This is a genomic window from Streptomyces sp. NPDC012827 (assembly GCF_042900905.1).
GTDB classification, from domain to species: Bacteria; Actinomycetota; Actinomycetes; order Streptomycetales; family Streptomycetaceae; genus Streptomyces; species Streptomyces gulbargensis.
Window position 1 is genome coordinate 56,160 of the sequence record NZ_JBIBBY010000011.1, and the last position, 55,913, is coordinate 112,072.

Here is a 55,913-nt window from a genome sequence, read left to right on the forward strand (position 1 = left end):
GGCCCCGCGCTTCTGACCTCGGAGGAGTCCGAACGGTGGCAGCCGCCCGCAGTCGCGCCGTACACCCGCGACGGGTCGTAGCCGCTGCCCGTCCAGGCCCGGTCGGTGCCGTTGCGGCTGCCGGTGTTCGTCAGGCTGTTGCCCTGCCAGCGGCCGGCCTCGCCGGAGATGTAGCTGTCGCCCATCGCGACGACGGCGGTCGGGCCGTTGCCGGGGGAGGCGTGGGCGGCGGGCGCCGCGGCGGAGGCGAGCCCCGCGGCGGTGCAGAGGGTGGTGCACAGAGCCAGGAGTCCGCGCAGGGCGCGGCGGGGGGACGAAGGCATGACGGGGCTCCTGCGGTGCGCAGTGACGTGGGGGACGACCGCCGGCCGGTGGCATGGCGGAATCTCGCACGGCGTGGCTTGTTACCGCTAGGTAGCTGCGTATCTCGGTTGCGTCACGGCCCCTGTGACGCGCCAGGGCCCCGCCGTCCGGTGGTGTGCGCCACCGGACGACGAGGCCCTGGTCGGATGCTGTTCGGCCGCTGTGCGGGTCAGCCGACCAGCTGCTCGTAGGCGGGCAGCGTCAGGAAGTCCGCGTAGTCCGCGTCGAGGGAAACGTGCAGGAGCAGGTCGTGCGCCTGCTGCCACTTGCCGGCCGCGAAGGCCTCCTCGCCGATCTCCTCACGGATCGCGGCGAGCTCCTCGGCGGCGACCTTCCGGGCGAGTTCGGGGGTGGCCGTCTCGCCGTTCTCGAAGACCACGCCGGCGTTGATCCACTGCCAGATCTGCGAGCGGGAGATCTCGGCGGTGGCCGCGTCCTCCATCAGGTTGAAGATCGCGACGGCACCGAGGCCGCGCAGCCACGCCTCGATGTAGCGGATGCCGACCTGCACGGCGTTGCGCAGACCCTCGTACGTCGGCTTCGCGTCGAGCGAGTCGATGGCGATGAGGTCCCCGGGCGCCACCGAGACGTCCTCGCGCAGCCGGTCCTTCTGGTTCGGCCGGTCGCCGAGGACCGCGTCGAAGGAGGCCATGGCGATCGGGACCAGGTCCGGGTGGGCGACCCAGGAGCCGTCGAAGCCGTCGCCCGCCTCGCGGTCCTTGTCGGCCTTGACCTTCTCGAAGGCCACCTTGTTCACCTCGGCGTCCTTGCGGGACGGGATGAAGGCGGCCATGCCGCCGATCGCGTGCGCGCCGCGCTTGTGGCAGGTGCGGACGAGCAGTTCGGTGTACGCGCGCATGAACGGGGCCGTCATCGTCACCGCGTTGCGGTCCGGCAGGACGAACTTGGCGCCGCCGTCACGGAAGTTCTTGACGATGGAGAAGAGGTAGTCCCAGCGGCCCGCGTTGAGACCGGCTGCGTGGTCGCGGAGCTCGTAGAGGATCTCCTCCATCTCGTACGCGGCCGTGATGGTCTCGATGAGGACCGTGGCGCGGACGGTGCCCTGCGGGATGCCGACGTAGTCCTGGGCGAAGACGAAGATCTCGTTCCAGAGGCGGGCCTCCAGGTGCGACTCCGTCTTCGGGAGGTAGAAGTACGGGCCCTTGCCGAGGTCGATCAGACGCTGGGCGTTGTGGAAGAAGTAGAGCCCGAAGTCGACGAGCGCGCCGGGCACCGGGCGTCCGTCGAAGACCAGGTGGCGCTCCTCCAGGTGCCAGCCGCGCGGGCGCATGACGACCGTGGCCAGCTCCTCGGCGGGCTTGAGGGCGTACGACTTGCCCGAGCGCGGGTCCGTGAAGTCGATCTTCCGGGTGTACGCGTCGATGAGGTTCAGCTGCCCCAGGACGACGTTCTCCCAGGTGGGGGCCGAGGCGTCCTCGAAGTCGGCCAGCCAGACCTTCGCGCCGGAGTTCAGCGCGTTGATCGTCATCTTGCGGTCGGTGGGGCCGGTGATCTCGACGCGGCGGTCGTTCAGGGCCGCCGGGGCCGGCGCGACCTTCCAGGAGTCGTCGGCGCGGATCGCCGCGGTCTCGGGCAGGAAGTCCAGGGTGGACGTACGGGCGATCTCGGCGCGGCGCTCCGCCCGGCGGGCGAGCAGCTCGTCCCGGCGCGGGGTGAACCGCCGGTGCAGCTCGGCGACGAAGGCCAGCGCCGCCTCGGTGAGCACCTCCTCCTGACGGGGCAGGGGCTCGGCGTTGACGACGGCCAGGGGGGACGGCGCTGGTGCGGACATGAACTGTCACTTCCTTCAGCGGACTTCGCGGGCGGTGCCAGGCGGCCGCCGGGCGTCACGCGAAGGCACGGAGTGCCGCAGGCGCCGAGATACGGCCGCAAGCGCCGTCAGAGGTATCAGGCGCTTCTGAACAGTGGATACTAGTTTCCTCATAGTGGAAGTTCAATGGTTTGTTGATGTCGAGATTCTCCGGATCGACAGAACGTGGCGCTCCGTGCCACACCGTGGTCGCCCCGCGCCGGCGGTCAGCCCTCGAGCCGCGCCAGATCCGCCTCCGTGTCGATGTCGTAGGGCTCCGCCACGTCCCCGCACTCCACCAGTGCGACCGCCGCCCGGTGCGCCGCCAGGTAGTCCCGCGCCCCCCGGTCGCCCACGGCCGTGTCCCCGATCCCGGCCCATCGGTCCGCGCCGAACAGCACCGGATGCCCCCGCCTTCCCTCGTACGAGGCCGCCACCAGCGCGTCCCGCGCGCCGTACGCCGCCCGGACCCGGGCCACCGCGGCCGCCCCGATCCCCGGCTGGTCCACCAGCGAGACGAGCGCCGCGTCCACCCCGCGCGGATCGGCCGCCAGCGAGGCGAGCCCCACCCGCAGCGAGGACCCCATCCCCTCCTCCCAGTCCGGGTTCTCCACCAGCACGCACCCGGGCAGCTCCGCCCGCTCCCGTACGGCCCAGGCCGCCGCGCCCAGGACGACGTGCACCACCTCGCAGCCGCCCGCGCGCAGCACGGCCACCGCGTGCTCGACCAGCGGCCGGCCCCGGTGGGGGAGGAGGGCCTTGGGGCGCCCCCCGAGCCGCCTGCCACCCCCGGCGGCGAGCAGCAAGCCCGCGACGAGCGGGGGGCGTTCGGCGGGCGGGGCGGGCTGTCGGTCATCCGCGGTTGTCATGGGTCCTGCATACCCCATCGGCGGAATGACACGGTCGCCTGAATTCCCGCCTCGAAGGGTGGCGCGCGGGGTGGCGAAGGAGTTTACTGGCCCGACTCCCGGCGTCCGGCCGCCGTTCGGCGGGCCGGCCCGGCGCGTGGGGTACTGCGCACACCGTCGTGCGAGGGGGGAGAACCATGTTGCGAAGTGGCGTGGGGCAGAGGCGAGTGACCGGCGAGGGTGTGGATCCCAGAGTGGCCGAACTTCGGTCCGCCGTCTCCCGGCTCCGGCGCGAACTCGCCGTCCACCGGGCCGACTTCGCCGACCGTGGCATAGCCGAGAACGAGCTCGCCGCCCTGGACGCCATGGCGGTCGGCGGCACGCCCGAGGTACGCCGGCTCCGCCGCTCCCTGCTGATCGTCGCCGGCTCGCTCGGCTCCGTCAGTGCCCTCGCCGGCGGCCTCGCGGCCGTCCGCCACGCCGTCGAACTCTTCGGCCCCCCGCCCCCTGAGGACCGCCCGACGCGCTGAACGCGGCCGCGGGCCGCGCGGACGGGCACGCCGGCTCCCTCAGCTTCGAGCCGCCCCGGCAAGGCCCGGAGCCGGGCCCGGGAGACAGGGGGAGCGGGCCGCGGGGCCGTACCACCGGCCGCGCGGGCGGAGGGGCCGCGTGCGGGACGTACCGCCGCGCAACCGCCGCGACGGCTCCCTGCGGCCGAGACCGGGTCCCGAGCAGCGGCCCCGGCACGTAGCCCCCCAAGGGCGCGCGGCCGCCGGGCCCACTCAGCCGTCCGGGGGCAGGCGTCCCCGCCGGTCCGTCAGCGTCGGATCAGGCGCCGGGCGCGGGCCGCCGCCACCGCCGCCGTGCGGGAGTCGACGCCGAGTTTCGCGAAGACGTGCACCAGGTGGGACTTCACCGTCGCCTGGCTCAGGAACAGGGCCTTGCTGATCTGCTGGTTCGACAGGCCCTCGCCCACCAGCTGGAGCACCTCCAGTTCGCGCTTGGTCAGGGCCTGCGCGGGTGTCCGCATGCGGTCCATGAGCCGGTGCGCCACCGCCGGGGCGAGGGCGGACTGTCCGGCCGCCGCCGTGCGCACGGCCGCCGCCAGCTCCTCGGGCGGCGCGTCCTTCAGGAGGTAGCCCGACGCGCCCGCCTCCACCGCCGCCAGGATGTCCGCGTCCGTGTCGTACGTCGTCAGGACCAGCACCTTCGGACCCCCCGGCAGCGCCGTGACCGCCGCCGTGGCCTCCACGCCGTGCATGCCCGTCCCGAACTGGAGGTCCATCAGGACCACGTCGACGCCGCCCGCCGCCGCCAGCTCCACCGCCCGCTCGGCCGTCGCCGCCTCCGCGACCACGGCGAAGCCGGGTTCCGTGGCGAGGACGGCGCGCAGCCCGGCCCGTACCACCGGATGGTCGTCGGCCAGCAGGAGCCGTACGGTCATGTGCCCACCTCCTCGGGAAGGGGCAGCGAGACGGCCACCGCCGTCCCCTGCCCGGGCGCCGACTCGACCGTGAACGCGCCGCCCAGCGACCGCGCCCGCGACCGCATCGCCGGCAGGCCGAAACCGCCCTCGGAGGAGGGCCGCACCGCGGCGGGGTCGAAGCCGCGCCCGTCGTCCACCACGTCCAGCGTCACCGAGCCGTCCATGAACGACAGGGTGATCTCGGCGCGCGAGGCACCGGCGTGCCGCACCGTGTTCGCCAGCGCCGACTGCGCGATCCGCAGCAGCGCCACCTCGTACGGGGTCGGCAGCGCGACCGGCGTCCCGCTGACCGAGAACCGCACCCGCGGACCCGCCCCCGGCGCGCAGAGCCGCTCCAGCGCCGCCGCCAGGGAACCGTGCTCCAGGTCCGGCGGCGCCAGCGCCCGCACGAACCGCCGTGCCTCGGCCAGATTGTCCTGCGCCGCCCGCCGGGCCCGCTCGATGTGCCCGGCGGCCGGCGCGTCCGGCGGCAGCGCCCGCTCGGCGGCCCGCAGCAGCAGCTGGATCGAGGACAGCCCCTGCGCCAGGGTGTCGTGGATCTCCCGCGCCAGCCGCTCCCGCTCGGCGAGCGTCCCCGCGTGCCGCTCGGCCGCCGCCAGCTCCTCCCGGGTCTCGATCAGCTCCTCGATCAGCCGCCGCCGGCGCTCGCTCTCCCGGTACAGCGCCTGGTACCCGAGCACCGTCGCCACCGCCACCGCCGCCCCCAGCAGCGGTCCGATGAACACCCCCGGGTTGAGCGCGGCGCCGTGCCCCGCGTACGAGACGATGGCCGCGGCAGCCGTCAGCGCGACCGACGGCAGCGACCGGCGGACCGGCAGCAGGTGCAGCTGGAGGAAGTACAGCGGGAACGCCACCCACAGCGCCTCCGGCGTGACCCAGAGCAGCGCCAGCCACGACGCCCCGAGCAACGCCAGCCACACCCCGGCCGCCCGCCGCGACGCACGCACGGACGGCAGGAAGGAACCGGCCGCGTACACCGCCCCGGTGACCACCGCGAGCGCCGTCCCCGCCGTGTCCGACCGCACCCCCGCCAGCACCAGCAGCCCCGCCATCAGCAGATGCAGGCAGAGGCGCAGCACGCGCAGCGCGGGGGTGAGGGCACGGGGATCCATGATCTCCCAGCGTAGGCGGCGCACGGCCGCGCGGGCTCAACCGAAAGTTTGATCGTGGAGCCATCCGGGGCGCGATGCCCGCCGGGCGTCGGCGGACCAGGCTGGACGGCATGTTCGTGGCATGGAGAGACCTGAGATTCGCCCGGGGACGGTTCGCCCTCATGGGGGCCGTGATCGTCCTGATCACCCTGCTCGTGGGCCTGCTGTCCGGGCTGACGGCCGGACTCGCGCGGGAGAACGTCTCCGCGATCACCGGGCTGCCCGCCGACCGGCTCGCCTTCGCGGCACCAACGCCCGGCCAGGAGGTCTCCTTCACCCGTTCGACGGTGACGGAGGAGCAGTGGCGGCGGTGGGCCGAACGGCCCGGCGTCACCCGGGCCGCCCCGCTCGGCATCCGTACCACCGACGCCCGCGCGGGGGACCGCGCCGCCGCCGTCAGCGCCTTCGGTACGGAGCCGGGCGCGGGCCTCGCTCCCGGTCCCGTCGCCGCCGGCCGGGCCGTCCTCTCCACCTCCGCCGCCGCGGAACTGGACGTCACCGCCGGGGACACGGTCCGCCTCGGCCCCTTGGAGCTCACCGTCGCCGCGGTCGCGGGCGACGCCTCGTACAGCCACACGCCCGTCGTGTGGACCTCCCTCGCCGACTGGCAGCGCCTCGGCGCGACCGGCACCGGGCCGGGCGGCGGGGGATCCGGCGGACGGGGGGCCGGGGAGCGGGCCACCGTCGTCGTCCTCGCCGGCACCGGAGCCGACTGGGCGGCCGGCGACACCGCCCTCGGCACCCGGACCGGGACCGTGGACGAGGCGCTCACCGCCATCGGCTCCTACCAGGCCGAGAACGGCTCCCTCCAGATGATGCGCGCCTTCCTCTTCGCCATCTCCGCGCTCGTCATCGGGGCCTTCTTCACCGTCTGGACGATCCAGCGCGCCGGTGACGTGGCCGTCCTCAAGGCCCTCGGCGCCTCCACCCCGTACCTCCTCAGGGACGCCCTCGGCCAGGCCGTCCTCATGCTCACCGCCGGAACCCTCACCGGCACCGCCCTCGCCGCCGGTGCCGGGGCGCTGATCGCGGGCGGGGACGTGCCGTTCGTCCTGGAACCGCTCACCGTGCTCGGCCCGGCCGCCGTGATCACCGTCCTCGGGGTCCTCGGCGCCGCCCTGTCCGTCCGGCGGATCACCGCCGTCGATCCCCTCGCCGCCCTCGGGAGCGCCCGATGACCCTCGTCCTCGACGACATCACCCTCACCTACCCCGACGGTGACGGCCGCCTGACCGCCCTCGACTCCGTGTCCCTGGAGGTCCCGGCCGGCTCCCTCACCGCCGTCGTCGGTCCTTCGGGCTCCGGCAAGTCGAGCCTGCTCGCGGTGGCCGCGACCCTGGTCACCCCCGACCGGGGCGGGGTCCTGGTGGCCGGTGCCGACACCGGCGCGCTCTCCCCGGCCGCGCGGGCGGAACTGCGCCGGGACCACATCGGCATCGTCTTCCAGCAGCCCCATCTGCTGCCCTCCCTCACGGCCCTGGAGCAGCTCCAGCTGATGGCCCATCTGGCGGGGCGCCGGCCGAAGGAGGTACGGGAGCGGGCGCGGGACCTGCTGGACGCGGTCGGTCTCGCGGACCGGGCGGCGGCCCGCCCGCACCAGCTCTCCGGGGGCCAGCGGCAGCGCGTCAACATCGCGCGGGCCCTGATGAACGACCCCTCGGTGCTGCTGGTGGACGAGCCGACCAGCGCGCTCGACCACGAGCGGGGAGCGGCGGTGATGGACCTGATCGCCGGCCTGACGGCCGAGCGGGGAACCGCGACGGTTCTGGTCACGCACGACCGGACCCACCTGGCCCGCGCCACGCGCACGGTCACCGTCCACGACGGCCGCCTCACGGCGCCCGTGGCCGCCTGAGCACACGCGCGGGCCCGCCCTCCCGGAGTGGGACGGCGGGCCCGCGCGCGTGCGCCGGCGCGTTACGAGGCGCCGTTGGCGGCGGTGTTGGCGAGGGCCGTGGACAGCTCGCGCGCCACCTGCTGGAGGATCGGGACGATCTTCTCCGTCGCCGCCTCCGTCACCCGGCCCGCGGGCCCCGAGATCGAGATCGCCGCGGCCGTGGGGGAGTCGGGCACCGGCACCGCGAGGCAGCGGACCCCTATCTCCTGCTCGTTGTCGTCGACGGCGTAGCCGGTCACGCGGACCGTCTCCAGGGCCGCCAGGAAGCCCTCGGGCGTGGTGATCGTCTTCTCCGTGGCGGCCGGCATGCCCGTACGGGCGAGCAGCGCGCGCACCTCCTCGGCCGGCGCGTGGGCGAGCAGGGCCTTGCCGACGCCCGTCGAGTGCGGCAGCACCCGCCGGCCGACCTCGGTGAACATGCGCATCGAGTGCTTGGACGGCACCTGCGCCACGTAGACGATCTCGTCACCGTCGAGCAGCGCCATGTTGGCCGTCTCGCCGGTCTCCTCCACGAGCCGCGCCAGGTACGGGCGGGCCCAGGTGCCGAGCAGGCGGGAGGCGGACTCGCCGAGCCGGATGAGCCGTGGCCCGAGCGCGTACCGGCGGTTGGGCTGCTGGCGGACGTAACCGCACGCCACCAGCGTCCGCATCAGCCGGTGGATGGTGGGCAGGGGGAGCCCGCTGCTCGCGGAGAGCTCGCTGAGCCCGACCTCGCCCCCCGCGTCGGCCATCCGCTCCAGGAGGTCGAAGGCACGCTCAAGGGACTGGACGCCTCCGCTCGCGGCGGCGGGCTTGGCGGCGTCGGTGGTGCTGGCGCTGGACGTCGGCACGTCAACGGTCCTTTCGAGGCAGGCGGGCAAGGCAGCAGCCTACCGGGCCACCGGGCCGGGCACATGGCCTAGGTCCGGGCGTCCGGGCCGGTCAGGGGGGTGTTTGTCCGTTGTCGGCGGCCACGTCGAGGGGTCCTGATCCGCCCCGCATGTACGGAGCTACGTTCTACTGTACGAAATATCGATTCCACTTCATGGAAACATCCAAGCGGGCCGCCCGGACGTCCCCCAGGGCAAGTGTGCCCTTGACGCCATGTCGTCCCGGGTGAAGACTCCTTCAACAGTTCGTTGAATTTCTGCTTCACGGAAGAGGAAAAGGGGTACGGGTGGACGTCAACCTGGTCCTGCGCTCGACGCGTGTCATCACCCCCGAAGGCACCCGCGCGGCGTCGATCGCCGTCTCCGGCGGGACGATCACGGCCGTCCTGCCGTACGACGCCGAGGTACCGGCCGGCGCCCGGCTGGAAGACGTCGGGGACGACGTGATCCTGCCCGGCCTGGTCGACACCCACGTCCACGTGAACGACCCCGGCCGCACCGAGTGGGAAGGCTTCTGGACCGCCACCCGCGCCGCGGCCGCCGGCGGCATCACCACCCTCCTCGACATGCCGCTCAACTCGCTGCCGCCCACCACCACCGTCGACAACCTCCGCGTCAAGCAGGACGTCGCCCGCAGCAAGGCCCACATCGACGTCGGCTTCTGGGGCGGCGCCCTCCCCGACAACGTCAAGGACCTGCGGCCCCTGCACGACGCCGGCGCCTACGGCTTCAAATGCTTCCTCTCACCCTCCGGCGTCGAGGAATTCCCCGAACTCGACCAGGAACAGCTGGCCACCTCCCTCGCCGAGATCGCCGGCTTCGGCGGACTGATGATCGTCCACGCCGAGGACCCGCACCACCTCGCCGCCGCACCCCAGAAGTCCTCCCCGGCCTACGCGGACTTCCTCGCCTCACGCCCCCGCGACGCCGAGAACACCGCCATCGAGAACCTGATCAACCAGGCCCGGCGGCTCGACGCCCGCGTCCACGTCCTCCACCTCTCCTCCTCCGACGCGCTGCCGCTCATCGCCGCCGCCAAGGCCGAGGGGCTCAAGGTCACCGTGGAGTCCTGCCCCCACTTCCTCACCCTCACCGCCGAAGAGATCCCCGACGGCGCCACCGAGTTCAAGTGCTGCCCGCCCATCCGCGAAGCCTCCAACCAGGACGCCCTCTGGCAAGGCCTCGCCGACGGAGTGATCGACTGCATCGTCTCCGACCACTCGCCCTCCACGGCCGACCTCAAGACCCCTGACTTCTCCTCCGCGTGGGGCGGCATCTCCTCCCTCCAGCTCGGACTGCCCGCCATCTGGACCGAGGCCCGCCGCCGCGGCCACACCCTCGAAGACGTCGTGCGCTGGATGTCCGAAGGCCCCGCCCGCCTCGCCGGACTCGACACCAAGGGCGCCATCGAAGCGGGCCGCGACGCCGACTTCGCCGTCCTCGACCCCGAGGCCACCTTCACCGTCGACCCCGCCGAACTCCAGCACCGCAACCGCATCACCGCCTACGCCGGCAAGACCCTCCACGGCGTCGTCACCTCCACCTGGCTCCGCGGCCGGCGCATCAACGACCGCGGCACCCTCGCCGAACCCGCCGGCCGCCTCCTCGAAAGGAACAACTGACGTGCCCGCCATACCCCGCCACACCGGTGACGCCAGCCCCTACGGAGGCGGCGACCCCTACGCCGACTACCGCACCGCCGACTTCCCCTTCACCCGGTACGCCGACCTCGCCGACCGCCGCCTCGGCGCCGGAGTCATCGCCGCCAACGACGAGTTCTTCGCCGAGCGCGAGAACCTGCTGAAGCCCGAGCCCGCCGAGTTCGACCCCGAACACTTCGGCCACAAGGGCAAGATCATGGACGGCTGGGAAACCCGCCGCCGCCGCGGCGTCTCCGCCGACCAGCCCCACCCCACCGACGACGACCACGACTGGGCCCTCGTACGCCTCGGCGCCCCCGGCGTCATCCGCGGCATCGTCGTCGACACCGCCCACTTCCGCGGCAACTACCCCCAGGCCGTCTCCATCGAGGCCACCTCCGTCGCCGGCTCCCCCTCGCCCGAGGACCTCCTCGCCGACGACGTCAAGTGGACCACCCTCGTACCGCGCACCGCCATCGGCGGCCACGCCGCCAACGGCTTCGCCGTCGACGTCGAACAGCGCTTCACCCACCTCCGCGTCAACCAGCACCCCGACGGCGGCATCGCCCGCCTCCGCGTGTACGGCGAAGTCGCCCCCGACCCGCGCTGGCTCGCCGCCCTCGGCACCTTCGACCTCGCCGCCCTCGAGAACGGCGGCCAGGTCGAAGACGCCTCCGACCGCTTCTACTCCCCGGCCACCAACACCATCCAGCCCGGCCGCTCCCGCAAGATGGACGACGGCTGGGAAACCCGCCGCCGCCGCGACAAGGGCAACGACTGGATCCGCTACAGCCTCGCCGCCGAAGCCGAGATCCGCGCCGTCGAGATCGACACCGCCTACCTCAAGGGCAACAGCGCCGGCTGGGCCGCCCTCTCCGTCGCCGCCGAAGACACCGACGACTGGACCGAGATCCTCCCCAGGACCCGCCTCCAGCCCGACACCAACCACCGCTTCGTCCTCGACACCCCCGCCGTAGGCAGCCGCGTCCGCATCGACATCTACCCCGACGGCGGCATCTCCCGCCTCCGCCTGTACGGCTCCCTCACCGAAGCGGGCGCGGCCCGGCTCACCGCCCGCCACCAGGAACTCGGCGGCTGACCCACCCCAGCCACCGACCACCGGGCAGGCACGACACCCCGCCCGGCGGCCAGAGGACGCACCGACCCGACAGCACCGGTGCGTCCTCTGTCTTCTCTCCTGGGCTCGGTTCGCCTCCGGGCGCTCGAGCCGGGCTCACGGCCCCGGCCGTGCTCGACCCGCTCGTCCCTCGCGGGCCTGCGCGCGCCCAGGTCCGTTCCCCCGGCGCGCCCTTCGGCTCACTCGCCCGGGCGACTACGCCGTGTGGCCGCCGTCCACCGTGAACTCCGCGCCCGTCACGTACGACGCCTCAGGGCCCGCGAGGAACGAGACCATCGCGGCGACCTCCTCCGCGGTGCCGAAGCGGCCGAGAGCCGTCATCGAGGCCTGCGGTCCGGCGTACGGGCCGCCCGCCGGGTTCATGTCCGTGTCGGTCGGACCCGGATGGACCAGGTTCGCCGTGATGCCGCGCTCGCCCAGCTCACGGGCGAGCGCCTTCGTCAGGCCGACCAACGCCGCCTTGCTCGTCGCGTACAGCGTGCCACCCGGCCCCGGCACGCGGCCGGCGATGCACGAACCGATCGTCACGATCCGCCCGCCCCGGCCCAAACGGCCGGCCGCCGCCTGCGAGGCCAGGAACACCGCCCGGACGTTCACCGCGAGGACCCGGTCCACCTCCGCCAGGGACAGTGACTCCAACGGCCCCAGCACTCCCACGCCCGCGTTGTTCACCAACACGTCCAGCCGGCCCAGCGCGTCCGCGGCCCACTCCACCGCACCCGCCGCCTCCCCCGCGTCGGCCGCGTCCGCCCGCAGCGGCAGCGCCCTGCGTCCCGTCTCCTCGATCCTGGCCGCCACCTCCTTCGCCCGCCGCTCGTCCCGCACATAGGTGAACGCCACGTCCGCCCCCTCCCGCGCCAGACGCACCGCCGTGGCCGCCCCGATCCCCCGGCTGCCGCCCGTCACCAGAACCGCCGTACCGCTCCTCATGGACATCCCGGAACCCTTTCTCTCCGCACCAAGTGGTTGCGGGTTCAAGGAAACGCGGCGGCGGGTCCGGGCGCTGGCGGGAAACGGACACCACGACCGGCACCGATGAGTTCCGCCGGGCGGCGCGGTCGGAACTTCCGGGACACGATGGTCCGGAAGAGAAAGGCACGCGCCATGGCCACCCTCAGCCTCACCCAGTTCCTCAGCCTCGACGGCGTCCACCAGGCCCCCGGCGGCCCCGACGAGGACCGCACCGGCGGCTTCGAGCACGGCGGCTGGACCGTCCCCTACGCCGACGACGACTTCGGGCAGTTCATCGACGAGGTCTTCGCCCGCCCCACCGCCTTCCTCCTCGGCCGCCGCACCTACCAGATCTTCGCGAGCTACTGGCCCCACCGGAACGACCCGGCCGACCCGGTCGCCACCAAACTCAACGCCCTCCCCAAGTACGTCGCCACCACCACCCTGACCAGTGCCGACTGGGCAGGCACCACGCTCCTGCGCGGCGACATCCCGCAGGAGGTGGCCGCCCTCAAGGCACGCACCGAGGGCGAGATCCAGTCGCACGGCAGCGGCGGCCTCGCCCGCACCCTCCTCGACCACGATCTGATCGACACCCTCCACCTCCTCGTCTTCCCCGTGGTCCTCGGCACCGGCCGGCGCCTCTTCCCCGAAGGCACCCGGCCCACCGCGTTCCGGCACATCGAGGGCCGCACCACGAGCACCGGCGTCACCATCCACACGTACGAGCGGGCAGGCCGCCCCACCTACGGCAGCTACTGACCCCGGGGGAGAGCAGCAGAGAAAGGTGTAGCCGCCACGGGCCGTGCCCGGTACGGTGAGCGCTCCACGTGCGAGCCGCCGAAGTCTCCACCCCGTCACCACCGTTGGAGCTCCGGCCGCCATGACGTCGATCGCCGCCCCCGTCCCCCTCGGCACCACCCGCCGGGCCTGGGTCACCGACCTCCCGCTGCTCCTCGTGGCCGTCGTCTGGGGCGGCAGCTACCTCGCCGCCAAGGGCATCACCACCACCCACACCGTCGTCGCCGTCCTCGTCCTGCGCTTCGCGCTCGTGCTCCCCGTTCTGGTCGTCGCCGGCCGGCGCAGGCTGCGGGCGCTCGGCGCCGCCCAGTGGCGCGGAGCCGCCCTCCTCGGGCTGATCCTCAGCGGGATCTTCCTCCTGGAGACCTACGGCGTCGTCCACACCTCCGCCACCAACGCGGGCCTCATCATCAGCCTCACCATGATCCTCACCCCGCTCGCCGAGGCCGCCGTCACCCGCACCCGCCCGCCGCGGGCCTTCCTGGGCGCCGCCGCCCTCTCCGTCACCGGCGTCGTCCTGCTCACCCAGGGCGGAGGCTTCACCACGCCCTCCCTCGGCGACCTGCTGATGCTGCTCGCCGCCGTCGCCCGTACCGTCCACGTCCTGGCCATGTCCCGTATCAAGGCCGTACGGTCCGCCGACTCGCTCTCGCTCACCACCGTCCAGCTCGGTGCCGCCGTCGCCGTCTTCGCCGTCATCGCCGCCGTCCCCGGCACCGGAGCCTCCCCCTGGACCGTGGCGCTCGGCTTCGGCCCCCGCGAGTGGGCCGGACTCCTCTTCCTCTCCGTCCTCTGCACCCTCTTCGCCTTCGCCGTGCAGATGTGGGCCGTCCGCCGCACCTCCCCTTCCCGGGTCAGTCTCCTCCTCGGAACCGAACCGCTCTGGGCCGCCGCCGCGGGCCTCGCCCTCGCCGGGGACCGGCTCGGCCTCCCCGGTCTCGTGGGCGCCGCCCTCGTCCTCGCCGGGACCGCGTGGGGCCGCCGCACCGCCGACCGGGACGCCCGATAGGTTCAGTGCTCATGACATCCGCTGCCCCCGAATCCCCCCTCGTCACCCGCGCCCGGCGCACCCAGGGCTGGGGTCTCGGCCTGCTGACCGTGGCCGCGCTCCTCTGGGTCTGGTTCGCCGTGCTGCTCCTCACCCCGTACGAGCAGGAAGGTGGCGGCAGCCCCTGCCCGCCCCTCCTCACCAGCGAGTACGTCCACCACGACGACTGCGTCGAGGCCCGGGACTGGCCCGGTCTCCTCGCCCTGCTCGGGGGCTCCGTCCCCTTCGCCGCCGCCGGCGCCGCCCTCTACGCCGCCGGCGCCGTCACCCAGCGGTTCGCCGAACACCTCGGCGCGCGGGACAGCTGACCCCCGCCCGCCCCGGGCCGGGACGCTCAGTCCTTCGCCACCCGGTCCGAAGCGATCATCACGGCCAGCCCCAGGACCGCGATCACCAGGTTCGCGTACAGCTCCCTGCCCTCCAGGACGGCTATGTTCTCCGTCAGGAAACGGGTCAGGCCCATGAAGGTGAACCAGCCGTCCGTCAGCTCGCGGACCACCCCGCAGACTCCGAAGACGGTGAGCAGAAAACCGGTGACCTCAAGAAACCTCTTCATGGAGCGATCATGACCGGGGCGGCCCGCCCGCCGCGTCCGCCGTTCGGCCACGCCGCCCGCGACGAAAGTCTCGATCCCGGCGACTTCGGTACCGGCGCGGGCCCGCACGACCCGGTACGCGGCCCCCGGCTGCGTACATTGCGCCTATGACAGGCACGGACCGGCAGCACTGGCTGTTCCCCTCGCACCTGGTCGCCCCGGACGGGGACGGGACGGCCCGGCCCCGGCGTACCGTCCGCGACTGGGTCGTCGACACCGCCCTCTTCCTGCTCGCCGCCCTCGTCGGGCTCGTCGCCGCCGACAGCAGCGCCGAGTACAGCGGCCCCACGGTCATCCTGCTCGACCAGCTCACCGGCGCCGCCGCCTGCTGCGCGCTCTGGCTCCGCCGCCGGTGGCCCGCCGGGCTCGCGACCGGCCTTTCCCTGGTGAGTGTCGTCGCCCCGGTCGCGGGCGGCGCTCTCCTCGCCGCCCTGTTCAGCGTCGCCGTCCGCCGCCCCTTCCGTCAGGTCGCCGCCATCGGCGCGCTCGCCGTCGCCACCTCCACCGCCCAGGTGTTCGTCCGGCCCGACCCCACGATCAACGCCGGGATCGCGACACTCCTCGGCTTCGTCCTCATCCTCCTCGTCACCGCCTGGGGCATGCTCGTCCGCTCCCGCCGCCAGCTCGTCGAGGCCCTCCGCGAACGGGCCCGGCGCGCCGAGGCCGAGGCCGAACTCCGGGTCGCCCAGGCGCAGCGCCTCGCCCGCGAGGCGATCGCCCGTGAGATGCACGACGTCCTCGCCCACCGCCTGACCCTGCTCAGCGTCCACGTCGGCGCCCTCGAATTCCGCCCCGTCGCCCCGCCCGAGCAGATCGCCCGCGCCGCCGGCGTCATCCGCGACAGCGCCCACGAGGCGCTCCAGGACCTCCGCGAGATCATCGGAGTGCTCAGGGCCCCCGGCGACTCCGCGGACCCCGGCGACCCGGGCGGCGGCAACCGCCCCCAGCCCACCCTCGCCACCCTCGACGCGCTCGTGGCCGAATCCCGGGACGCCGGCATGCGGGTCGTGCTCGACTCCACCGTGGGCGACCCGGCCGCCGTGCCCGCCGCCACCGGCCGCACCGTCTACCGCATCGCCCAGGAGGGCCTCACGAACGCCCGGAAACACGCCCCCGGCACCGAGGTCACCCTCACCGTCCGGGGCCGCCCCGGCGACGGCCTCACCGTCGACGTCCACAACCCCGCCCCCGCCGGGCCCGTCCCGCACGTCCCCGGCTCCGGCCAGGGTCTCATCGGGCTCACCGAACGCGCCGCCCTCGCCGGCGGCCGGCTCACCCACGGTCCCGCCCCCGACGGGGGCTTCGCCCTGCACGCCTGGCTACCGTGGCCCGCATGACCATCCGGCTGATCGTCGTCGACGACGACCCCCTCGTCCGCGCGGGCCTCTCCCTCATGCTCGGCGGCGCCGAGGACCTCGAGATCGTCGGCGAGGCCGCCGACGGAGGCGAGGTCCCCGCCCTCGTCGAGCGAGTCGCCCCCGACGTCGTCCTCATGGACCTCCGCATGCCCGGCGTCGACGGCCTCACCGCCACCGCGCGCCTGCGCGCCCGCCCCGGCGCACCCGAAGTCCTCGTCCTCACCACCTTCCACGCCGACGAGCAGGTGCTCAGCGCCCTGCGCGCCGGCGCCGCCGGGTTCCTCCTCAAGGACACCCCGCCCGCCGAGATCGTCACCGCCGTCCGCCGGGTCGCCGCCGGCGACCCCGTGCTCTCCCCGGCCGTCACCCGTCAACTGATGCGCCACGTCGCCGGCACCCCCCAATCCCGTGGCGATGCCCCGCCCCGGCGCGCCGCCGACCCCGGCCGCCGCGCCGCTCTCGACGCGCTGCCCGAGCGTGAGCGGGAGGTCGCCCTGGCCGTCGGCAGGGGCCTGTCGAACGCGGAGATCGCCGCCGAGCTGTACATGAGCGTGCCCACCGTCAAGACGTACGTCTCCCGCCTCCTGGCCGGCCTCGGGCTCAACAACCGTGTGCAGATCGCCCTGTTCGTCCATGACGCGGGCCTGGCGGACGGGGAGGCCTGAGAAGCCCGGCGGACGCGCCCGACCCCCGGGGCGGCGGCATTCCGGATGGTGGCCGAGCGGCGGATGCAGCGGGCCGGCCGGCCGCCCAGGCGAAAGAAACGCCCTACCCCCCGCCCGCCGCCCCGTCCACGCGGACCGGACGCCGCTCGCGCCGGGAGCGCTCGCACGCCTCCGCGATCCGCAGGGCCGTCAGCGCCTCCCGGCCGTCGCACGGGTTGCCGGTCTCCCCCCGCACCAGCCGTACGAACGCGTCCAGTTCGGCCTCGTACGCCGGGGCGAACCGCTCAAGGAAACCCGGCCACGGACTCGACGGCGCCGGCGGGCCCGGCGGTTCCACCGACCGCAGCGGCGTCCGGTCGCCCAGGCCCACCGCGATCTGGTCCCGGTCGCCCGCCAGTTCCATCCGCACGTCGTACCCGGCCCCGTTGCACCGGGTCGCCGTCGCCGTCACCAGCGTCCCGTCGTCCAGGGTGAGCAGCGCGGCCGCCGTGTCCACGTCGCCCACGGCGCGGAACATCTCGGGGCCCGCGTCCGCGCCCGCCGCGTACACCTCCACCACCTCCCGGCCCGTCACCCACCGCACGATGTCGAAGTCGTGGACCATGCAGTCCCGGAACAGCCCCCCGGACAGCGGCAGGTACGCGGCGGGCGGCGGCTCCGGGTCCGAGGTGGCCGCCCGTACCGTGTGCAGCCGGCCCAGCCGCCCCGAGAGCACCGCCTCCCGCGCCGCCCGGTATCCCGCGTCGAAGCGGCGCATGAAGCCGATCTGCAGCGCGGTGCCCGCCCGCGCCACCGCGCCGAGCGCGGCCGAGGTCCCCGGCACGTCCAGAGCGATCGGCTTCTCGCAGAAGGCGGGCAGACCCGCGCCCGCCGCCCGGGCGATCAGCTCCGCGTGCGAGGCCGTCGCCGAGGCGATCACCACGGCGTCCAGCTCCGCCGCGAGCAGCGCGTCCACGTCCGGCGCGACCCGCGCCCCGAGCGCCCCCGCCACCGCCTCCGCGCGCCCCCGGTCGGCGTCCGCGAGGACGAGCGCCCCGACCCCCGGATGCCGGGCGAGGACGCCCGCGTGGAAGCCGCCGATCCGCCCCGTACCGATCACTCCGATGCGCATGGCCCCCACCGTGGAGGCGCCCGTACCCCCTGTCAAGGTTTGTCAGGACAGCCGGACGTCACGACTTCCCGTCATCCGCGCCCGCCGTTACGCTCCCCTCCGTGCCCCCGCCGACCAGCTCCCCGCTGCCCCCGCTCTCCGTGGACCGCACCAGCCCGGTCCCGCTCTACTTCCAGCTCGCCCGCCAGCTGGAGAGCGCCGTGGAGGACGGGACCCTCGCCCCGGGCACGCTCCTCGGCAACGAGATCGACCTCGCCACCCGCCTCGGCCTCTCCCGGCCCACCGTCCGCCAGGCCATCCAGACCCTCGTCGACAAGGGACTCCTGGTCCGCCGCCGGGGCGTCGGCACCCAGGTCGTGCGGACCGGGGTCCGCCGCCCCCTGGAGCTCAGCAGCCTCTACGACGACCTGGAGAGCACCGGCCACCGGCCCGCCACCCGCGTCCTCGTCAACCGCCTCGAACCCGCCCCCGCGCCGGTCGCCGCCGCCCTCGGCATACCGGAGGGCACCGCCGTCCACTACCTGGAGCGGTTGCGCACCGCCCACGGCGAACCCCTCGCGTACCTGCGCAACCACCTGCCCGCCGGACTCATCGACGCCGGCACCGCGCCCCTGGAGACCACCGGCCTCTACCGGACGCTCCGCGCCGCCGCCCTCACCCTCCACAGCGCCCGCCAGACCGTCGGCGCCCGCGCCGCCACCGCGTCCGAGGCCGCCCTGCTCGACGAACCACCCGGCGCGCCGCTCCTCACGATGGAACGCACGACCTTCGACGACACCGGCCGCGCGATCGAGCACGGTTCCCACCTCTACCGCGCCGGCCGCTACTCCTTCGAGTTCCGGCTGATGGTCCGTCCGTAGCCCCCCGCGGCCGTGAACGGGCCCCACTGACGAGCGCCAGGACCGGCATGACCGATACTGCAATGCACGCAGAAGGACACAAAGGAGGGCACGGCCTCGTGACCAGGCTTCGGACAGGAGGGGTACGCGCCGCCGTCGGCGCCGTGCTCGCGCTCACACTGACGGCAGCGCTGGCGGGGTGCAGCAGCACCGGCGGCAAGCGGGCGGAGGACGCCCGAAGGGCGGCCGAGGCCCAGGGCCGGTCGGCCGTGGACACCCCCCGCTGGACCTTCGCGATGGTGACCCACTCCGGCGACGGCGACACCTTCTGGGACATCGTCCAGAAGGGCGCCAAGCAGGCCGCCGTCAAGGACAACATCACCTTCCTCTACGCCCACAGCGACGAGGGCAAGGAGCAGGCCCAGCTGGTCGACTCCTACATCTCCAAGGGCGTCGACGGGCTGATCGTCACCCTCGCCAAGCCCGACGCGATGAAGGCGGCCGTGGAGAAGGCCGTCAAGGCCGGGATCCCGGTGATCACCGTCAACTCGGGCGCCGAGCAGTCCAAGGCCTTCGGCGCCCTCACCCACATCGGCCAGGACGAGACCGTCGCCGGCGAGGCCGTCGGCGAGGAGCTCGACAGGCGGGGCCGGAAGAAGGCCCTCTGCGTCCTGCACGAGCAGGGCAACGTCGGCCACGAGCAGCGCTGCGCCGGCGCGCGGAAGACCTTCGGCGGTGAGCTCGTCAACCTCTACGTCGACGGCACCAACATGCCGGACGTCAAGGCGTCCATCGAGGCCAAGCTCCAGTCCGACAAGGACCTCGACGCCGTCGTCACCCTCGGTGCCCCCTTCGCCGACACCGCCGCACAGGCGGCCCGCAGCGCCGGCAGCAAGGCCGAGGTCGACACCTTCGACCTCAACGCCAAGGTGGCGGCCGCCCTCCAGGCCGGCACCCTCGGCTTCGCCGTCGACCAGCAGCCCTACCTCCAGGGCTACGAGGCCGTCGACCTGCTGTGGCTGTACCGCTACAACGCCGACGTCCTCGGCGGCGGCCGCCCCGTCCTCACGGGCCCCCAGATCATCACCAAGGACCAGGCCGGCGCACTCGCCCGGTACACGGAGCGGGGTACCCGATGAGCACCACCGCCCCGGCCCCGGACGGCATCGACCACGTCGACGAGCGCCTGCTGCGCACCACCCCGCTGAAGAAGCTGCTGGCCCGGCCCGAGCTGGGCTCGGTCGTCGGCGCGCTCGCCGTCTTCGTCTTCTTCGCGGTGGTCGCCGACAGCTTCCTGCGCCTGTCCAGCCTCGGCACGGTCCTCTACGCCGCCTCCACCCTCGGCATCATGGCCGTCCCCGTCGCCCTGCTGATGACCGGCGGCGAGTTCGACCTCTCCGCCGGTGTGCTGGTGACCAGCTCCGCGCTCGTCTCCTCGATGTTCAGCTACCAGCTGACCGCCAACGTCTGGGTCGGCGTCGGCGTCTCGCTGCTCGTCACCCTGGCCGTCGGCGTCTTCAACGGCTTCATGCTGACCCGTACCAAGCTGCCCAGCTTCATCATCACGCTGGGCACCTTCCTCATGCTGACGGGCCTCAACCTGGGCCTCACCAAACTCATCGCCGGCACCGTCTCCACCAAGACCATCGCCGACATGGAGGGCTTCCGCTCCGCCCGCGCCCTCTTCGCCTCCCAGCTGACCGTCGGCGGCGTCGAACTCAAGGTGACGATCCTGTGGTGGCTCGGCCTCGTCGCCGTCGCCACCTGGATCCTGCTCCGCACCCGCTTCGGCAACTGGATCTTCGCCGTCGGAGGCGGCGCCGACGCCGCCCGCGCCGTCGGCGTCCCCGTCCACCGCACGAAGATCGGCCTCTACGCGGCGGTCGCCTTCTGTGCCTGGGTCTCCGGCCAGCACCTGCTGTTCTCCTTCGACGTCGTCCAGTCCGGCGAAGGCGTCGGCAACGAGCTGATCTACATCATCGCGGCCGTCATCGGCGGCTGTCTGATCACCGGCGGGTACGGTTCGGCCGTCGGCTCCGCCGTCGGCGCCCTCATCTTCGGCATGACCAGCAAGGGCATCGTCTACGCCGAGTGGAACCCCGACTGGTTCAAGTTCTTCCTGGGCGCGATGCTGCTCCTCGCGACCCTCCTGAACGCCTGGATCCGCAAGCGCGTGGAGGCCACCAAGTGACGACCGCTCCTCTTGTCGAGCTGGCCGGCGTCAGCAAGTACTACGGCAACATCCGCGCCCTCGAAGGCGTCTCCCTGGAGGTCCGCGCCGGGGAGATCACCTGCGTCCTCGGCGACAACGGCGCCGGCAAGTCCACCCTCATCAAGATCGTCGCCGGTCTGCACCGGCACGACGCCGGAACGTTCCGCATCGAGGGCGAGGAGGTCACCCTCGCCAACCCGCGCGACGCCCTCGACCGGGGCATCGCCACCGTCTACCAGGACCTCGCCGTCGTCCCCCTCATGCCGGTCTGGCGCAACTTCTTCCTCGGCTCCGAGCCCACCCGCGGCAGGGGCCCCTTCCGCCGGCTCGACGTCGAACTGATGCGGGCCACCACCCGCGAGGCCCTGCTCCGCATGGGCATCGACCTGCGCGACGTCGACCAGCCCATCGGTACCCTCTCCGGCGGCGAGCGCCAGTGCGTCGCCATCGCCCGCGCCGTCCACTTCGGCGCCAAGGTCCTCGTCCTGGACGAGCCGACCGCCGCCCTCGGCGTCAAGCAGTCCGGGGTCGTCCTGAAGTACGTCGCCGCCGCCCGCGACCAGGGTCTCGGCGTCATCCTCATCACACACAACCCGCACCACGCCCACCTCGTCGGCGACCGGTTCGTCCTGCTCAAGCGGGGCGTCATGGCGGCGAGCCACACCAAGGACTCCGTCACGCTGGACGAGTTGACCCGGCAGATGGCCGGCGGCAGCGAGCTGGAGGACCTGCGCCACGCCCTGGAACGCCCCACCGGCGCGTAACGGGCACCCGACCCCCCTCCTGGCAGAATCGGAGCCGATGAGTACCTACCGTGACCTCGCGCACCGCGGCTCCGCCCGCGGCACCGTGCTGCGGACCGTCGGGAGCCGGGAGCGCCGCTCCCACCTGACGGCGCCCCGGGTGCCGACCGTCGGCATCGACATCGGCGGTACGAAGGTGATGGCCGGGGTCGTCGACGCGGACGGCAACATCCTGGAGAAGCTCCGCACCGAGACCCCGGACAAGTCCAAGAGCCCCAAGGTCGTCGAGGACACCATCGTCGAACTGGTCCTGGACCTCTCCGACCGGCACGACGTGCACGCGGTCGGGATCGGCGCCGCCGGCTGGGTCGACGCCCACCGGGCCCGCGTCCTCTTCGCGCCGCACCTCGCCTGGCGCAACGAACCCCTCAGGGACGCCCTCCAGGCCCGTCTCGCGGTCCCCGTCATGGTCGACAACGACGCCAACACGGCCGCCTGGGCCGAGTGGCGCTTCGGCGCCGGACGCGGCGAGGACCACCTCGTCATGATCACGCTCGGCACCGGCATCGGCGGTGCCATCCTGGAGGACGGCCAGGTCAAGCGCGGCAAGTTCGGCGTCGCCGGCGAGTTCGGCCACATGCAGGTGGTCCCCGGCGGCCACCGCTGCCCCTGCGGCAACCGCGGCTGCTGGGAGCAGTACAGCTCCGGCAACGCCCTGGTCCGCGAGGCCCGCGAGCTGGCCGCCGCCGACTCCCCGGTCGCGTACAACATCATCGAGCGGGTCAAGGGCCACATCCCGGACATCACCGGCCCCCTCATCACAGAGCTCGCCCGCGAGGGCGACGCCATGTGCGTCGAACTCCTCCAGGACATCGGCCAGTGGCTCGGCGTCGGCATCGCGAACCTCGCCGCCGCCCTGGACCCCTCCTGCTTCGTCGTCGGCGGGGGCGTCTCCGCCGCCGACGACCTGCTCATCGGCCCCGCCCGGGACGCCTTCCGCCGCCATCTCACCGGCCGCGGCTACCGCCCCGAGGCCCGCATCACCCGCGCCCAGCTCGGCCCCGAGGCGGGCATGGTGGGCGCCGCCGACCTCGCCCGGCTCGTCGCCCGCCGCTTCCGCCGCGCCAACCGGCGCCGGGTGGAGCGGTACGAGCGGTACGAGCGCTACGCCCAGGCCTTCCGGAACGGCGCCCAGGCCCTCGGCGACCGCACCCCCGAGGACCCCCGGCCATGACCGTCCCGCAGCAGACCCCGCAGACGCTGCGGTCCCCGGAGCCGTACCGCCGCCGGAAGACCGGACTGCCCGAGGGGCACGGCCACATGATCCGCCGCCGCTGGCTCACGGCGGTCATCATCGTGCTGCTCGTCGGCATCCCCGCCGGCTATCTGGTGATCTCCGCCGGCCAGAGCCGGGACAGCGGCCGCGACAAGGAGCGCGAGTCCTCGGTCGTCGGCCTCCAGGACAACTGGCCGTCGCAGATGAAGCGCCGTGTCTTCGAGGTCCCGATCCCGCGCGGCGCCTGGGACGTCGCGTACTACGAGACCAGCAACTGGAAGACCAGCCGCCTCTACGTCCGCTTCACCACCACGGCCACCGGTCTGGACACCTTCCTCGCCGAATCCGGCACGAGCCGCGCCGCGCTCGGCCCCGGACGGGTCACGGTGGGGGAGCGGGACGCCGACATCGTCGGCTGGGCCTTCGGCCCCGACGGGACCTGGTCGGCCACGACCGTCACCCGCGAGCGGCCCCGGCCCGCCACCGACATCACCGTGGACCTGACCGACCCGGCCTTCCCGCAGGTGTACGTGGTCTCCACGACCAGCCCCTGAGGCGGCCCGCCGCCGATCGGGCCGGCCGGCCGTACGTCCGCGCGGTCAGGCGGTGCGGCCCGCGTCGATCTCGGCCACGAGGGCTTCGACGCGGGCCCGGATCTCGTCCCGGATGGGCCGTACGGCCTCGACGCCCTTGCCCGCCGGGTCGTCCAGCGCCCAGTCGCGGTACCGCTTGCCGGGGAAGACCGGGCAGGCGTCGCCGCAGCCCATGGTGATCACGTAGTCCGACGCCCGGACGGTGTCGGCGGTCAGCACCTTCGGCCGCTGGTCCGCGATGTCGATGCCGAGCTCGGCCATGGCGGCGACGGCGGAGGGGTTGACCCGCTCGCCGGGGGCCGAGCCGGCGGAACGGACCTCCACACGGTCGCCCGCCAGGTGACGCAGGAAGCCCGCGGCCATCTGGGAGCGGCCCGCGTTGTGGACGCAGACGAAGAGGACGGAGGCGAGCGGGGCGGTCATCGGTTCTTCCTCGGGGTGGGAGGGAAGCGGGCGGCCCCGGCCGGACATCAGCGGGGGATGATGTGAAAGTATCAGCCCATGATGACGTCAGTCGACACTGACCTGATCCGGGTGCTGGCCGACCCGCTCAGGCTCCGGATCGTGACCCTGCTCGCCCGCGAGACGCTCTGCACCACCCACCTGGTGGAGGAGACCGGCGCCCGGCAGACCAACCTCTCCAACCACCTGAGGGTCCTGCGCGAAGCCGGGGTGGTCGACACGGAGCCCTGCGGCCGGTTCACGTACTACCGCCTGAAGCCCGAGGTCATCGAGACGCTCGCCGGCCAGTTCACCGCCCTGGCCGCCTCCGCCCGTGCCCACGCCGACACCAAGAGGTCCTGCCCGTGACCCCCGTCGCCCCCGCGACCACCGAGGAGCCCTCGGTCGCCGGGAAGCTGTCGACACTCGACCGCTTCCTCGCCGTCTGGATCCTGCTCGCCATGGCCCTCGGACTCGGCCTCGGGCGGCTGGTCCCCGGCCTGGACGACGCCCTGGCGAAGGTCGAGATCGGCGGCATCTCGCTGCCGATCGCCGCCGGTCTGCTGATCATGATGTACCCGGTCCTCGCCAAGGTCCGCTACGACCGGCTCGATGCCGTCACCGGCGACAGGAAGCTCATGGTGGCGTCGCTCGTCGTCAACTGGGTCCTCGGCCCGGCCGTCATGTTCGCACTGGCCTGGATCTTCCTGCCGGACCTGCCCGAGTACCGCACCGGCCTGATCGTCGTCGGCCTCGCCCGGTGCATCGCCATGGTCGTCATCTGGAACGACCTCGCCTGCGGCGACCGTGAGGCGGCAGCCGTCCTGGTGGCGCTGAACTCGGTCTTTCAGGTGCTCGCGTTCGGCCTGCTGGGCTGGTTCTACCTCGACCTCCTCCCCGGCCTGCTGGGCCTCGGCGAGGGGGAGGCCCTCGACATCTCCATGGGGAAGATCGCGTGGAACGTCGTCGTCTTCCTCGGCGTCCCGCTCCTCGCCGGCTTCCTCACCCGCCGTGTCGGCGAGCGGAGGATCGGCCGCGAGTCCTACGAGGCCGAGTTCCTGCCGAGGATCGGCCCGTGGGCGCTGTACGGCCTGCTGTTCACGATCGTCCTCCTCTTCGCCCTGCAGGGGAGGACCATCACCTCGCAGCCGCTGGACGTGGCCCGGATCGCGCTGCCGCTGCTGGTCTACTTCGCGGTGATGTGGTTCGGCTCCTTCGCCCTCGGCAAGGCCGTCGGCCTGCGGTACGACCGGACCGCCACCCTGGCGTTCACCGCCGCCGGCAACAACTTCGAGCTGGCCATCGCCGTGGCCATCGCGACCTTCGGCGTCACCAGCGGACAGGCCCTCTCCGGCGTGGTCGGCCCCCTCATCGAGGTCCCCGTCCTCATCGCGCTGGTGTACGTGTCGCTGGCCTGGCGCCGGAGATTCCCCCCGGCCCGGCGGTGACCGTCACGGCCGCCCGGGTCACCCGATCCGGGGGCTGCGGCGCTCGATGAGGACGGTGTCGCGCCAGCGGCCGTGGAGCATGCCGATGCGCTCGCGGGTCCCGACCACCCGGAAACCGGCCCGCGCGTGCACGGCGAGGCTGGCGGCGTTCTCGGGGAAGACGCCGGACTGGATCGTCCAGATCCCGGCGGCCTCGGTGGAGTCGATCAGCGCGGCGAGGAGCGCTCCGGCGACGCCCCGCCCGCGCGCCTCGGGGTGGACGTACACGGAGTGCTCGACCACGCCGGCGTACACGCACCGGTCCGAGACGCCGGTCGCGGCCACCCAGCCGAGGAGCCGGCCGGCCCCGTCGACGGCGGCGAAGCGGTGCGCGGGCAGCTTGGCCGCGTCGAACTCCTCCCAGGTGGGGGCCACCGTCTCGAAGGTGGCGTGGCCCTCGTCGATACCGGCCTGATGGATCGCGATGACCTCGCCGGCGTGGGCGGCGGTGAGCGGCACCACCCGGGGTGAGGCGGTCACGCGGCGGCCGCCTTGGTGAGCAGCTGCCCCATGGCCGCCAGGACGGCGGGTTCGACCCGGTAGTAGACCCAGGTGCCGCGCCGTTCGGAGGAGAGCAGTCCGGCCTCCCGCAGTTTCCTCAGGTGGTGCGAGACGGTCGGCTGGGAGACCCCGACGTCGGAGATGTCGCAGACGCAGGCCTCGCCGCCCGGGTGCGAGGCGACGGCGGAGAAGAGGCGGAGGCGCACCGGATCGCCCAGGGCCTTGAACATCCTCGCGGTGCGCTCGGCCTCGTCCGCCTTCAGTGGCCGTTCGGCCAGGGGTGGGCAGCAGGCCTCGGTGTTCGACATGTGTCTATGTTGACATGCGTCGAATCAATACCGCCTCCATATAGACACCTGTCTATGTTGACGACTGTCGAATCAGGTGCCAGGCTGGGGTCACTACACATCGACAGACGTCGATACAGCGAGGGGAACCGCCGTGACCACCACCGCTCAGCCGCTGCCCGTCCTCGTGATCGGGGCCGGCCCGGCCGGCCTGGCCGCCGCCGCCCATCTGCTCGAGCGCGGCATCGAGCCGCTCGTCCTGGAGGCGGGGGAGCGGCCGGGCGCCGCCGTCCGCGCGTGGGCGCACGTCCGGCTGTTCTCGACCTGGGGCGAGGTCGTCGACCCGGCCGCCACGGCCCTCCTCGCCCGTACCGGCTGGACCGCGCCCGACCCGGCCGCCTACCCGACGGGCGGCGACTGGGCGGACCGGTACCTCCAGCCGCTGGCCGACGCGCTGGGGGACCGCGTGCGCCTCGGCGTCCGCGTCACCGGAGTCAGCCGCGCCGGCCGTGACCGGACCGTGGACGCGGACCGCGCGGCCCGTCCGTTCACCGTGCACACCGAGCGCGCCGACGGCCGCGAGGAACGCTTCCTCGTCCGCGCCGTGATCGACGCCTCCGGTACGTGGTCCACCCCCGGCCCCGCCGGCGCCTCCGGCCTCCCGGCCCTCGGCGAGAAGGCGGCCGCCGCCCGGATCGCGTACCGCGTCCCCGACCTGCGCGACCCCGCCGTCCGCGCGCGGTACGCGGGCCGGCGCACCGCCGTCATCGGCTCCGGCGCCTCCGCCTTCACCGCGCTCGCCTCCCTCGCCGACCTCGCCGGGGCCGAGGACGGCGAAGGGACGAAGGCGGTGTGGATCCTGCGCCGGGGCCTGACCGGTGCCACCTTCGGCGGCGGTACGGCCGACCAGCTGCCCGCCCGGGGAGCCCTCGGCCTCGCCGCAGAGGCCGCCGTCGACGAAGGCCACGCGGAGGCCGTCACCGGCTTCCGCACCGAGGCGATCGAACGCGCGGGCGACCGCCTGGTCCTCGTGGCGGAGGACGGCCGCCGCCTCGACCCGGTGGACGAGGTCGTCGTCCTCACCGGCTTCCGCCCCGACCTGTCCTTCCTCGCCGAACTCCGTCTCGGCCTGGACGAACGCCTCCAGGCCCCCGTCGCCCTGGCCCCGCTGATCGACCCGAACCAGCACTCCTGCGGCACCGTGTACCCGCACGGGGTCAAGGAGCTCTCCCACCCGGAGGAGGGCGTGTACCTGGTCGGGATGAAGTCCTACGGACGCGCGCCGACCTTCCTCGCGCTCACCGGCTACGAACAGGTCCGCTCCGTCGTCGCGGCCCTCGCCGGTGACCACGAGGCCGCCGAGCGCGTCGAACTCGTCCTGCCCGAGACGGGCGTGTGCGGCGGCGCCGGCCTCTACGACCAGCAGGCCGCGGACCGGCCGGCCGCGGTCGACGCGGCCGCGGCGGAAGGCTGCTGCGCCCCGGCGCCCGACCTGATCCGGCTGGGCACCACCGGATCCGCCCCTTCCTGCGGCTGACCCGCCTCCCCCCGGTCCGCTCTCAGGCGGGGTGACCGGGCGAGAAGTGGAGGACGTCACCGAGCCGCAGCGCGCGGGGGCGGCCCTCCGGCGCCCGCCCCTCCGGCCCCGCCGAGCCGCCGGCGACCGGGGTCAGGCGGAAGCCGACGTGGTCCCCACCGTCCGTGCGCTCCTCCACGCGGCCCACGAACCAGGCGTCGGCGTCCGCGAGCAGGGGAGTGGCGTGGGGCCCCTCCGTCCACTCCGTCCGGGCGAACTTGTCGACGCGGTGCCCGGTCTCCTCGGCGAACAGGCGGGCGGTCTCCAGGCGCGCCCGGCTCAGCACGTGCACGGCCAGGTGCGCGGACCGGCAGGCGACCTCGTAGGTGTGGTTGCGCCGGGACAGCCACACCATGAAGCCCTCCGGGTCGATCGAGCACTGGGAGGCGAACCCCACGAGACAGCCGGCCCGCGTGCCGTCCCCGGCCCTCGCCGTCACCACGAACACCGGGGGGTCGAGCAGATCCGTCACGGCGTCCAGACACGCCACTGGCCGCTCCTCTCCTTCACGAACGGGGGCACAACGCGGGGCACCGGGCCCCTCAGGGACCCGGTGCCCACCACCGCTCCGGTCATTCCGGTCCGGCCGTCAGGTGCTGTCCGCCGCTCCGGTCGCCTTCGTGTGCCGCAGCAGCGCCGCCGCCGCCAGGGCGATCACCGCGGCGGCGCTGAGCACCGCCAGGGCCTGCGCCCAGGCGAACCGGGAGCCCAGGCTGCTCGTCAGCAGGTCCACCGTGCGCATTCCGGCGAGGAGGTGCAGCCCGATGAGGCCGACGGCGACCGCCGCCGCGGCGGCCCAGGCGCTCAGGCTGTCCCGCACCGCCAGCACGATGCCGACCAGCAGGCAGAACAGGGTGATCACGACCGACACCATCGCGGCGGTGCCGCCGGAGCGCAGCCCCGCCACATCGGTCGGCAGGTGCAGCAGCCCGCAGGCGAACAGGGCCGCCACCGCCGGCCAGCGCAGCCCCGACCGCAGCGCGGTCGAGGGGGCGTGGCTGCCCGGACCGGTCGCGAGCGCCTGGTCCAGCGGCGACCTCGCCTTCAGGGCCCCGCGCAGCCGTTTCGACCCGGCTTTGTCCGCACCGGGCGGCGTGAGCGTGGGCGCGGGGGTCCGTTCCGCGGCGGCGCCCTGACCGGGGTCGGTCCCGCGCGCGGCCTCGCCCTCGGGGCCGCCCGTCGTCCGCCAGCCGCTGCTGTCGGCGCCGATGATGTTGACGAGCTCGACGATGTCCTCGATCGGCCGCCCCACGGCCGCGGCGCGCAGCGTGGTCTCGGCCTGGTGGAGGTCGTACCCCGACTCGTTGAGGAGCGCGATCAGCTGCCGCACCTCGTCGAGGGGCCGGGAGACGGCGGCGGCCCGGAGCGCCACATCGGCGGGGCTGGACACCTCACCGGACGCGGTGAGCCGCGCGACCAGCGCGGCGACCTCGGGCACGGGCCGCTCGGTGGCCGCGGTCCACAGCAGGGTGTGGATCGCGTCCTCGCCGCTCTCACCGTCGTCGGTGCTCCCGGCGGCGGCCTGCCCGGCAACGGCCGGGGGCTCCGGCTCGCCGGCCCGGGCCGCGACGGCGCCGGGCTCGTGCGCGGCGGGTTCCGGTGCCGCCGGCCGGGGCTCGGCGGGCGCGGGCTCCGCGGGACGGCGCTCCACCGGCTCGGCGGGCGCGGGCTCGGGCTCGGTGGGACGGGACTCCACCGGCTCGGGCCGCGGCACGGTGGCCCGGGGCTCCGCGGGGGCCGCCATCGCCGGGGGGAACGGCGGAGGCGGAGGCGGCGGAGGGGGCGCGGGTGGTACGGCCGGCTCCGGCGGTCCGCCGTGACCGGCGCCGCCCACCGACGCCCCGGTCTCCGGGGCGGGGGAGGACGGCGTACTCCGAGCCGGTGTGCGGGTCGAAGGGGACCAGGGCTCGGGCCCTGGAGTGGTCGTGCTGTCCAAGGGGTCGGGGGTCATGGTGGGGCTCCATTCGTGGCCATCCCGCGGGGCGTCCACGGTGACTGGCTCGCGACGCGCCGATGAATGCGTACCTGAAGACCACTAGTACGCAGATCACCACGCTGCGCCATCCGGGACGTCCCGAACTGCTCCGACGGAGCGAAAAACCTTCCCGAGGCGCGGAACCGTCCGTCCCCCGGCACCCCGGGGCCCACGGCCCACGGCCCCCCGCGAGGGCTGGTGATACGATCTCGAATCATGTTCGAGAAAAAGCCCACGGCGCCCGCTCGACCCGTGGTGCAGCGCCGCGGGCTGGAGCGCAGGAAGGCCATTCTCGACGCCGCCGAGGCCCTGCTCGGCGAGCAGGGCTACGAGGCCGCCACGCTGAAGGCGATCGGCGGGCGGGCGGGCATCCCGATCGCCTCGATCTACCACTACTTCCCGGACCGGTACGAGGTCGACGCCGAGCTGCTGCGGCGGCACCTGGACGCGATCGACGCCCTCATGACGGACGGGGTGGCCGGCCCTCGCGCGGGGACGCTGCGGGAGGCCGTCGACACCGTGGTCGACGTGTTCCTCGACTACAACCGGCGGCACCCGAGCTGCGCGGAGCTGTGGTTCGCCGGGCGCCATCCCCGGCTGGACGAGCTGGTGCGGGCCTTCGGCGAGGCGCAGGCGGAGCGGTTCCGGCGCCGGCTCGTCGACCGGGAGTTCGTCCCCGCCGACACCCCCCGGCTCGCGCTGGTCCTCGCCTTCGAGGTGGGCACCCGGCTCCTCGACATCGCCTTCCGGCGCTCGCCCGGCGGCGACGACGCCACGATCACCGAGGCCCGCCGCCTGGTCACCGCCTACCTGGAGACGTACGCCGGGAAAGGAACGCGGCCCCGCGGCTGACCCGCAGGGCCCGCCCCCCGGGGGCCCGGTGCGGCCCCCGGACGGCGACCCTCTAGGCTGTCCCGACCCCCGCTGGAGGGGTCCGCGCGAGAGATGAGAGGGTCTGGCGGGTGAGCGATACACCGACGAACACCCTGCAATACCGCGTCGACGGGCGCGACGACGCTCCGGTCCTGGTCCTGGGGCCCTCCCTCGGTACCACCTTCCACATGTGGGACCGGCAGATACCGGAGCTCACCCGTGACTGGCGCGTCGTCCGCTTCGACCTGCCGGGGCACGGGGGCGCGCCCGCCGAGCCCTTCACCTCCGTCGCCGAGCTCGGGGACCGGCTCCTGGCCACCCTCGACGCGCTCGGCATCCCGCGCTTCGGCTACGCCGGCTGCTCCCTCGGCGGGGCCGTCGGGCTCGACCTGGCGCTGCGGGCGCCGCACCGGGTCGCCTCCCTCGCGCTGGTCGCCACCTCGCCCCGGTTCGGCACCGCCGACGAGTTCCGCCAGCGCGGTGTGATCGTCCGGACGAACGGCCTGGAGCCGATGGCCCGCACCGCGCCCGAGCGCTGGTTCACCCCGGTCTTCGCCGGGGCGCAGCCCGCCATCGTCGACTGGGCCGTGCAGATGGTCCGGACGACGGACCCGGCCTGTTACGTCTCCGCCTGCGAGGCCCTCGCCGTCTTCGACGTCCGGGAGGCGCTCGGCGGCATCGGCGTCCCCGCGCTCGTCCTGGTCGGCTCCGAGGACCAGGTCACCGGTCCCGCCGAGGCCCGCACCCTGGTCGCCGGCATCTCCGACGCCCGGCTCGCGGTCGTCCCCGGCGCCTCGCACCTGGCGCCCGTTGAGCAGCCCGCCGCCGTGACGGAACTGCTCATGGACCACTTCGCGAGCACCGTCCAGGACACCAGCGGCACCCTGATCGTGCCGCCCTACCCGGCCGCCGCACCGGTGCCGCCCGCCGAGCCCGCGCCCGCCGCCCCGGCCGCCGCGCCCGCCGAGGCCGGCCGGCCCGACCCGTACGACCGCGGTCTGAGCCTGCGCCGGGAGGTCCTCGGCGACGCCCATGTCGACCAGGCCCTCGCCGACGAGGCCGGCGAGGACTTCCAGGCGCTCGTCACCCGGTACGCGTGGGGCGAGGTCTGGAGCCGGGACGGCCTCGACCGGCGCACCCGCAGCGTCGTGACCCTCACGGCGCTCATCGCGGGCGGTCACCGCGAGGCCCTCGCCGACCACACCCGGGCCGCGCTGCGCAACGGCCTCTCGCCCCGGGAACTGCGGGAGATCGTGCTGCACGCGGCGGTCTACTGCGGCCTCCCGGCCGCCGACACCGCGCTGCGCGTCGTCACCCGCGTCGTCGAGGAGGAGACCACGCCGCCCGCGTAGGCTGGCGCCGTGAAGCTGACGAAGAAGTCCCACGCCTGCGTCCGCCTGGAGAAGGACGGCCGGACGCTCGTGCTCGACCCCGGCGGGTTCACCGAGGAGGACGCCGTCACCGGCGCCGACGCCCTGCTCGTCACCCACGAGCACCCGGACCACTTCGACGAGGGCCGGCTCCGCGCCGCCCTGGAGGCCAACCCGGCCGCCGAGATCTGGACGCTGCGCAGCGTCGCCGACCAGCTCTCGGCGGCCTTCCCGGGACGGGTGCACACCGTCGGGCACGGCGACACCTTCACGGCGGCCGGATTCGACGTGGAGGTCCACGGCGAGCTGCACGCGGTGATCCACCCGGACATCCCGCGCGTCACCAACGTGGGTTACCTGGTCGACGGCGCCGTCTTCCACCCCGGCGACGCGCTCACCGTCCCCGGCCGGCCGGTGGACACCCTGCTGCTGCCCGTGATGGCGCCGTGGAACAAGATCTCCGAGGTCATCGACTACGTCCGCGAGGTCCGGCCGCGCCGGGCCTACGACATCCACGACGCCCTGCTCACCGACCTGGCCCGGCCGATCTACGACCGCCAGATCGGCGCACTCGGCGGCACCGACCACGGCCGCCTGGCCTCCGGGGCCTCGGCCGAGGTCTGAGCGGCGACGGCGGCTGTCGGTGCCCGCCAGTAGGCTGGCATCCATGCGCATCGCGACCTGGAACGTCAACTCGATCACCGCCCGGCTGCCCCGTCTCCTGGCCTGGCTGGAGAGCAGCGGCACCGACGTGCTGTGCATCCAGGAGACCAAGTGCACCGCCGAGCAGTTCCCCGCCGAGGAGCTGCGCGCGCTGGGCTACGAGTCGGTGGTCAACGCCACCGGCCGGTGGAACGGCGTGGCCCTGGTCTCCCGGGTCGGCCTCGACGACGTCGTCACCGGCCTGCCCGGCGGCCCCGACTTCGAGGGCCTCCAGGAGCCGCGGGCGATCTCCGCCACCTGCGGCCCCGTCCGCGTCTGGTCGGTCTACGTGCCGAACGGCCGCGAGGTCGCCCACGAGCACTACGCCTACAAGCTGCGCTGGCTGGAGGCCCTGAAGGCGGCCGTCGCCGAGGACGCGGCCGGGGACCGGCCCTTCGCCGTCCTCGGCGACTACAACATCGCCCCGACCGACGACGACGTCTGGGACATCGCCCTCTTCGAGGGCGCCACCCACGTCACGGAGCCCGAGCGGGCCGCGCTCGCCGGCCTGCGCGAGACCGGCCTCACCGACGTGGTCCCCCGCCCCCTCAAGTACGCGCACCCCTTCACGTACTGGGACTACCGCCAGCTCTGCTTCCCGAAGAACCGCGGCATGCGCATCGACCTGGTCTACGGCAACAAGGCCTTCGCCGAGGCCGTCACCGACAGCTACGTGGACCGCGAGGAGCGCAAGGGCAAGGGCGCCTCCGACCACGCGCCCGTCGTGGTCGACCTCGACGTGTGACCGGCGGGGCCCACGGGCCCCCACCGGATGATCTCCGCGCGCCGGGTGGTGGACCTGCCGGTGCCGGTGCGACGCTGTTCGGATGAACATCCCGTTTCTGGACAAGTGGCGCAAGCGGCCCGCGGCAGGCGTGGCGCCCCTGGCCGCCGCCTTCGACCGCGACCCCGAGGGCGTGGCGGAGCTGCTCGCCGAGTGCGAGCTGCTCCGCGCCCGTGTCGCGGCCGGCGGGGTGGTGCTCGACGACAGCCCGCGCTCCCTCCAGGAGCTCGACCAGCTGCCGCCGCTGTGGCGGGAGGACCCCGAGGAGCTGCCCTGGGTGGGGAACGACGCGGGCCTCTATCTCGGCACGGTCGTCGTGCGGAACGTGCCCGGCGCCCACTGGGAGGTGCTGCCGGGCGGCGGGCCGGTGGTCCGGCTGGCCTCCGGCCGGCGGATCCCGGTGGTCGAGGCCGGTCTCGACTGGGCCATGACCGGATCGCCGGAGCTCTCCCAGGTGTACGCGGAGGCGGCCGAGGCCTGAACCGCTGCCGTCCTCGCGCGGGGCCCGCGCCGCCGCCGTCCGCGCTCCGGGAGCCGCCCGTGCCGTCCCCGTACCGCCGTCCGCCCCACCCCCCTCACTCATCCGCAGTAAATACGGGTAATCGCCGTTTTCGTGCGTGTCGGGCGTGAAGTCCCTTTTTCTGGTGGATAGTTTGCGCTGACCGCGACACCGCTGAGAAATGGGGCAGGGCAGCGTATGGCCGTCGTCGATCCGCTGATCGAACTGCGTGACGTGAACAAGCACTTCGGCACGCTGCACGTCCTCCAGGACATCAACCTCACCGTCGGCCGCGGTGAGGTCGTCGTCGTCATCGGCCCCTCCGGGTCCGGCAAGTCCACGCTCTGCCGGGCGATGAACCGCCTGGAGAACGTCGAATCGGGCGAGATCCGCATCGACGGGCAGCCCCTTCCCGAGGAGGGCAAGGCACTCGCCCGGCTGCGCGCCGAGGTCGGCATGGTCTTCCAGTCCTTCAACCTCTTCGCCCACAGAACCGTCCTCGCCAACGTCTCCCTCGCGCAGATCAAGGTCCGCGGGCGGAAGAGGGAGGACGCCGACCGGCGCTCGCGCGAACTCCTCGACCGGGTCGGCCTCGCCGACCACGCCGACAAGTACCCCGCGCAGCTCTCCGGCGGCCAGCAGCAGCGCGTGGCCATCGCCCGCGCCCTCGCCATGGATCCCAAGGCCCTCCTCTTCGACGAGCCCACTTCCGCGCTCGACCCGGAGATGATCAACGAGGTCCTGGAGGTCATGCAGCAGCTCGCCCACGAGGGCATGACCATGGTCGTGGTCACCCACGAGATGGGCTTCGCCCGCTCCGCCGCCAACCGCGTCGTGTTCATGGCCGACGGCCGGATCGTCGAGGACCGCCCGCCGGAGGACTTCTTCACCGCCCCGCGCAGCGACCGGGCCAAGGACTTCCTCTCCAAGATCCTCAAGCACTGACGGGGTGGGAACCATGCAGCGTACGCACCGGATCGTGGCCGCCCTCACCGCCCTGCTCGCCGCCGCGGCCCTGCTCGGCGGCTGCGGCAAGGAGGGCAGCCCGCCCGTCAAGGGCCCGCAGCCCGACCAACTCCCCGTCTACCGCGTCGCGTCGGCCTTCACCCTGCCCGGCTCGCCGACCTGGAACCGGGCCAAGAAGCGCGGCCGGCTCGTCGTCGGCGCCAAGGAGGACCAGCCGTACATGGGGGAGAAGGACCCCGCCAGCGGCCGCTACTCCGGCTTCGACATCGAGATCGCCAAGATGATGGCGGCCTCCCTCGGTTTCGACCCGGCGACGATCGAGTTCCGCACGATCGCCTCCGCCAACCGCGAGACGGCCCTGCAGAACGGCCAGATCGACTACTACGTGGGCACCTACACCATCAACGACAACCGCAAGAAGCTCGTCGGTTTCGCCGGCCCCTACTACCGGGCCGGGCAGTCCCTCCTCGTCCGCACCGACGAGCACGGCATCCGGGGTCCCGAGGACCTGGCCGGCAAGCGGGTCTGCTCGGCCGCCGGATCCACGCCGTACCAGCGGATCGAACGCGACCACCCCGAGGCCGAACTCGTCGCGTACGACACCTACTCCGTCTGCGTCGACAACCTGCTGACCTTCCAGGTCGACGCCGTCACCACCGACGACACCATCCTCATGGGCTACGCGGCCAAGGTGCCCGACGAGCTCAAGGTGGTGGGCAGACCGTTCTCCGAGGAGCCGTACGGCATCGGCGTCCCCCGCGAGGACGACGCGCTGCGCTTCGCCCTCGACGACGCCATCGCCGCCCACCAGAAGAACGGCGACTGGAAGAAGGCGTACGACGCCACCCTCGGACTCTCCGGGGTGCCCGCCCCCGCCCCGCCCGCCATCGACCGCTACCCGGCGAGCTGACCGCAGGAGCCCCCGACATGGAGTCACCGGCATGGACGTCCTGACCGACAACTTCTCGCTCTACGGCAAGGGTTTCCTCGGTACCGTCGAACTCACCGTCTACGCCTCGGCGCTCGCCCTCGCCCTGGGCTTCGTCATGGCCGCCTTCCGGGTCGCCCCCGTCGGATCCCTCCGGGTCTTCGGCGCCGCCTGGGTGACCGTCCTGCGCAACACCCCGCTCACCCTGCTGTTCTTCGCGGTGATGCTGGGCCTGCCCCGCTTCGGCCTGGTCCTGCCCTTCGAGCTCTTCGCGGTCCTCGCCCTCGGCTGCTACACCTCCGCCTTCATCTGCGAGGCGCTGCGCTCCGGCATCAACACCGTCCCGCGCGGCCAGGGAGAGGCGGCCCGCAGCCTCGGCATGACCTTCGCGCAGACCCTCGGCACCGTCGTCCTCCCGCAGGCCTTCCGCTCCGTCATCCCGCCCGTCGGCTCGACACTGATCGCCCTGGCCAAGAACTCGGCCATCGCCGGCGCCTTCAGCGTCACCGAACTCCTCGGCACCTACAAGACGCTGAGCGAACTCGGCTACAGCATCATCTGGACCTTCGTCTGGATCGCCGTCGGATACCTGCTCATCACCCTCACCATCAGCCTTCTCCTCAACGTCCTGGAGAAGCGCTGGGGAGTCGCCCGATGACAAGCGCCACCGCCCTCTACGACGTCCCCGGGCCGCGCGCCCGCCGCCGCCACCTCCTCTACGGCCTCCTGTCGACACTGGTGATCCTCGCCCTGGCCGGATGGATCCTGTACCTCCTCTTCGACACCGGCCAGTTCACCTCCACCAAGTGGTCGCCGTTCGCCTACGAGGGCATCCAGGAGCTGCTGCTCAGGGGCCTCGGCAACACCCTGAAGGCCTTCGCGTACGCCTCGGTGCTCTCGCTCGCGCTCGGTGCGGTCCTCGCCACCGGACGCCTCTCCGAGCACCGGGTCCTGCGCTGGCTCGCGACCCTGGTCGTCGAGTTCTTCCGCGCCATGCCCGTCCTCGTGATGATCTTCTTCATCTTCGTGGCGCTGAAGGTGCAGCCGCTGCCCGCCCTCGTCGCAGGCCTGACCCTCTACAACGGCTCGGTGCTGGCCGAGGTCTTCCGCAGCGGCGTGCTCTCGGTCGCCCGGGGCCAGGGCGAGGCCGCCTACGCGCTCGGCATGCGCAAGACGCAGGTCATGACGTACGTCCTGGTACCGCAGGCGGTCCGCGCGATGCTGCCGGCGATCATCAGCCAGCTCGTCGTGGCCCTCAAGGACACCTCGCTCGGCTTCCTCATCACCTACGAGGAGTTCCTCCACGCCGGCAAGCTGATCGCCTCGAACCTCGACTACGACCTGCCGTTCATCCCCGTCGTCCTGGTCGTCTCACCGATCTACATCGGCATGTGCATGCTGCTCTCCTGGTTCGCCACCTGGGTGGCGCGGCGGGAGCGCCGCAATCCGAAGACCAGGGCCGTCGACGTCGCCCCGGCGGAGCAGGGCACGGTGCTGCCGGGCCGGCAGTAGGCCCGCGCGGGTCACGCCCGCCCGGCAGCAGCCGGTGATCACTCCTCCCGCAGCGGTACCGACACGTACGACGGGTCGGCGGCGGGCGAGGAGAAGGTCAGCTGCGCGCCGGTCGGGTTGTGCTCGATGTAGAGCGGGTCGACCGTGTCCACGACGAGGGCGAGCCGGTGCCCGGCCGGGACGTCGTACGCCGTGGAGAACAGCTCCAGGTCGACGGCGAACGGCCGGCCCGGGGTCTTGCCGTGGAAGGTGTACGGGGCGTTGCTCACGAGCTTGCCGATGCCCAGCGGGCCGACGTCGTACAGGTACGCGACGAGGGTGCCGCTCTCCTCGGTCGGGGTGACGGTGGTGTGCAGCAGCGGAGTCCCGCGCACCTTGCGGACCGAGTCGTACCGCTCGGACTGCCAGACGGCCGCGAACGAGCGGGGAAGGAGCGGGACGGAGACGGCGGGCGGGGTCCGCAGGAACTGGTCCAGCAGATTGGAGAGCAGGACGACGCCGCCGGAGGCTCCCGAGTCCACGTTCGCCCACACGTGCTCGGTGTCGTCGAGGGCGATCCGCTCCCGGTGCGCGTTGACCGACTTCCAGTCCGGGTAGCCCTCGTAGCCGCCGGCGGAGCGGGAGGCGAGCTGGACGGGCTGTTCCCGGTCGACGCCGTTGGCGGCGCCCTTCAGGTGGTGGTCGAACCAGCGGTGGGCGCTGGTCCAGGTGTCGTTCGGCAGGCCCAGGAGCCCGGTGGCCTCGGCGGTGGCGTGGTCGCCGGGGCGGAACTCCAGGCGCTTGGGGCCGGTGAGCTTCTCGAAGAAGGTCGCGTACTGGTTGGGCGGGAAGATCGTGTCGCCCCAGGCGTTGCCGAGCATGACGGCGGTGCGGTTCGCGTTGAGCCGGTCCAGGTGGGTCACGGCGGAGCGCTTGCGGCCCCAGGCGATCATGTCCTCCTCCTTGGCCAGGTTGGAGGAGAGGAAGTCGCCGAGCACCTGCTGGAGTTCGGGGCCGGGCCGGCCGGTCAGGTGTCCGGCGCCACCGAGGAGGGCGGCGGCCTGGAGGTGCTGCGTGCGCCCGCTGTAGATGGAGTCGATGAGGTCGGCCCAGCCGCTGAGCGCCGCGACGGCCTTGACCCGGGGGTCGTGGGCAGCGGCGAGCAGGCTGATCCCCGCGCCGTAACTCACCCCCGCCATGCCGACCTCGGCCGGGTCGGCGGGGGTGTGGGCGAGTGCCCAGTCGATGACCCGGGAGGCGTCGGCGACGTCCCGGGGACCGGCGGTCTCGATCTCGCCGCCGGACTGCCAGAAACCGCGCGAGTTGTAACTCACCACGATGTAACCGGAGTCGGCGAGCTTACGGGCCTGGGCCAGGTACTCGATCTGCGGCATCGCCCAGCTGGTGGGGAGCACGATCACGGGGTGACGCGCGCCGCCGCCGGTTGTGGCCGGGGCGACGACGTTCGCCTTGAGGACGGTGCCGCCGTCGCCCGCGATGTCGACGAAGCGGACGGAGACGCCGTCCTCGGCGTGGGCGGCCGGGGCGGCGGCGAGGGCCGTTCCGGCCAGGAGGGCGGCGGTGGCGGCGCCTGCGGCGGCGGTGCGGAGCGCGCGGCGCGCGGCGGCGCGGGGGGCGGGTCGGCGGGCGCCGGAACCCGGGGCGGGTGCGACGCTCGGCCCGGGGGTGGCGGCGGGGTGGGGGCGGGGGTCGTTCACGGGGCGCTCCTCGGGGTGTCACCGGTGGGGACGGTGCGAAGTGACCCGACGGTAACCGCGAGCGCTTACCGCAGGTAACCAGTCGGTAAGTTACGCGACGGTAACGATTGCGCCACCCCGCCGCCGCCCTCAGGCTTGGCCCGTGGAGCACACCGACGTCTTCGAGCCGCGCCGCTACGCCCGAGGCCTCCCGCACGACGCCTACCGCACCCTCCGCGACCACGCGCCCGTCGTGTGGCAGGAGGAGTACGAAGTGCTCGGCTGGCCCGCCGGGCCGGGCTTCTGGGCCGTCAGCCGCCACGCCGACGTCGTCCGCGTCCTCAAGGACCCCGGCACGTACTCCTCCCACCTCGGCGCGACCCAGATCCGCGACCCCGATCCCGCCGACCTGCCCTTCATCCGGCGCATGATGCTCAACCAGGACCCGCCCGCCCACGGCCGGCTGCGCCGGCTCGTCAGCCGCGCCTTCACCCCGGGCCGCGTCGTGCGCTTCACCGCGACCGCCCGCGCCCGCGCCCACCGCCTGATCGACGCGGCCCTCGCCGGCGGCGGCCCGGCCGACCTCGTCCGTACCGTCACCGACGACTACGCGCTGCTCAACCTCACCGACCTGCTCGGCGTCCCCGCGAACGACCGCGGACTCCTCCACACCTGGACCGAACGGGTCATCGCCTACCAGGACCCCGACGAGCCGCCCGTCCTCGACGCGTCCGGCCGGCCCGTCAACCCCCGGTCACCCGCGCGGCTGGCCGACATGTTCGCCTACGCGCAGGACCTCGCCGCCCACAAGAGGCGCCACCCCGCCGACGACGTCATGACGTCCCTCGCCACCTCCGCCCTCGCCGACGCCGAACTGGAGATGTTCTTCTTCCTGCTCACCGTCGCGGGCAACGACACCGTCCGCAGCGCCGCCCCGGGCGGGCTGCTCGCCCTCGCCGGGTCCCCCCGCGAACAGGCCCGCCTGTGGAACGGGGAGGTCTCCCTCGACACGGCCGTCGAGGAACTCCTGCGCGTGCACCCGCCGGTGCTCACCTTCCGCCGCACCGCCACCCGGGACACCGTGCTCGCCGGCGTCCGGATCGCCGCGGGCGACAAGGTCGTCGTCCTCCACCCCTCCGCCAACCACGACGAGCGCGTCTTCCCCGATGCGCTCCGGCTCGACCTGGGGCGCGACCCCAACCCTCACGTGTCCTTCGGCGACGGGCCCCACGTCTGCCTCGGCGCGCACTTCGCCCGCCTCCAGCTCGGCGTGCTGTACCAGGTGGTACGGGAGCGCTGCGCCGGCCTGGAACTCGCCGGGCCGCCCCGCCGCCTGGTCTCCAACTTCATCAACGGCGTCACGTCGCTGCCGGTGCGGCTGCGGGCGCCGTCGTCGCCTCGCGCGTGACGTCCGCCACCAGCTCCACCACGTCCGGCCCGTAGGCCTGCGAGTTCACCACCTTCAGCAGCAGCACGAAGGAGCCCGAGCGGTGCCGGCGGGCGAGTGCCCTGTGGTGCCGCGCCAGATAGCGGGTGGCCGCCTGGTTGGTGATCGCCCGCTGCCCGCAGAAGAGGAAGACCGGCCGGCCGCCCTCACCCGCCGTGAGCCGGGCGAGCAGCACGTACTCGGCGACCCCCGCCTCCGGCCGGTACGTCTCCCGGCCGATCACGAACGCCCCCCGGTCGGGGCCCGGTTCCACCTCCACGTTCACCATCACCCCGGGCAGCAGGGTGGCCAGGTGCGCGCCCGTCCGGCGGTTGCTGTACGGCCCCCCGAGGCAGAATTCGGTACGGTCGCCGAAGCCCTGGTGCGCCTGGTCGTGGGGGGTGATCCTGGCCAGCGCGCCGCAGTCCTTGATGAGGGCCGACAGCTCCAGCAGGGCGAACACGTCGTACCGGTGCACCGAACGGTCCGTGCCCGACTCCTTGTTCACCACGAGCAGGCATTCGGCACCGGCGGGCAACCCGAAGAACGCCCGCTGACGGCGGAGCCCGCGCCGCCACAGATACGTGCGCCCCAGCCACCCCAGCGAGGCGCTGACCCCCGTCGCCAGCACGCCGAGCACGATGTTGCGCAGGTCCTCGTCCATGGCCGCGCATGCTATCGACCCGCCGCTCCCGCGTTCGAGGCGGTCCTGACGGCGGGGGCGCGCGGAAGTTACAGTGCGCGGACGGTCGCCGACCGGCTGACAGGAGGTAGGAATGCGCCGCTCCGCCGCAGGATGGCTCTCCGCGCTCGCCGTCGTCACGACGGCACTCTCGACGGGGGCCGCGGCCCCGCCCGCCGCGCCCGCCGGCGCCCCACCGAGGCCGGCGCCGGTCAAGACACCCGTCGCCACCGGGTACGGCGGAGCCGTCGCCAGTGTCGATGCCGACGCCTCCGCCGCCGGCATCGAGGTCCTGCGCAAGGGCGGCAACGCCGTCGACGCCGCCGTCGCGGTGGCCGCCGCGCTCGGAGTCACGGAGCCGTACTCGGCCGGCATCGGAGGCGGCGGCTACTTCGTGCACTACGACGCCAGGACCCGCACCGTCCACACCGTCGACGGACGCGAGACCGCCCCGCTCTCCGCCGACGCGGGCCTCTTCACCGAGAACGGCCGGCCCATCCCCTTCGAGGAGGGCATGACCAGCGGTCTGAGCGTCGGCACCCCCGGCACCCCCGCCACCTGGAGGACCGTGCTGGACGCCTGGGGCAGCAAGCCGCTCTCCACGCTCCTCGAACCCGCCGAGCGCCTCGCCCGCGACGGTTTCACCGTCGACGCGACCTTCCGCGCCCAGACCGCCGCCAACGAGGCCCGCTTCCGCGACTTCCCGGCCTCCGCCGACCTCTTCCTCCCCGGCGGACAGCTGCCCGTGGTCGGCAGCGTCCTCAAGAACCCGGACCTGGCCCGTACGTACGACACCCTCGGCCGCCACGGCGTCGGCGCGCTCTACCGGGGACCGATCGCCCGGGACATCGTCGACACCGTGCGCACGCCCCCCGTCCGCGAAGGGGCCACCCGCAAGGTGCGGCCCGGCGACCTGACCGAGCGTGACCTCGCGGCGTACCGGACCCTGTTCCGCGAGCCGACCCGGATCGGCTACCGCGGCCTCGACGTGTACGGCATGGCGCCCTCCTCCTCCGGCGGCACCGGCGTCGGCGAGGCGCTCAACATCCTGGAGGGCACCGACCTCGCCGGCGCCTCCCAGGCCCGCTACCTCCACCGGTTCATCGAGGCCAGCCGCATCGCCTTCGCGGACCGGGGCCGCTGGGTCGGCGACCCCGCCTTCGAACCCGTCCCCACCAAGGAGCTGCTCTCCCAGCGGTACGCCGACTCCCGGGCCTGCCTGATCCGTGACGACGCCGCCCTGACCAGCCCGCTCGCGCCCGGTGACCCCCGCCGGCCGGTGCCCTGCGCGACCGGCGGCCCGGCGGCCCCCACGACGTACGAGGGCGAGAACACCACCCATCTCACGGTCGCCGACAAGTGGGGCAACGTCGTCGCGTACACCCTCACCATCGAGTCCACCGGCGGCAGCGGCATCACCGTGCCCGGCCGCGGCTTCCTGCTCAACAACGAGCTGACCGACTTCTCCTTCGCGCCCGCCTCGCCCGCCGTGCATGACCCGAACCTGCCCGGCCCGGGCAAGCGCCCCCGCTCCTCCATGTCCCCGACGATCGTCCTCGACCGGCACGACCGGCCCGTCCTGGCCCTCGGCTCACCGGGTGGCGCCACCATCATCACCACCGTCCTGCAGACCCTCACCGGGGTCGTGGACCGCGGCCTGCCGCTCGTCGACGCCATCGCCGCACCGCGCGCCAGCCAGCGCAACCAGGCCACCACGGAGCTCGAACCCGAGCTCTGGAACAGCCCGTTGAGGGCGGAGCTGGAGCGGATCGGCCACGCCTTCCGGCAGAACCCGGAGATCGGCGCCGCCACCGGCATCCAGCGCCTCCCGGACGGCCGCTGGCTGGCCGCCGCCGAGACCGTCCGCAGGGGCGGCGGTTCGGCGATGGTGGTCCGCCCGGCTCCGGGCCGGTAGGGGCGGTACGGGGCAGGCCCCGGGGCGCCCGGCGGCTACGGCGCCGTCAGGATCCGGGGCCCGTCGTCGGTGACGGCCACCGTGTGCTCGGCGTGCGCGGCGCGGGAGCCGTCCACCGTCCGTATCGTCCAGCCGTCCCCCGCCGTGCAGTGGTCGTCGCCCCCGCCACCGATGAGCATCGGTTCGATCGCCAGCACCATGCCGTGCCGCAGCGGCATGCCCCGGCCCGGGCGTCCCTCGTTGGGGACGCCCGGGTCCTCGTGCATGGTCCGGCCGATGCCGTGGCCGCCGAAGCCGTCCGGGACGCCGTAGCCCGCCCGGCGGCAGACCCGGCCGATGGCGTGGGCGATGTCCCCGATCCGGTTGCCGACGACGGCCGCCGCGATGCCCGCCTCCAGGGCCTCCTCGGCCGTGGCGATCAGCCGGGTGTCCTCGGGCCGCGCCCGGCCGACCGTGAAGCTCACCGCCGCGTCGCCCGCCCAGCCGCCGAGCAGCGCCCCGCAGTCGACCGAGACCAGATCCCCGTCGGCGAGGGGGGTGCCGTCCGGGATGCCGTGCACGATCGCGTCGTTGACCGACACGCAGAGCACCGCCGGGAACGGCGTCGGCGCCCACTCGGGGCGGTACCCGAGGAACGGCGACCCGGCGCCCGCCGCGTCCAGCACCGCGCGGGCCGCCCGGTCCAGCTCCGCCGGTGTCACTCCGGGCGCGGCCTTCTCCCGAGCGGCCGCGAGGGCGTGCGCCACCACCCGCCCCGCCTCGCGCATGGCCCGCAGATTCGCGTTCGTCTTGATCTCCACCATGCCAATTACTATACCGGTATTAGAATGGTGTCATGGTGCGTACACCCCTCACCCCCGAAGAGCGCGAACGCGGCGAACGCCTCGGCCTCCTGCTGCGCGAGGCGCGCGGCGAGCGGTCCATGGTCGAGATCGCCGCGGCCGCCGGCCTCTCCGCCGAGACGCTCCGCAAGATCGAGACCGGCCGGGCCCCCACCCCCGCCTTCTTCACCGTCGCCGCCCTCGCCGGCGTCCTCGGCCTCTCCCTGGACGATCTCGTCGTGCACTGCTCCCCGCTGCCCGCCTGAGCCACCCCGGAGGGAAACCGCCGGAACGGTGGTACCGCCCGGGGCGGCGTGTCAGCATGGCGCGGTGACGCAGATCATCAAGGGGGGCAACCTCGGTGTTGCCGGTCAGGTGTGGCGGGTCGGGGTGGTCCGGCGGGTCGCCGGCGACGGCGTACCGGAGGTGGACACCTCGGCGCTGCTGCTCGACGCCACGGGCAGGGTCAGGAACGACGGTGACCTCGTCTTCTACAACCGGCTGTCCCACGCCACCGGTGCCGTGCGGCACGTGGGGAGGGTGGCGGGAGAGGGGCGGACGGTCGCGGACTGGCTGGAGATCGACACCGGTCGCGTGGAGCCCGCCGTCCAGCGGATCGTCATCGCCGCCTCCTGCGACGGCGGAACCTTCGGTCAGGTGCCGGGCCTCTACCTGAGGGCGCTCAGCGCCGCCACGGGCGCCCAGCTCGCGCTGTACGAGGTGGACGACGCCACCACCGAGACGGCCTTCGTGCTCGGGGAGTTCTACCGGCGCGACGGCGGCTGGAAGTTCCGGGCGGTGGGACAGGGGTACGACAGCGGCCTCATCGGCCTGGCCACCGACTTCGGCATCGAGGGCAGGGACACCCCCGAGCAGGAGCCCGAGTACCTTCCCGGGCCGGCCCCCGAACCGTACGCGCAGCCCGACCCCGCACCGGCCGCCGCCGGGGTGGCGGAGGCGCCGGCGGGGGAGGCGGCCCCGGTCGCCACCGGCCCCGAACCCCTGGTCGTCGACAAGGAGGCCGGAGCGCCGGCCGCCGGCGGGCAGGGCGAGATCCCCGCCCCCCGGGAGGCGGCCACCGCCGGTGGCCGCCGGAAGGAGAAGGGTTTCGGCGGCCCCTGGGGCTTCGGCGCCGACTTCCCGGAGTTCGTCCGCAGCGGCAAGGGCAGGACCAACGTCACCGTCGACGTCCCCGTGCCGCCCGGCTTCGTCCTCGTCGACGCGGAGCGAAGGGGCGAGGGCTACTTCTCGGTGCACACCCTGAACCACCGCCGCCGGAACGACCACCTGCTGTTCAACACCGGTCTGGACGACTTCTCGGGACGTTCGCTCCTGGACCACGACGGCCGCACACCGCTGCGTCTGCGGGTCGACGCGGCCCCGGAAGCGGAGTGGACCGTCGCGGTGCGCCCCGTCTCCGCCGTGGACCCGCTGGGCGCGGGCGCCGAGGGGCGGGGTGCCGACGTCCTGCTGCACACCGGCCCGGCCGCCGAGCTCCTCGCGCGCCTGCGCGGCGAGGGGAACGGCAGCGTGTACTTCCACGTGCACGGCTACGAGCCGGACGCCAACGGCCATCTGGTGGTCAACGAGGCGGACGAGCGGGTCAAGACCACCGTCGCGCTGCCCGAGGGGCCCCTGCTCCTCGCCGTCCACAGCGCCGAGGGGCGCTGGTCCCTGGAGGTCCGGCCGAAGTCCGGGAGCGCGGAGGCCCGTTCCGAGCGGGGCGGACGGTTCTGGCGGCGCGGCTCGCGCTGACCGCAGCCGGGGCGGCGCGGTACGGGAAGGAGCCCCCGGTCCGGGCCCGGCGGTCCGCGCCGCGCCGCATAGGCTCCCACCATGATGCCCGAGGAGCTGCGGCACGGCCGCTACGTCAGTCTGACCACCTTCCGGAAGAACGGGACGGGGGTCGCGACGCCCGTCTGGTACGCCGTCGACGGCGAGGAGCTGTACGCCTGGACCCGGACCCGACTCCTGGAAGGTCAAGCGGCTGCGCAACGACCCGGCCGTCGAGGTGGCCGTCTGCGACGTGCGCGGGAACGTCTCCGAGGGCGCCGCGCGGGTGCGGGGGACGGCGCGGCTCGTGACGGGGGAGGAGCTGCGCCGGGTCCGCAGGCTCCTGGGCCGCAAGTACACCTGGCAGTTCTGGCTCGTGGACCTGCCGGCGACGGCCGTCCGGCTCGGCCGGCGCCCGCACACCGGGATCGTCGTGAGCTTCTGAGCGCCCGGAGGCGCGGGCCCGGATGAACGCTCCGTACCGTACGGATGTCGCTGTGTACCGACGGATGTCCGTTGTGGACCACTCGGGTATGAAACATGATCGACTCGAATGCTTCGCGGCAGTGGTCTTGCTCCGGGGTGTGACGGGGCTTACGTTCTCTTCCTACGCATCGCGTCTACGTGCGTAGAGGCTCATCGACGCCGTGCCGAAGGAGCAGCTCATGTCCGACGTCGTACGCGCCGCGCTCGTGCAGGCGACCTGGACCGGCGACACCGAATCCATGATCGCCAAACATGAGGAGCACGCCCGGGAGGCCGCCCGGCAGGGAGCCCGGGTGATCGGCTTCCAGGAGGTGTTCAACGCCCCCTACTTCTGCCAGGTCCAGGAGCCGGAGCACTACCGCTGGGCCGAGCCCGTCCCCGACGGCCCGACCGTCCGCAGGATGCGGGAACTCGCGCGGGAGACCGGCATGGTGATCGTTGTCCCGGTCTTCGAGGTCGAGAGCGAGGGCTTCCACTACAACACGGCGGCCGTGATCGACGCCGACGGCACGTACCTCGGCAAGTACCGCAAGCACCACATCCCGCAGGTCAAAGGCTTCTGGGAGAAGTACTACTTCCGCCCGGGGAACGCCGGCTGGCCCGTCTTCGACACCGCCGTCGGCAAGGTCGGCGTCTACATCTGCTACGACCGCCACTTCCCCGAGGGCTGGCGCCAACTCGGCCTCAACGGAGCCCAGCTGGTCTACAACCCGTCCGCCACCCACCGCGGCCTCTCCTCCCACCTCTGGCAGCTGGAGCAGCCCGCGGCCGCCGTCGCCAACGAGTACTTCGTCGCCGCCATCAACCGCGTCGGTGTCGAGGAGTACGGCGACAACGACTTCTACGGCACCAGCTACTTCGTCGACCCGCGAGGCCGGTTCGTCGGAGACGTAGCCTCCGACAAGGAGGAGGCACTCGTCGTCCGCGACCTGGACTTCGGCCTCATCGGGGAGGTCCGCCGCCAGTGGGCGTTCTACCGGGACCGCCGCCCCGACGCGTACGACGGGCTGGTCGAGCCGTGAGCGGCCTGTACGAACGGCACCGCGCCGTCGCCCCCGACTGGCTCGCCCTCTACTACCGCGAGCCGCTGGAGATCACCCACGGCGAGGGCCGTCACGTCTGGGACGCCGAAGGCCGCAAGTACCTCGACTTCTTCGGCGGCATCCTCACCACCATGACCGCCCACGCGCTCCCCGAGGTCACCAAGGCCATCGCCGAGCAGGCCGGGCGGATCATCCACTCCTCCACCCTCTACCTCAACCGCCCCATGGTGGAGCTCGCCGAACGGATCGCCGCCCTCTCCGGCATCCCCGACGCCCGCGTCTTCTTCACCACCTCGGGCACCGAGGCCAACGACACGGCCCTCCTCCTCGCCACCACGTACCGCCGGTCGAACCAGATCCTGGCGATGCGCAACAGCTACCACGGCCGTTCCTTCTCCACCGTCGGCATCACCGGCAACCGCTCCTGGTCCCCCACGAGCCTGTCGCCCCTCCAGACCCTGTACGTGCACGGCGGTGTCCGCACGCGCGGCCCGTACGCCCAGTACACCGACGAGCGGTTCACCGACGCCTGCGTCGCCGACCTCGAGGACCTCCTCGGCCACACCCGCGACGTCGCCGCCCTCATCGCCGAACCCGTCCAGGGCGTCGGCGGCTTCACCTCCCCGCCCGACGGCCTCTACGCCGCCTTCCGCCGCGTCCTCGACCGGCACGGCATCCTCTGGATCTCCGACGAGGTGCAGACCGGCTGGGGCCGCACCGGCGACCACTTCTGGGGCTGGCAGGCCCACGGCCAGGCCGGACCGCCCGACATCCTCACCTTCGCCAAGGGCATCGGCAACGGCATGTCCATCGGCGGCGTGGTCGCCCGCGCCGAGATCATGAACTGCCTCGACGCCCACTCCATCTCCACCTTCGGCGGTTCACCCGTCACCATGGCCGCCGGCCTGGCCAACCTCGGCCACCTCCTCGCCCACGACCTCCAGGGCAACGCCCGGCGCGTCGGCGGCCTCCTCCTCGAACGCCTCCGCGGCGTCGCGGCGGGCGTCGACGCCGTACGCGAGGTGCGCGGCCGCGGCCTCATGATCGGCATCGAGCTCGCCGACCCCGTCACGGGCCGGGCCGACCCCGACGCGGCCGCCGCCGTGCTGGAGGCCACCCGGGAGAACGGCCTGCTCATCGGCAAGGGCGGCGGCCACGACACCAGCGCGCTGCGCGTCGCCCCGCCGCTCTCCCTCACCGTCGCCGAGGCCGAGGAAGGCGCCGGCATCCTCGAACAGGCCCTGCGCTCCCTGTAGGCGAGCCGTCCGGATCCCGCCGTGCCACCGCACGGTCCGGACGGCACCGCCCGAGCACCACGTGTCGCGTCCCCCGCTCCCCGGTCCGACCCGACCGGCAGGACCTCCAGCCGAGGAGAAGCCCGTGAGCACCCGTAACCGCACCCTCATCCGCGGCGGACTCGTCCTCACCGCCGCCGACGAGCTGCACGCCGACGTCCTGATCGAGGACGGCCGCGTCGCCGCCCTCGCCGCCCACGGCTCCGACACCGCCGCCGGCTGGACCGCCGACCGGATCCTCGACGCCACCGACCGCTACGTCCTGCCCGGCGGCGTCGACGTCCACACCCACATGGAACTGCCCTTCGGCGGCACCTTCGCCTCCGACACCTTCGCGACCGGCACCCGCGCCGCCGCCTGGGGCGGCACCACCACCATCGTGGACTTCGCCGTCCAGTCCGCCGGCCGGCCGCTGCGGGAAGGCCTCGACACCTGGTACGCCAAGGCCGACGGCAACTGCGCGATCGACTACGCGTTCCACATGATCCTCTCCGACGTGAACGAGCACACGCTCAAGGAGATGGACCTGCTCGTCGAGGAGGGCATCACCTCCTTCAAGCTCTTCATGGCCTACCCCGGCGTCTTCTACAGCGACGACGGCCGGATCCTGCGCGCCATGCAGCGCTCCGCCGACAACGGCGGACTGATCATGATGCACGCGGAGAACGGCATCGCGATCGACGTGCTCGTGGAGCAGGCCCTCGCCCGCGGCGAGACCGACCCCCGCCACCACGGAGAGGTCCGCAAGGCCCTCCTGGAGGCCGAGGCCACCCACCGCGCCATCCAGCTCTCCCGGGTCGCCGGCAGCCCGCTCTACGTCGTCCACGTCTCGGCCCAGGAGGCCGTCGCCGAGCTGGCCGCCGCCCGCGACAAGGGCCTGCCCGTCTTCGGCGAGACCTGCCCCCAGTACCTCTTCCTGTCCACCGACAACCTCGCCGAGCCCGGCTTCGAGGGAGCCAAGTACGTCTGCTCCACCCCGCTGCGCCCCAAGGAGCACCAGGCGGCGCTCTGGCGCGGCCTGCGCACCAACGACCTCCAGGTCGTCTCCACCGACCACTGCCCGTTCTGCTTCAAGGGCCAGAAGGACCTGGGCCTCGGCGACTTCTCCAAGATCCCCAACGGGCTGCCGGGCGTGGAGCACCGCATGGACCTCCTCCACCAGGCCGTGGTCGACGGACACATCTCCCGCCGCCGCTGGATCGAGATCGCCTGCGCCACCCCGGCCCGCATGTTCGGCCTGTATCCGCAGAAGGGCACCATCGCGCCGGGCGCGGACGCCGACATCGTGCTCTACGACCCGCACGCCACCCAGACCCTCTCCGCCGCCACCCACCACATGCACGTCGACTACTCGGCGTACGAGGGCAGGACGGTCACCGGACGGGTCGAGACCGTCCTCTCGCGCGGCGACGTCGTCATCGACCACGGCACGTTCACCGGCCGGGCCGGCCACGGCGCCTTCATCCCCCGCTCCACCTGCCAGTACCTGAACTAGGAGGCCGACCCGTGGACTTCGGACTCGTCCTGCAGACCGACCCGCCCGCCTCACAGGTCGTCGGCCTGATGCGCCGCGCGGAACGCAACGGCTTCCGCTACGGCTGGACCTTCGACTCCGCCGTGCTGTGGCAGGAACCCTTCGTCATCTACAGCCAGATCCTCGAACACACCACCAAGCTGCACGTCGGCCCGATGGTCACCAATCCCGGCACCCGCACCTGGGAGGTGACGGCCTCCACCTTCGCCACCCTCAACGACATGTTCGGCAACCGGACCGTCTGCGGCATCGGCCGCGGCGACTCCGCCATGCGCGTCGCCGGCCGCAAACCGAACACCCTCGCCCGCCTGGGCGAGGCCATCGACGTCATCCGCGACCTGGCCGAGGGCCGCGAGGCCGAGGTCGACGGCAACCCGGTCCGCATCCCGTGGGTGAAGGACGGCAGGCTTCCCGTCTGGATGGCGGCCTACGGCCCGAAGGCCCTCGCCCTCGCCGGGCGGAAGGCCGACGGATTCATCCTCCAGCTCGCCGACCCCTTCCTCACCGAATGGATGGTCAAGGCGGTCCGCGAGGCGGCCCGGGAAGCCGGCCGGGACCCCGCCTCGATCACCGTCTGCGTCGCCGCCCCCGCCTACGTCGGGGACGACCTCGCGCACGCCCGGGACCAGTGCCGCTGGTTCGGCGGCATGGTCGGCAACCACGTGGCCGACCTGGTCGCCAGGTACGGCGAGCACTCGGACATGGTCCCCGGGGAACTGACCGCGTACATCAAGAACCGGCAGGGCTACGACTACAGCCACCACGGCCGCGCCGGGAACCCCTCCACCGACTTCGTCCCCGACGAGATCGTCGACCGCTTCTGCCTCCTCGGCCCCGCCGCGGCCCACCTCGACCGGCTCCGGCACCTGAGGGACCTGGGGGTCGACCAGTTCGCCGTGTACGCCATGCACGACGACCGCGAGGGCACGATCGACGCGTACGGCTCCGAGATCATCCCCGCCCTCACCGGCTGACCCGGCCCGCCGAACCCCCCACCCCGCACAACCCTTCCGCCCCGCCCCCGACCGAAGGGTTCCGCCACCATGACCACCACCGGCGCCACCGACCCCGCGGGCAGACCCGGCATACCCGGCGGCCGCGTCGAACTGCCGCCCGGCACGGCCCTCACCGACCCCCGGTTCGTCAACGACGACCTGCTGCCCGTCCCCGTCGCGCACCGCCGCTGGACCACGTACAACTTCGCCGCCCTCTGGGTCGGCATGGCCCACAACATCCCGTCCTGGCTGCTCGCCTCCGGCCTGATCGCCCTCGGCATGGACTGGAAACAGGCCGTCCTCACCATCGCCCTGGCCAACCTCGTCGTGCTGCTCCCCATGCTGCTGACCGGGCACGCCGGCCCCAAGTACGGCATCCCGTTCCCGGTCCTCGCCCGTGCCTCGTTCGGACTGCGGGGCGCCAACCTGCCGGCCCTCGTCCGGGCGGCCGTCGCCTGCGCCTGGTTCGGCATCCAGACCTGGATCGGCGGCCAGGGCGTCTTCGTCCTGCTCGACAAGGCCTTCGGCGGCGACTGGGCGGCGGCCGGGAGGATCGGCGGACAGCCCTGGACCCTGTGGCTCTGCTTCGTCCTCTTCTGGGCACTCGAACTGGCCATCATCCACCGGGGAATGGAGGCTCTGCGCCGCTTCGAGAACTGGGCCGCCCCGTTCGTCATCGTCGGCGCGCTGGTCCTGCTCGTCTGGATCGCGGTCAAGGCCGGCGGATTCGGACCGCTGCTCGACCAGCCCTCGAAGCTGGGCTGGGGCGCCGATTTCTGGCCCGTCTTCCTCCCGTCCCTCATGGGCATGATCGCCTTCTGGGCGACGCTCAGCCTGAACATCCCGGACTTCACCCGCTTCGGCGCCGGGCAGCGCGCCCAGGTCGCCGGGCAGGCCCTCGGCCTGCCCACCACCATGACCCTGTTCGCGCTGCTCTCGGTCCTCGTCACCTCCGGTGCCCAGGCCGTCCACGGAGTGGCGGTCTGGGACCCGGTGGCACTCGCCGCGAAGACCGACAACGTCTTCGGACTCCTCTTCGCCCTCGTCACCGTCCTGGTCGCGACCGTCTCCGTGAACATCGCGGCGAACGTCGTCTCCCCCGCGTACGACCTCGCCAACCTCGCCCCGAAACACGTGAACTTCCGCAGGGGCGCGCTGATCACCGGCATCGTCGGCGTCCTCGTCATGCCGTGGAAGCTGACCTCCACCCCGGAGCTGTACATCTTCACCTGGCTCGGGCTCGTCGGCGGACTCCTCGGCACCGTCGCCGGCGTCCTCATCGCCGACTACTGGCTGGTCCGCCGCACCGTCCTCGACCTCGAAGGGCTCTACCGCGCCGACGGCCCCTACTGGTACCGCGGCGGCTGGAACCCGGCGGCCGTCCTCGCCTTCGCCGTCGGCGGGGTCCTCGCGGTCGGCGGTTCGCACTCGGAGCCCGGCAAGGGGCCCTTCCCGGCCGACGGCCTCGTTCCGTTCCTGCGACCGCTCGCCGACTACGGCTGGGCCGTCGGCCTCGTCACCGCGCTGCTCCTCCACACCGCGCTCATGAAGGGGCGGGTGGCTCGCGGCGACCGGCCGGCGACCGGCTGACCGGTTCTCACCCCCGCTCGGGCGAACGGCTGTACGGTGCGGGCAGAGTGGTCGAACCGATACGAGGGGCGGGTGGCGGGTGTGCTGGTCGAGGCCTTGACCGCGGTGGCCGCGGCGGGCGGGGCGGCGGTCGTGCAGGCCGCCGGGACCGACGCCTGGTACGGGGTGCGGGACCGGGTCGCCGCGCTCATCGGGCGCGGCGACGAGCAGCTGGAGCAGGCCGCCCTGGAGCGCCTGGACCGGACCGCCGAGGCCCTGGAGGCCGACCGTGCCGTGGACCGGGGGCAGGAACTCGCACGCCAGGAGGGGGTGTGGCAGGAGCGGTTCGAGACCCTCCTGGCCGCCCTGCACGGCGCGGACCAGGAGCGAGCGGCCGGGGACCTGCGCGCCCTGCCCGCCTTCGTCGCCGAGGCCGCGGGCGACGTGGCCCTCGCCACGGGCGACGCGGTGGCGCGCGACGGAGGCAGTGCGGTGACCGGCGTCCGGCGGACGGGCGGCGGTCAGGCCGCCCGGGCGGTCCGCACCGGGAACGCGGAGGCCACCGGCGCCGGGTCCACGGCCGTCAGCGGCGTCGTCACCGAGTAGCCGGCCGGGCGCAGACGTGGCCAAGTGGCGGTGGGGCAGACGGCACGACCCGGGCGGGCGCACCCCGGCCGGGCGCACGGCCGACGCGGAACCCGCCGGACAGTGGGTGACGGGCAGCGGGAACGCGTTCGCGACGAACGGCGGCATCGCCGTCACGGGCATCTACAACGACCACACCCGCGTGGTGCTGCCGCCCGAGGCGGTACGGCCCGTGGCCGAGGTGGGCGCCAGGCCGGGACTGGACAACCTGCCGTACCGGTCCGGGCACTTCGTGGGCCGCACGGCCGAACTCGACCGCCTCGACGCCGCCCTGGCCGAGCCCGGCGGTGTGTGGCTCCAGGCCGTGCACGGGCTCGGCGGCATCGGCAAGAGCGCGCTGGCCGTGCACTGGGCGGCCACCCGCGCCCGCACGCACGGCCTCGCCCCCGTCCGGTGGATCACCGCCGACAGCCCCGCGGCCGTCGAGCAGGGCCTGGCCGCCCTCTCCACCGCCCTGCAGCCCGCCACCTCCAAGGCGCTGACGACCGAGGCGCTGGCCGAGAACGGCACGCAGTGGCTCGCCGCGCACGACGGCTGGCTGCTCGTCCTGGACAACGTCACCGACCCCGCCCACATCGCCCCCCTCCTCGCCCGCGCGCCGCACGGCCGCTTCCTGATCACCAGCAGACTCGCCACCGTGTGGCACGACGCCACCACCGTCATCCGGCTCGACACCCTGCAACCGGACGAGTCCCTGGCCCTCCTCACCCGCGTCGTCACGGCCGGCGGCCCCCGTGACCTGACCGGAGCGGCCGCCCTCTGCGCCGAACTCGGCCATCTGCCGCTCGCCGTCGAGCAGGCCGCCGCGTTCCTCGCCCAGAACCCGCTCCTGACCCCCCTCGGCTACCTGGACCTGCTCGGACAGGACCCCGCCCCGCTCTACCAGCAGGGCGGCGTCGGCGTCACCGACCCCGAACGCACCGTCGCCCGCGTCTGGCGGGTCTCGCTGGACCAGGTGGCACAACGACGGCCGGGCGCCACCGACGTGCTGCGCACCCTGGCCTGGTACGCCCCCGACCGCATCCCCGCCGGCCTCCTCGACGACACCGCGGCACCGGCGGAGATCGCCGGCGCGGTCGGTGTCCTGAACGCCTACAGCCTGATCACCGTGGACGCCGCGAGCCACACCCTCTCCCTCCACCGGCTGGTCCAGTCCGTCGCCCGCACCCCCGACGCCGACGACCCCCACCGCGGCGCGGAACTCGTCGCCGAGGCCCGGGACCGCGCCACGTCGGCCCTCTTCTCCGCCGTCCGGTCGACCGACTGGCAGGACCCCGCGAACTGGCCCACCGGCCGCGCCCTGCTCCCGCACATGGACGCCCTCGCCACCCACACCCCCGTGGCCGCCGACACCGGGACCACGGCACGCCTCCTGACACACGCCGGGGTCTTCCTCCTGAGCCAGGGGCTCGGCACCCGGGCCGCCCGGCACCTGCGCCGCGCCCTGGAGCACCACGAGGGGGAGCTGGGCGAGGACGACATCCACACGCTCACCGGCCGGCACAACCTCGCGCACGCCCTCGAGGCGTCGGGGCGGCCGGACAAGGCCGTCCCCCTGTACGAGCGGGCCCTCGCCGACGAGGAACGCGTCCTCGGGCCCGACCACCCGCTCACCGTCGCCGGCCGCAACAACCTGGCCGACGCCTACCGGGCGACGGGCGAACCGGAGAAGGCCCTCGCCCTGCTGGGCCGCCACCCCGAGGACGTGGTGCTCCCGGCCGAGGGCGACGAGGGCGCCCACCACGCCCTCACCCTGCGCAACACCCTCGCCCATACCCGGCGGCAGGCGGGTGACCGCACCGGGGCCGTCCGCCTGTACGAGGAGAACCTCGACGCGTGCCGGCGCGTCCTCGGCGAGGACCACCCCCTCACCCTCGTGACGCGGAACAACCTGACCGCCACCCGCACGGCACCCGAGGACCCGGCCGCGGCCGTCCCCCTCTTCGAGCGGATCCTCCAGGACATGGAGCGGGTCCTGGGCGAGGACCACCCCGACACCCTTCTCGCCCGCGCCAACCTGGCGGGCGCCCACCGGGACGCGGGGGACACCGACCGGGCCGTCGCCCAGTTCGAACGGGCGCTGCCCGCCATGGAACGCGTCCTCGGTCCGGGCCACGCCACCACCCGCGCCACGCGCGTCGCCCTCGCGCTCACCCTCCGGGCGGCCGGCGAGCCCGACCGGGCCGCGCGCCTCGCCGCGCCAGGCGACGCACAGGGGCCGCCCGGCGCCGTGCACCCCGGCGCCGTGCACTCGGGCGTCCCCGGCGACGAACCCCCCGACAGCCACGGCGCCGACATCGGGTACGGCTTCCTGGCCGCCGGCGACCCGGAGCGGGCCGTCCCGCTGCTCGAACAGGCCGACGCCGAAGACCGCGAGCGGCTGGGCGAGGACCACCCCCGCTCCCTCACCGTCCGCCACAACCTGGCCGTCTCCCACCTCATGGCCGGCGCCCCCGACCGGGCCCTCCCCCTCTTCCGGGAGGTCCTCCGGGCCCGGGAGCGAACACTCGGCGCGGACCATCCCGACACCCTCACCAGCCGCCGTCACCTCGCCGACGCGCACCGCGAGGCGGGCGCCTTCGACCAGGCCGTCCCCCTCTACGAACAGACGCTCCACGCGCGGACGCGGGACCTCGGCCCCCACCACCCGGAAACCCTGGCCGTCCTCGGCATGCTCGCGTACACGCTCCGGCTGGCGGGCCGGCCGGAGCAGGCCGTGCCCCTCTTCGAGCGGGCACTCCACGGCCGGGAACAGGTC

56 protein-coding genes and 1 pseudogene (2 of these 57 cut by a window edge) are annotated in these 55,913 nt (G+C 73.6%); 40 read left to right on the forward strand and 17 right to left on the reverse strand.

The window, feature by feature from the left end:
- The 3 genes from ACFY60_RS23520 to ACFY60_RS23530 all read right to left on the reverse strand — a co-directional run.
- Positions 1–323: the start of a GDSL-type esterase/lipase family protein gene (locus ACFY60_RS23520; RefSeq protein WP_388615094.1), read on the reverse strand. Its footprint begins 835 nt before the window's first position; 323 of the gene's 1,158 nt are visible here — the first part of the coding sequence; its start codon is at positions 321–323; its stop codon lies off the left edge, out of view.
- 209 nt (positions 324–532) lie between these two features.
- The gene (gene aceB / locus ACFY60_RS23525) at positions 533–2,155 is read right to left on the reverse strand and encodes a malate synthase A (protein WP_388615092.1); all 1,623 of its coding nucleotides are present in this window, start codon (positions 2,153–2,155) and stop codon (positions 533–535) included.
- A gap of 245 nt (positions 2,156–2,400) precedes the next feature.
- On the reverse strand, positions 2,401–3,042 hold the full coding sequence (locus ACFY60_RS23530) for an NTP transferase domain-containing protein (protein WP_388615090.1): 642 nt from the start codon (positions 3,040–3,042) through the stop codon (positions 2,401–2,403).
- A 176-nt stretch (positions 3,043–3,218) separates the two neighbouring features.
- On the opposite strand from ACFY60_RS23530, the gene ACFY60_RS23535 reads away from it, so the two are divergent.
- A complete protein-coding gene (locus tag ACFY60_RS23535) occupies positions 3,219–3,551 on the forward strand; it encodes a DUF5955 family protein (protein ID WP_388615088.1) in 333 nt (110 codons plus the stop codon).
- Between the two features lie 287 nt (positions 3,552–3,838).
- Here ACFY60_RS23535 and ACFY60_RS23540 read toward each other — a convergent pair whose 3' ends face one another.
- Both ACFY60_RS23540 and ACFY60_RS23545 read right to left on the reverse strand, forming a co-directional pair.
- Positions 3,839–4,465, reverse strand: a complete 627-nt coding sequence (locus ACFY60_RS23540; protein WP_388615085.1) for a response regulator — start codon at positions 4,463–4,465, stop codon at positions 3,839–3,841.
- Positions 4,462–5,619, reverse strand: coding sequence for a sensor histidine kinase (locus ACFY60_RS23545; protein ID WP_388615083.1), 1,158 nt, complete (start codon positions 5,617–5,619; stop codon positions 4,462–4,464). Before ACFY60_RS23545 ends, ACFY60_RS23540 begins: the two co-directional genes overlap by 4 nt.
- Before the next feature lie 110 nt (positions 5,620–5,729).
- Here ACFY60_RS23545 and ACFY60_RS23550 point away from each other — a divergent pair, with 110 nt between their 5' ends.
- On the forward strand, positions 5,730–6,836 hold the full coding sequence (locus ACFY60_RS23550) for an ABC transporter permease (protein WP_388615080.1): 1,107 nt from the start codon (positions 5,730–5,732) through the stop codon (positions 6,834–6,836).
- Positions 6,833–7,513 carry an ABC transporter ATP-binding protein gene (locus ACFY60_RS23555; RefSeq protein WP_388615077.1) on the forward strand — a complete coding sequence of 227 codons (681 nt, stop codon included), beginning with the start codon at positions 6,833–6,835 and terminating at the stop codon, positions 7,511–7,513. Before ACFY60_RS23550 ends, ACFY60_RS23555 begins: the two co-directional genes overlap by 4 nt.
- A gap of 62 nt (positions 7,514–7,575) precedes the next feature.
- Here ACFY60_RS23555 and ACFY60_RS23560 read toward each other — a convergent pair whose 3' ends face one another.
- Positions 7,576–8,385: an IclR family transcriptional regulator gene (locus tag ACFY60_RS23560; protein ID WP_388615074.1), complete on the reverse strand. Its 810-nt coding sequence runs from the start codon at positions 8,383–8,385 to the stop codon at positions 7,576–7,578.
- 326 nt (positions 8,386–8,711) lie between these two features.
- Between ACFY60_RS23560 and allB the strand changes: the two genes are divergently transcribed.
- Complete coding sequence (gene allB / locus ACFY60_RS23565; RefSeq protein WP_388615072.1) at positions 8,712–10,046, forward strand: allantoinase AllB; 1,335 nt, start codon at positions 8,712–8,714, stop codon at positions 10,044–10,046.
- 1 nt (position 10,047) lies between these two features.
- On the forward strand, positions 10,048–11,163 hold the full coding sequence (gene alc / locus ACFY60_RS23570; RefSeq protein ID WP_388615069.1) for an allantoicase: 1,116 nt from the start codon (positions 10,048–10,050) through the stop codon (positions 11,161–11,163).
- Between the two features lie 234 nt (positions 11,164–11,397).
- Here the strand turns inward: alc and ACFY60_RS23575 are convergent, their stop codons facing one another.
- The gene (locus ACFY60_RS23575; protein WP_388615066.1) at positions 11,398–12,138 is read right to left on the reverse strand and encodes an SDR family NAD(P)-dependent oxidoreductase; all 741 of its coding nucleotides are present in this window, start codon (positions 12,136–12,138) and stop codon (positions 11,398–11,400) included.
- Positions 12,139–12,306: 168 nt separating this feature from the next.
- Here ACFY60_RS23575 and ACFY60_RS23580 point away from each other — a divergent pair, with 168 nt between their 5' ends.
- The 3 genes from ACFY60_RS23580 to ACFY60_RS23590 all read left to right on the forward strand — a co-directional run bounded on the left by ACFY60_RS23580 (position 12,307) and on the right by ACFY60_RS23590 (position 14,310).
- Positions 12,307–12,915: a dihydrofolate reductase family protein gene (locus ACFY60_RS23580; protein WP_388615063.1), complete on the forward strand. Its 609-nt coding sequence runs from the start codon at positions 12,307–12,309 to the stop codon at positions 12,913–12,915.
- 121 nt (positions 12,916–13,036) lie between these two features.
- Positions 13,037–13,963, forward strand: a complete 927-nt coding sequence (locus tag ACFY60_RS23585; RefSeq protein ID WP_388615060.1) for a DMT family transporter — start codon at positions 13,037–13,039, stop codon at positions 13,961–13,963.
- 11 nt (positions 13,964–13,974) lie between these two features.
- On the forward strand, positions 13,975–14,310 hold the full coding sequence (locus tag ACFY60_RS23590; protein ID WP_388615057.1) for a hypothetical protein: 336 nt from the start codon (positions 13,975–13,977) through the stop codon (positions 14,308–14,310).
- A gap of 26 nt (positions 14,311–14,336) precedes the next feature.
- Here the strand turns inward: ACFY60_RS23590 and ACFY60_RS23595 are convergent, their stop codons facing one another.
- Positions 14,337–14,558: a hypothetical protein gene (locus ACFY60_RS23595; RefSeq protein ID WP_388615054.1), complete on the reverse strand. Its 222-nt coding sequence runs from the start codon at positions 14,556–14,558 to the stop codon at positions 14,337–14,339.
- A 146-nt stretch (positions 14,559–14,704) separates the two neighbouring features.
- On the opposite strand from ACFY60_RS23595, the gene ACFY60_RS23600 reads away from it, so the two are divergent.
- Both ACFY60_RS23600 and ACFY60_RS23605 read left to right on the forward strand, forming a co-directional pair.
- Positions 14,705–15,934 carry a sensor histidine kinase gene (locus ACFY60_RS23600; protein ID WP_388615052.1) on the forward strand — a complete coding sequence of 410 codons (1,230 nt, stop codon included), beginning with the start codon at positions 14,705–14,707 and terminating at the stop codon, positions 15,932–15,934.
- Positions 15,931–16,620, forward strand: a complete 690-nt coding sequence (locus ACFY60_RS23605; protein WP_388615050.1) for a response regulator — start codon at positions 15,931–15,933, stop codon at positions 16,618–16,620. The genes ACFY60_RS23600 and ACFY60_RS23605 overlap by 4 nt, the downstream gene beginning before the upstream one ends.
- Before the next feature lie 103 nt (positions 16,621–16,723).
- On the opposite strand, the gene ACFY60_RS23610 is transcribed toward ACFY60_RS23605, so the two are convergent.
- Positions 16,724–17,731 carry a Gfo/Idh/MocA family oxidoreductase gene (locus ACFY60_RS23610; RefSeq protein ID WP_388615048.1) on the reverse strand — a complete coding sequence of 336 codons (1,008 nt, stop codon included), beginning with the start codon at positions 17,729–17,731 and terminating at the stop codon, positions 16,724–16,726.
- Between the two features lie 140 nt (positions 17,732–17,871).
- On the opposite strand from ACFY60_RS23610, the gene ACFY60_RS23615 reads away from it, so the two are divergent.
- The 6 genes from ACFY60_RS23615 to ACFY60_RS23640 all read left to right on the forward strand — a co-directional run bounded on the left by ACFY60_RS23615 (position 17,872) and on the right by ACFY60_RS23640 (position 23,355).
- Positions 17,872–18,591, forward strand: a complete 720-nt coding sequence (locus ACFY60_RS23615) for a GntR family transcriptional regulator (RefSeq protein ID WP_388615228.1) — start codon at positions 17,872–17,874, stop codon at positions 18,589–18,591.
- Positions 18,592–18,689: 98 nt separating this feature from the next.
- Positions 18,690–19,709 (forward strand): sugar ABC transporter substrate-binding protein, encoded by a 1,020-nt coding sequence (locus ACFY60_RS23620; protein WP_388615045.1) that lies wholly within the window; start codon positions 18,690–18,692, stop codon positions 19,707–19,709.
- A complete protein-coding gene (locus ACFY60_RS23625) occupies positions 19,706–20,761 on the forward strand; it encodes an ABC transporter permease (protein ID WP_388615042.1) in 1,056 nt (351 codons plus the stop codon). The genes ACFY60_RS23620 and ACFY60_RS23625 overlap by 4 nt, the downstream gene beginning before the upstream one ends.
- A complete protein-coding gene (locus ACFY60_RS23630; protein WP_388615039.1) occupies positions 20,758–21,546 on the forward strand; it encodes an ATP-binding cassette domain-containing protein in 789 nt (262 codons plus the stop codon). The genes ACFY60_RS23625 and ACFY60_RS23630 overlap by 4 nt, the downstream gene beginning before the upstream one ends.
- A 37-nt stretch (positions 21,547–21,583) precedes the next feature.
- Complete coding sequence (locus ACFY60_RS23635) at positions 21,584–22,759, forward strand: ROK family glucokinase (RefSeq protein ID WP_388615037.1); 1,176 nt, start codon at positions 21,584–21,586, stop codon at positions 22,757–22,759.
- Entirely contained in the window at positions 22,756–23,355 is a 600-nt protein-coding gene (locus ACFY60_RS23640; protein WP_388615034.1) for a hypothetical protein, read from the forward strand. Before ACFY60_RS23635 ends, ACFY60_RS23640 begins: the two co-directional genes overlap by 4 nt.
- 45 nt (positions 23,356–23,400) lie before the next feature.
- Here ACFY60_RS23640 and ACFY60_RS23645 read toward each other — a convergent pair whose 3' ends face one another.
- Positions 23,401–23,817: an arsenate reductase ArsC gene (locus ACFY60_RS23645; RefSeq protein ID WP_388615031.1), complete on the reverse strand. Its 417-nt coding sequence runs from the start codon at positions 23,815–23,817 to the stop codon at positions 23,401–23,403.
- 78 nt (positions 23,818–23,895) lie between these two features.
- On the opposite strand from ACFY60_RS23645, the gene ACFY60_RS23650 reads away from it, so the two are divergent.
- Entirely contained in the window at positions 23,896–24,204 is a 309-nt protein-coding gene (locus tag ACFY60_RS23650) for an ArsR/SmtB family transcription factor (protein ID WP_388615028.1), read from the forward strand.
- The gene (gene arsB / locus ACFY60_RS23655) at positions 24,201–25,283 is read left to right on the forward strand and encodes an ACR3 family arsenite efflux transporter (protein WP_388615026.1); all 1,083 of its coding nucleotides are present in this window, start codon (positions 24,201–24,203) and stop codon (positions 25,281–25,283) included. Before ACFY60_RS23650 ends, arsB begins: the two co-directional genes overlap by 4 nt.
- An 18-nt stretch (positions 25,284–25,301) precedes the next feature.
- Here the strand turns inward: arsB and ACFY60_RS23660 are convergent, their stop codons facing one another.
- The gene (locus tag ACFY60_RS23660) at positions 25,302–25,802 is read right to left on the reverse strand and encodes a GNAT family N-acetyltransferase (RefSeq protein WP_388615023.1); all 501 of its coding nucleotides are present in this window, start codon (positions 25,800–25,802) and stop codon (positions 25,302–25,304) included.
- Positions 25,799–26,131 carry an ArsR/SmtB family transcription factor gene (locus ACFY60_RS23665; RefSeq protein WP_388615020.1) on the reverse strand — a complete coding sequence of 111 codons (333 nt, stop codon included), beginning with the start codon at positions 26,129–26,131 and terminating at the stop codon, positions 25,799–25,801. The genes ACFY60_RS23660 and ACFY60_RS23665 overlap by 4 nt, the downstream gene beginning before the upstream one ends.
- A gap of 133 nt (positions 26,132–26,264) precedes the next feature.
- Between ACFY60_RS23665 and ACFY60_RS23670 the strand changes: the two genes are divergently transcribed.
- Positions 26,265–27,647, forward strand: a complete 1,383-nt coding sequence (locus ACFY60_RS23670; protein WP_388615017.1) for an NAD(P)-binding domain-containing protein — start codon at positions 26,265–26,267, stop codon at positions 27,645–27,647.
- Between the two features lie 22 nt (positions 27,648–27,669).
- Here ACFY60_RS23670 and ACFY60_RS23675 read toward each other — a convergent pair whose 3' ends face one another.
- Both ACFY60_RS23675 and ACFY60_RS23680 read right to left on the reverse strand, forming a co-directional pair.
- Positions 27,670–28,176: a flavin reductase family protein gene (locus tag ACFY60_RS23675; protein WP_388615014.1), complete on the reverse strand. Its 507-nt coding sequence runs from the start codon at positions 28,174–28,176 to the stop codon at positions 27,670–27,672.
- Positions 28,177–28,275: 99 nt separating this feature from the next.
- Positions 28,276–29,430, reverse strand: coding sequence for a hypothetical protein (locus ACFY60_RS23680; RefSeq protein WP_388615012.1), 1,155 nt, complete (start codon positions 29,428–29,430; stop codon positions 28,276–28,278).
- 447 nt (positions 29,431–29,877) lie between these two features.
- Between ACFY60_RS23680 and ACFY60_RS23685 the strand changes: the two genes are divergently transcribed.
- The 9 genes from ACFY60_RS23685 to ACFY60_RS23725 all read left to right on the forward strand — a co-directional run bounded on the left by ACFY60_RS23685 (position 29,878) and on the right by ACFY60_RS23725 (position 37,295).
- Positions 29,878–30,513, forward strand: coding sequence for a TetR/AcrR family transcriptional regulator (locus tag ACFY60_RS23685; RefSeq protein WP_388615010.1), 636 nt, complete (start codon positions 29,878–29,880; stop codon positions 30,511–30,513).
- A gap of 110 nt (positions 30,514–30,623) precedes the next feature.
- Positions 30,624–31,886, forward strand: a complete 1,263-nt coding sequence (locus ACFY60_RS23690; protein WP_309050836.1) for an alpha/beta fold hydrolase — start codon at positions 30,624–30,626, stop codon at positions 31,884–31,886.
- A 9-nt stretch (positions 31,887–31,895) separates the two neighbouring features.
- Positions 31,896–32,528, forward strand: a complete 633-nt coding sequence (locus ACFY60_RS23695; RefSeq protein WP_388615007.1) for an MBL fold metallo-hydrolase — start codon at positions 31,896–31,898, stop codon at positions 32,526–32,528.
- A 43-nt stretch (positions 32,529–32,571) separates the two neighbouring features.
- Positions 32,572–33,351 carry an exodeoxyribonuclease III gene (locus ACFY60_RS23700; RefSeq protein WP_388615004.1) on the forward strand — a complete coding sequence of 260 codons (780 nt, stop codon included), beginning with the start codon at positions 32,572–32,574 and terminating at the stop codon, positions 33,349–33,351.
- An 82-nt stretch (positions 33,352–33,433) separates the two neighbouring features.
- Positions 33,434–33,871, forward strand: a complete 438-nt coding sequence (locus ACFY60_RS23705; protein ID WP_388615001.1) for a DUF6278 family protein — start codon at positions 33,434–33,436, stop codon at positions 33,869–33,871.
- Between the two features lie 216 nt (positions 33,872–34,087).
- Complete coding sequence (locus ACFY60_RS23710; RefSeq protein WP_388614998.1) at positions 34,088–34,834, forward strand: amino acid ABC transporter ATP-binding protein; 747 nt, start codon at positions 34,088–34,090, stop codon at positions 34,832–34,834.
- 13 nt (positions 34,835–34,847) lie between these two features.
- Positions 34,848–35,765, forward strand: coding sequence for a glutamate ABC transporter substrate-binding protein (locus ACFY60_RS23715; RefSeq protein ID WP_388614995.1), 918 nt, complete (start codon positions 34,848–34,850; stop codon positions 35,763–35,765).
- A 31-nt stretch (positions 35,766–35,796) separates the two neighbouring features.
- Positions 35,797–36,441, forward strand: a complete 645-nt coding sequence (locus tag ACFY60_RS23720; protein WP_388614992.1) for an amino acid ABC transporter permease — start codon at positions 35,797–35,799, stop codon at positions 36,439–36,441.
- Positions 36,438–37,295, forward strand: coding sequence for an amino acid ABC transporter permease (locus ACFY60_RS23725; protein ID WP_388614990.1), 858 nt, complete (start codon positions 36,438–36,440; stop codon positions 37,293–37,295). The genes ACFY60_RS23720 and ACFY60_RS23725 overlap by 4 nt, the downstream gene beginning before the upstream one ends.
- 38 nt (positions 37,296–37,333) lie before the next feature.
- On the opposite strand, the gene ACFY60_RS23730 is transcribed toward ACFY60_RS23725, so the two are convergent.
- The gene (locus tag ACFY60_RS23730; protein ID WP_388615225.1) at positions 37,334–38,845 is read right to left on the reverse strand and encodes a CocE/NonD family hydrolase; all 1,512 of its coding nucleotides are present in this window, start codon (positions 38,843–38,845) and stop codon (positions 37,334–37,336) included.
- Between the two features lie 289 nt (positions 38,846–39,134).
- On the opposite strand from ACFY60_RS23730, the gene ACFY60_RS23735 reads away from it, so the two are divergent.
- Positions 39,135–40,379, forward strand: coding sequence for a cytochrome P450 (locus ACFY60_RS23735; RefSeq protein WP_388614987.1), 1,245 nt, complete (start codon positions 39,135–39,137; stop codon positions 40,377–40,379).
- Here ACFY60_RS23735 and ACFY60_RS23740 read toward each other — a convergent pair.
- The gene (locus ACFY60_RS23740) at positions 40,330–41,061 is read right to left on the reverse strand and encodes a hypothetical protein (RefSeq protein ID WP_388614984.1); all 732 of its coding nucleotides are present in this window, start codon (positions 41,059–41,061) and stop codon (positions 40,330–40,332) included. The genes ACFY60_RS23735 and ACFY60_RS23740 overlap by 50 nt on opposite strands.
- A gap of 112 nt (positions 41,062–41,173) precedes the next feature.
- Here ACFY60_RS23740 and ggt point away from each other — a divergent pair, with 112 nt between their 5' ends.
- Complete coding sequence (gene ggt / locus ACFY60_RS23745; protein ID WP_388614981.1) at positions 41,174–42,994, forward strand: gamma-glutamyltransferase; 1,821 nt, start codon at positions 41,174–41,176, stop codon at positions 42,992–42,994.
- 35 nt (positions 42,995–43,029) lie between these two features.
- On the opposite strand, the gene map is transcribed toward ggt, so the two are convergent.
- Positions 43,030–43,797, reverse strand: a complete 768-nt coding sequence (gene map / locus ACFY60_RS23750; RefSeq protein ID WP_388614978.1) for a type I methionyl aminopeptidase — start codon at positions 43,795–43,797, stop codon at positions 43,030–43,032.
- Between the two features lie 32 nt (positions 43,798–43,829).
- Between map and ACFY60_RS23755 the strand changes: the two genes are divergently transcribed.
- The 10 genes and pseudogenes from ACFY60_RS23755 to ACFY60_RS23800 form a co-directional block, all read left to right on the forward strand.
- Entirely contained in the window at positions 43,830–44,081 is a 252-nt protein-coding gene (locus ACFY60_RS23755) for a helix-turn-helix domain-containing protein (protein WP_388614976.1), read from the forward strand.
- Positions 44,082–44,145: 64 nt separating this feature from the next.
- Complete coding sequence (locus ACFY60_RS23760) at positions 44,146–45,570, forward strand: TerD family protein (protein ID WP_388614973.1); 1,425 nt, start codon at positions 44,146–44,148, stop codon at positions 45,568–45,570.
- An 81-nt stretch (positions 45,571–45,651) separates the two neighbouring features.
- A pseudogene (locus ACFY60_RS23765) lies at positions 45,652–46,033 on the forward strand (PPOX class F420-dependent oxidoreductase).
- Positions 46,034–46,253: 220 nt separating this feature from the next.
- On the forward strand, positions 46,254–47,096 hold the full coding sequence (locus ACFY60_RS23770) for a nitrilase-related carbon-nitrogen hydrolase (RefSeq protein ID WP_388614970.1): 843 nt from the start codon (positions 46,254–46,256) through the stop codon (positions 47,094–47,096).
- A complete protein-coding gene (locus ACFY60_RS23775; protein WP_388614967.1) occupies positions 47,093–48,373 on the forward strand; it encodes an aspartate aminotransferase family protein in 1,281 nt (426 codons plus the stop codon). The genes ACFY60_RS23770 and ACFY60_RS23775 overlap by 4 nt, the downstream gene beginning before the upstream one ends.
- Before the next feature lie 124 nt (positions 48,374–48,497).
- Positions 48,498–49,907, forward strand: coding sequence for a dihydropyrimidinase (gene hydA / locus ACFY60_RS23780; protein ID WP_388614965.1), 1,410 nt, complete (start codon positions 48,498–48,500; stop codon positions 49,905–49,907).
- A gap of 11 nt (positions 49,908–49,918) precedes the next feature.
- Positions 49,919–50,920, forward strand: coding sequence for a TIGR03842 family LLM class F420-dependent oxidoreductase (locus ACFY60_RS23785; RefSeq protein ID WP_388614962.1), 1,002 nt, complete (start codon positions 49,919–49,921; stop codon positions 50,918–50,920).
- Between the two features lie 69 nt (positions 50,921–50,989).
- Positions 50,990–52,531, forward strand: a complete 1,542-nt coding sequence (locus tag ACFY60_RS23790; RefSeq protein ID WP_388614960.1) for an NCS1 family nucleobase:cation symporter-1 — start codon at positions 50,990–50,992, stop codon at positions 52,529–52,531.
- A gap of 72 nt (positions 52,532–52,603) precedes the next feature.
- Positions 52,604–53,116: a hypothetical protein gene (locus ACFY60_RS23795; RefSeq protein WP_388614958.1), complete on the forward strand. Its 513-nt coding sequence runs from the start codon at positions 52,604–52,606 to the stop codon at positions 53,114–53,116.
- A 16-nt stretch (positions 53,117–53,132) separates the two neighbouring features.
- Positions 53,133–55,913 carry the 5' portion of a tetratricopeptide repeat protein gene (locus ACFY60_RS23800; RefSeq protein ID WP_388614956.1) on the forward strand. Its footprint extends 474 nt past the window's final position, so only the first 2,781 of its 3,255 coding nucleotides appear in the window; its start codon is at positions 53,133–53,135; its stop codon lies off the right edge, out of view.

Bases quoted from the DNA above. Each gene is read 5' to 3' on its own strand.
- ACFY60_RS23640 (WP_388615034.1), top strand. From the start codon at position 22,756: ATGACCGTCCCGCAGCAGACCCCGCAGACGCTGCGGTCCCCGGAGCCG.
- ACFY60_RS23665 (WP_388615020.1), bottom strand. From the start codon at position 26,131: ATGTCGAACACCGAGGCCTGCTGCCCACCCCTGGCCGAACGGCCACTG.
- ACFY60_RS23700 (WP_388615004.1), top strand. From the start codon at position 32,572: ATGCGCATCGCGACCTGGAACGTCAACTCGATCACCGCCCGGCTGCCC.
- aceB (WP_388615092.1), bottom strand. From the start codon at position 2,155: ATGTCCGCACCAGCGCCGTCCCCCCTGGCCGTCGTCAACGCCGAGCCC.
- ACFY60_RS23535 (WP_388615088.1), top strand. From the start codon at position 3,219: ATGTTGCGAAGTGGCGTGGGGCAGAGGCGAGTGACCGGCGAGGGTGTG.
- ACFY60_RS23590 (WP_388615057.1), top strand. From the start codon at position 13,975: ATGACATCCGCTGCCCCCGAATCCCCCCTCGTCACCCGCGCCCGGCGC.
- ACFY60_RS23575 (WP_388615066.1), bottom strand. From the start codon at position 12,138: ATGTCCATGAGGAGCGGTACGGCGGTTCTGGTGACGGGCGGCAGCCGG.
- ACFY60_RS23600 (WP_388615052.1), top strand. From the start codon at position 14,705: ATGACAGGCACGGACCGGCAGCACTGGCTGTTCCCCTCGCACCTGGTC.
- ACFY60_RS23725 (WP_388614990.1), top strand. From the start codon at position 36,438: ATGACAAGCGCCACCGCCCTCTACGACGTCCCCGGGCCGCGCGCCCGC.
- ACFY60_RS23545 (WP_388615083.1), bottom strand. From the start codon at position 5,619: ATGGATCCCCGTGCCCTCACCCCCGCGCTGCGCGTGCTGCGCCTCTGC.
- ACFY60_RS23715 (WP_388614995.1), top strand. From the start codon at position 34,848: ATGCAGCGTACGCACCGGATCGTGGCCGCCCTCACCGCCCTGCTCGCC.
- ACFY60_RS23595 (WP_388615054.1), bottom strand. From the start codon at position 14,558: ATGAAGAGGTTTCTTGAGGTCACCGGTTTTCTGCTCACCGTCTTCGGA.
- ACFY60_RS23555 (WP_388615077.1), top strand. From the start codon at position 6,833: ATGACCCTCGTCCTCGACGACATCACCCTCACCTACCCCGACGGTGAC.
- ACFY60_RS23770 (WP_388614970.1), top strand. From the start codon at position 46,254: ATGTCCGACGTCGTACGCGCCGCGCTCGTGCAGGCGACCTGGACCGGC.
- ACFY60_RS23645 (WP_388615031.1), bottom strand. From the start codon at position 23,817: ATGACCGCCCCGCTCGCCTCCGTCCTCTTCGTCTGCGTCCACAACGCG.
- ACFY60_RS23530 (WP_388615090.1), bottom strand. From the start codon at position 3,042: ATGACAACCGCGGATGACCGACAGCCCGCCCCGCCCGCCGAACGCCCC.
- ggt (WP_388614981.1), top strand. From the start codon at position 41,174: ATGCGCCGCTCCGCCGCAGGATGGCTCTCCGCGCTCGCCGTCGTCACG.
- ACFY60_RS23680 (WP_388615012.1), bottom strand. From the start codon at position 29,430: ATGGCGGCCCCCGCGGAGCCCCGGGCCACCGTGCCGCGGCCCGAGCCG.
- ACFY60_RS23705 (WP_388615001.1), top strand. From the start codon at position 33,434: ATGAACATCCCGTTTCTGGACAAGTGGCGCAAGCGGCCCGCGGCAGGC.
- ACFY60_RS23710 (WP_388614998.1), top strand. From the start codon at position 34,088: ATGGCCGTCGTCGATCCGCTGATCGAACTGCGTGACGTGAACAAGCAC.
- ACFY60_RS23625 (WP_388615042.1), top strand. From the start codon at position 19,706: ATGAGCACCACCGCCCCGGCCCCGGACGGCATCGACCACGTCGACGAG.
- map (WP_388614978.1), bottom strand. From the start codon at position 43,797: ATGGTGGAGATCAAGACGAACGCGAATCTGCGGGCCATGCGCGAGGCG.
- ACFY60_RS23685 (WP_388615010.1), top strand. From the start codon at position 29,878: ATGTTCGAGAAAAAGCCCACGGCGCCCGCTCGACCCGTGGTGCAGCGC.
- ACFY60_RS23540 (WP_388615085.1), bottom strand. From the start codon at position 4,465: ATGACCGTACGGCTCCTGCTGGCCGACGACCATCCGGTGGTACGGGCC.
- ACFY60_RS23635 (WP_388615037.1), top strand. From the start codon at position 21,584: ATGAGTACCTACCGTGACCTCGCGCACCGCGGCTCCGCCCGCGGCACC.
- ACFY60_RS23550 (WP_388615080.1), top strand. From the start codon at position 5,730: ATGTTCGTGGCATGGAGAGACCTGAGATTCGCCCGGGGACGGTTCGCC.
- ACFY60_RS23755 (WP_388614976.1), top strand. From the start codon at position 43,830: ATGGTGCGTACACCCCTCACCCCCGAAGAGCGCGAACGCGGCGAACGC.
- ACFY60_RS23580 (WP_388615063.1), top strand. From the start codon at position 12,307: ATGGCCACCCTCAGCCTCACCCAGTTCCTCAGCCTCGACGGCGTCCAC.
- ACFY60_RS23720 (WP_388614992.1), top strand. From the start codon at position 35,797: ATGGACGTCCTGACCGACAACTTCTCGCTCTACGGCAAGGGTTTCCTC.
- ACFY60_RS23585 (WP_388615060.1), top strand. From the start codon at position 13,037: ATGACGTCGATCGCCGCCCCCGTCCCCCTCGGCACCACCCGCCGGGCC.
- ACFY60_RS23790 (WP_388614960.1), top strand. From the start codon at position 50,990: ATGACCACCACCGGCGCCACCGACCCCGCGGGCAGACCCGGCATACCC.
- ACFY60_RS23740 (WP_388614984.1), bottom strand. From the start codon at position 41,061: ATGGACGAGGACCTGCGCAACATCGTGCTCGGCGTGCTGGCGACGGGG.
- ACFY60_RS23650 (WP_388615028.1), top strand. From the start codon at position 23,896: ATGATGACGTCAGTCGACACTGACCTGATCCGGGTGCTGGCCGACCCG.
- ACFY60_RS23605 (WP_388615050.1), top strand. From the start codon at position 15,931: ATGACCATCCGGCTGATCGTCGTCGACGACGACCCCCTCGTCCGCGCG.
- ACFY60_RS23610 (WP_388615048.1), bottom strand. From the start codon at position 17,731: ATGCGCATCGGAGTGATCGGTACGGGGCGGATCGGCGGCTTCCACGCG.